Annotated in this window: 50 protein-coding genes and 1 pseudogene (2 of these 51 cut by a window edge); 48 read left to right on the top strand and 3 right to left on the bottom strand. The window is 52.0% G+C overall.

Going from position 1 to position 57,671, the window contains the following annotated elements:
• From MKY12_RS17520 to dut, 19 genes and pseudogenes are all read left to right on the top strand, one after another.
• Positions 1-191, top strand: the end of a protein-coding gene (locus MKY12_RS17520; protein ID WP_076078640.1) for a phosphatidate cytidylyltransferase. 613 nt of this gene lie to the left of the window's left edge; the window shows 191 of its 804 coding nt (coding positions 614-804); its start codon lies beyond the left edge, outside the window; its stop codon occupies positions 189-191.
• Between the two features lie 23 nt (positions 192-214).
• Entirely contained in the window at positions 215-1,354 is a 1,140-nt protein-coding gene (locus MKY12_RS17515; protein ID WP_036724716.1) for a 1-deoxy-D-xylulose-5-phosphate reductoisomerase, read from the top strand.
• 147 nt (positions 1,355-1,501) lie between these two features.
• The gene (gene rseP / locus MKY12_RS17510; RefSeq protein ID WP_036724717.1) at positions 1,502-2,776 is read left to right on the top strand and encodes an RIP metalloprotease RseP; all 1,275 of its coding nucleotides are present in this window, start codon (positions 1,502-1,504) and stop codon (positions 2,774-2,776) included.
• A 94-nt stretch (positions 2,777-2,870) separates the two neighbouring features.
• Entirely contained in the window at positions 2,871-4,319 is a 1,449-nt protein-coding gene (proS, locus tag MKY12_RS17505; RefSeq protein WP_036724718.1) for a proline--tRNA ligase, read from the top strand.
• 130 nt (positions 4,320-4,449) lie between these two features.
• The gene (locus MKY12_RS17500) at positions 4,450-8,781 is read left to right on the top strand and encodes a PolC-type DNA polymerase III (protein WP_339249041.1); all 4,332 of its coding nucleotides are present in this window, start codon (positions 4,450-4,452) and stop codon (positions 8,779-8,781) included.
• A gap of 191 nt (positions 8,782-8,972) precedes the next feature.
• Positions 8,973-9,440, top strand: a complete 468-nt coding sequence (gene rimP, locus MKY12_RS17495) for a ribosome maturation factor RimP (protein WP_036724721.1) — start codon at positions 8,973-8,975, stop codon at positions 9,438-9,440.
• Positions 9,441-9,466: 26 nt separating this feature from the next.
• On the top strand, positions 9,467-10,564 hold the full coding sequence (gene nusA, locus MKY12_RS17490) for a transcription termination factor NusA (RefSeq protein WP_036724723.1): 1,098 nt from the start codon (positions 9,467-9,469) through the stop codon (positions 10,562-10,564).
• A gap of 30 nt (positions 10,565-10,594) precedes the next feature.
• Positions 10,595-10,903, top strand: coding sequence for a YlxR family protein (locus MKY12_RS17485; protein ID WP_036692616.1), 309 nt, complete (start codon positions 10,595-10,597; stop codon positions 10,901-10,903).
• A pseudogene (locus MKY12_RS17480) lies at positions 10,896-11,214 on the top strand (YlxQ family RNA-binding protein); the annotation flags it as partial. The gene MKY12_RS17485 and the pseudogene MKY12_RS17480, both read left to right, overlap by 8 nt.
• Positions 11,212-13,869: a translation initiation factor IF-2 gene (gene infB, locus MKY12_RS17475; protein ID WP_339257517.1), complete on the top strand. Its 2,658-nt coding sequence runs from the start codon at positions 11,212-11,214 to the stop codon at positions 13,867-13,869. The pseudogene MKY12_RS17480 and the gene infB, both read left to right, overlap by 3 nt.
• Positions 13,870-13,887: 18 nt before the next feature.
• Positions 13,888-14,235: a 30S ribosome-binding factor RbfA gene (gene rbfA / locus MKY12_RS17470; protein ID WP_036692621.1), complete on the top strand. Its 348-nt coding sequence runs from the start codon at positions 13,888-13,890 to the stop codon at positions 14,233-14,235.
• Between the two features lie 26 nt (positions 14,236-14,261).
• Positions 14,262-15,239 (top strand): bifunctional oligoribonuclease/PAP phosphatase NrnA, encoded by a 978-nt coding sequence (locus MKY12_RS17465; protein WP_209879030.1) that lies wholly within the window; start codon positions 14,262-14,264, stop codon positions 15,237-15,239.
• Positions 15,236-16,150 (top strand): tRNA pseudouridine(55) synthase TruB, encoded by a 915-nt coding sequence (truB, locus tag MKY12_RS17460; protein ID WP_339249038.1) that lies wholly within the window; start codon positions 15,236-15,238, stop codon positions 16,148-16,150. The genes MKY12_RS17465 and truB overlap by 4 nt, the downstream gene beginning before the upstream one ends.
• Before the next feature lie 36 nt (positions 16,151-16,186).
• Positions 16,187-17,134, top strand: a complete 948-nt coding sequence (locus MKY12_RS17455; protein ID WP_036724731.1) for a bifunctional riboflavin kinase/FAD synthetase — start codon at positions 16,187-16,189, stop codon at positions 17,132-17,134.
• 149 nt (positions 17,135-17,283) lie between these two features.
• Positions 17,284-17,553, top strand: a complete 270-nt coding sequence (gene rpsO, locus MKY12_RS17450) for a 30S ribosomal protein S15 (protein ID WP_019910460.1) — start codon at positions 17,284-17,286, stop codon at positions 17,551-17,553.
• 224 nt (positions 17,554-17,777) lie between these two features.
• Positions 17,778-19,880 carry a polyribonucleotide nucleotidyltransferase gene (pnp, locus tag MKY12_RS17445; RefSeq protein ID WP_209879026.1) on the top strand — a complete coding sequence of 701 codons (2,103 nt, stop codon included), beginning with the start codon at positions 17,778-17,780 and terminating at the stop codon, positions 19,878-19,880.
• Between the two features lie 266 nt (positions 19,881-20,146).
• Positions 20,147-21,133 (top strand): polysaccharide deacetylase family protein, encoded by a 987-nt coding sequence (locus tag MKY12_RS17440; protein ID WP_339249036.1) that lies wholly within the window; start codon positions 20,147-20,149, stop codon positions 21,131-21,133.
• 79 nt (positions 21,134-21,212) lie between these two features.
• Positions 21,213-22,478 (top strand): pitrilysin family protein, encoded by a 1,266-nt coding sequence (locus tag MKY12_RS17435; protein WP_339249035.1) that lies wholly within the window; start codon positions 21,213-21,215, stop codon positions 22,476-22,478.
• A complete protein-coding gene (gene dut / locus MKY12_RS17430; protein WP_209879021.1) occupies positions 22,456-22,902 on the top strand; it encodes a dUTP diphosphatase in 447 nt (148 codons plus the stop codon). The genes MKY12_RS17435 and dut overlap by 23 nt, the downstream gene beginning before the upstream one ends.
• Before the next feature lie 99 nt (positions 22,903-23,001).
• On the opposite strand, the gene MKY12_RS17425 is transcribed toward dut, so the two are convergent.
• A complete protein-coding gene (locus MKY12_RS17425) occupies positions 23,002-24,258 on the bottom strand; it encodes a S41 family peptidase (protein WP_339249034.1) in 1,257 nt (418 codons plus the stop codon).
• A gap of 335 nt (positions 24,259-24,593) precedes the next feature.
• Here MKY12_RS17425 and dpsA point away from each other — a divergent pair, with 335 nt between their 5' ends.
• The 10 genes from dpsA to MKY12_RS17375 all read left to right on the top strand — a co-directional run bounded on the left by dpsA (position 24,594) and on the right by MKY12_RS17375 (position 36,355).
• Positions 24,594-25,490 carry a dipicolinate synthase subunit DpsA gene (gene dpsA, locus MKY12_RS17420; protein WP_339310129.1) on the top strand — a complete coding sequence of 299 codons (897 nt, stop codon included), beginning with the start codon at positions 24,594-24,596 and terminating at the stop codon, positions 25,488-25,490.
• Positions 25,491-26,087: a dipicolinate synthase subunit B gene (locus tag MKY12_RS17415; RefSeq protein ID WP_036724740.1), complete on the top strand. Its 597-nt coding sequence runs from the start codon at positions 25,491-25,493 to the stop codon at positions 26,085-26,087.
• Positions 26,088-26,305: 218 nt separating this feature from the next.
• Positions 26,306-27,526 (top strand): aspartate kinase, encoded by a 1,221-nt coding sequence (dapG, locus tag MKY12_RS17410; RefSeq protein WP_036692638.1) that lies wholly within the window; start codon positions 26,306-26,308, stop codon positions 27,524-27,526.
• A 16-nt stretch (positions 27,527-27,542) separates the two neighbouring features.
• The gene (gene dapA, locus MKY12_RS17405) at positions 27,543-28,418 is read left to right on the top strand and encodes a 4-hydroxy-tetrahydrodipicolinate synthase (protein WP_339249033.1); all 876 of its coding nucleotides are present in this window, start codon (positions 27,543-27,545) and stop codon (positions 28,416-28,418) included.
• 624 nt (positions 28,419-29,042) lie between these two features.
• Positions 29,043-30,728, top strand: coding sequence for a ribonuclease J (locus MKY12_RS17400; RefSeq protein ID WP_036724742.1), 1,686 nt, complete (start codon positions 29,043-29,045; stop codon positions 30,726-30,728).
• A gap of 154 nt (positions 30,729-30,882) precedes the next feature.
• Positions 30,883-31,380, top strand: coding sequence for an RNA polymerase sigma factor (locus MKY12_RS17395; protein WP_339249032.1), 498 nt, complete (start codon positions 30,883-30,885; stop codon positions 31,378-31,380).
• Positions 31,377-32,396 carry an anti sigma factor C-terminal domain-containing protein gene (locus MKY12_RS17390; RefSeq protein WP_339310127.1) on the top strand — a complete coding sequence of 340 codons (1,020 nt, stop codon included), beginning with the start codon at positions 31,377-31,379 and terminating at the stop codon, positions 32,394-32,396. The genes MKY12_RS17395 and MKY12_RS17390 overlap by 4 nt, the downstream gene beginning before the upstream one ends.
• A gap of 182 nt (positions 32,397-32,578) precedes the next feature.
• Positions 32,579-33,373: an ATP-dependent Clp protease proteolytic subunit gene (locus MKY12_RS17385; protein ID WP_036724744.1), complete on the top strand. Its 795-nt coding sequence runs from the start codon at positions 32,579-32,581 to the stop codon at positions 33,371-33,373.
• Complete coding sequence (locus MKY12_RS17380) at positions 33,370-33,585, top strand: YlzJ-like family protein (RefSeq protein WP_036724745.1); 216 nt, start codon at positions 33,370-33,372, stop codon at positions 33,583-33,585. Before MKY12_RS17385 ends, MKY12_RS17380 begins: the two co-directional genes overlap by 4 nt.
• A gap of 97 nt (positions 33,586-33,682) precedes the next feature.
• On the top strand, positions 33,683-36,355 hold the full coding sequence (locus MKY12_RS17375; protein WP_339249029.1) for a DNA translocase FtsK 4TM domain-containing protein: 2,673 nt from the start codon (positions 33,683-33,685) through the stop codon (positions 36,353-36,355).
• 139 nt (positions 36,356-36,494) lie between these two features.
• Here the strand turns inward: MKY12_RS17375 and MKY12_RS17370 are convergent, their stop codons facing one another.
• Positions 36,495-37,040, bottom strand: a complete 546-nt coding sequence (locus tag MKY12_RS17370) for a DUF402 domain-containing protein (RefSeq protein WP_339249028.1) — start codon at positions 37,038-37,040, stop codon at positions 36,495-36,497.
• A 187-nt stretch (positions 37,041-37,227) separates the two neighbouring features.
• A complete protein-coding gene (locus MKY12_RS17365) occupies positions 37,228-39,204 on the bottom strand; it encodes an AraC family transcriptional regulator (RefSeq protein ID WP_339249027.1) in 1,977 nt (658 codons plus the stop codon).
• A gap of 172 nt (positions 39,205-39,376) precedes the next feature.
• Between MKY12_RS17365 and sleB the strand changes: the two genes are divergently transcribed.
• The 19 genes from sleB to MKY12_RS17270 all read left to right on the top strand — a co-directional run.
• Positions 39,377-40,228, top strand: coding sequence for a spore cortex-lytic enzyme (sleB, locus tag MKY12_RS17360; protein WP_339249026.1), 852 nt, complete (start codon positions 39,377-39,379; stop codon positions 40,226-40,228).
• 184 nt (positions 40,229-40,412) lie between these two features.
• Positions 40,413-41,654, top strand: a complete 1,242-nt coding sequence (locus MKY12_RS17355) for a pitrilysin family protein (RefSeq protein WP_339314896.1) — start codon at positions 40,413-40,415, stop codon at positions 41,652-41,654.
• 2 nt (positions 41,655-41,656) lie between these two features.
• The gene (locus MKY12_RS17350) at positions 41,657-42,937 is read left to right on the top strand and encodes a pitrilysin family protein (protein ID WP_036724752.1); all 1,281 of its coding nucleotides are present in this window, start codon (positions 41,657-41,659) and stop codon (positions 42,935-42,937) included.
• Positions 42,937-43,704 (top strand): 3-oxoacyl-ACP reductase FabG, encoded by a 768-nt coding sequence (gene fabG, locus MKY12_RS17345; RefSeq protein WP_036724753.1) that lies wholly within the window; start codon positions 42,937-42,939, stop codon positions 43,702-43,704. The genes MKY12_RS17350 and fabG overlap by 1 nt, the downstream gene beginning before the upstream one ends.
• A 132-nt stretch (positions 43,705-43,836) precedes the next feature.
• Complete coding sequence (locus tag MKY12_RS17340) at positions 43,837-44,097, top strand: DUF3243 domain-containing protein (protein ID WP_036692667.1); 261 nt, start codon at positions 43,837-43,839, stop codon at positions 44,095-44,097.
• Positions 44,098-44,229: 132 nt separating this feature from the next.
• Positions 44,230-45,012: a DUF3388 domain-containing protein gene (locus tag MKY12_RS17335; protein ID WP_036724755.1), complete on the top strand. Its 783-nt coding sequence runs from the start codon at positions 44,230-44,232 to the stop codon at positions 45,010-45,012.
• Between the two features lie 48 nt (positions 45,013-45,060).
• The gene (locus MKY12_RS17330; RefSeq protein ID WP_339249024.1) at positions 45,061-46,008 is read left to right on the top strand and encodes a RodZ domain-containing protein; all 948 of its coding nucleotides are present in this window, start codon (positions 45,061-45,063) and stop codon (positions 46,006-46,008) included.
• 83 nt (positions 46,009-46,091) lie between these two features.
• Entirely contained in the window at positions 46,092-46,253 is a 162-nt protein-coding gene (locus tag MKY12_RS17325) for a hypothetical protein (RefSeq protein ID WP_179090467.1), read from the top strand.
• Positions 46,254-46,387: 134 nt separating this feature from the next.
• Positions 46,388-46,879: a YajQ family cyclic di-GMP-binding protein gene (locus tag MKY12_RS17320; protein WP_036724757.1), complete on the top strand. Its 492-nt coding sequence runs from the start codon at positions 46,388-46,390 to the stop codon at positions 46,877-46,879.
• 149 nt (positions 46,880-47,028) lie between these two features.
• Positions 47,029-47,616 carry a CDP-diacylglycerol--glycerol-3-phosphate 3-phosphatidyltransferase gene (gene pgsA / locus MKY12_RS17315; RefSeq protein ID WP_036724758.1) on the top strand — a complete coding sequence of 196 codons (588 nt, stop codon included), beginning with the start codon at positions 47,029-47,031 and terminating at the stop codon, positions 47,614-47,616.
• Between the two features lie 58 nt (positions 47,617-47,674).
• A complete protein-coding gene (locus MKY12_RS17310) occupies positions 47,675-48,964 on the top strand; it encodes a competence/damage-inducible protein A (RefSeq protein ID WP_339310126.1) in 1,290 nt (429 codons plus the stop codon).
• A gap of 297 nt (positions 48,965-49,261) precedes the next feature.
• On the top strand, positions 49,262-50,326 hold the full coding sequence (recA, locus tag MKY12_RS17305) for a recombinase RecA (RefSeq protein ID WP_036724761.1): 1,065 nt from the start codon (positions 49,262-49,264) through the stop codon (positions 50,324-50,326).
• 115 nt (positions 50,327-50,441) lie between these two features.
• Entirely contained in the window at positions 50,442-51,179 is a 738-nt protein-coding gene (locus MKY12_RS17300) for a RecX family transcriptional regulator (protein WP_209879586.1), read from the top strand.
• Between the two features lie 309 nt (positions 51,180-51,488).
• Entirely contained in the window at positions 51,489-53,030 is a 1,542-nt protein-coding gene (gene rny, locus MKY12_RS17295) for a ribonuclease Y (protein WP_036724766.1), read from the top strand.
• Between the two features lie 146 nt (positions 53,031-53,176).
• The gene (locus tag MKY12_RS17290; RefSeq protein WP_036724768.1) at positions 53,177-53,971 is read left to right on the top strand and encodes a TIGR00282 family metallophosphoesterase; all 795 of its coding nucleotides are present in this window, start codon (positions 53,177-53,179) and stop codon (positions 53,969-53,971) included.
• Between the two features lie 215 nt (positions 53,972-54,186).
• On the top strand, positions 54,187-54,447 hold the full coding sequence (locus tag MKY12_RS17285) for a stage V sporulation protein S (RefSeq protein ID WP_019910496.1): 261 nt from the start codon (positions 54,187-54,189) through the stop codon (positions 54,445-54,447).
• A gap of 156 nt (positions 54,448-54,603) precedes the next feature.
• Positions 54,604-55,590: a membrane dipeptidase gene (locus tag MKY12_RS17280; protein WP_339310125.1), complete on the top strand. Its 987-nt coding sequence runs from the start codon at positions 54,604-54,606 to the stop codon at positions 55,588-55,590.
• 161 nt (positions 55,591-55,751) lie between these two features.
• On the top strand, positions 55,752-56,324 hold the full coding sequence (locus tag MKY12_RS17275) for a phosphate propanoyltransferase (RefSeq protein ID WP_036692683.1): 573 nt from the start codon (positions 55,752-55,754) through the stop codon (positions 56,322-56,324).
• Between the two features lie 220 nt (positions 56,325-56,544).
• A protein-coding gene (locus MKY12_RS17270) for a DEAD/DEAH box helicase (protein ID WP_339310123.1) crosses the window boundary here: on the top strand, positions 56,545-57,671 show its 5' portion. The gene runs 403 nt beyond the window's last position; only the first 1,127 of its 1,530 coding nucleotides appear in the window; it begins with the start codon at positions 56,545-56,547; its stop codon lies beyond the right edge, outside the window.

The following is a 57,671-nucleotide window of genomic DNA, read 5'->3' as shown; positions in this document are numbered from 1 at the left end:
TGCTGATTGGAATTGCCTGCGCTGTGCTGGGTCAACTTGGAGATCTTGTACAATCTGCCTATAAACGGGTGTACGGTATTAAGGATTCAGGCTCACTCTTGCCGGGTCACGGTGGCATCCTGGACCGCTGCGACAGCTGGATCATCGTATTTCCTTTCGTACATATCGTAATGCTGATGCCTTACTATTAACGACAGGGAGAAGGAAAGCAACTGTGAAAAGAATTAGTATTCTCGGCTCCACGGGTTCCATCGGTACCCAGACGCTGGATGTGGTCGCTATGCATCCGGAAGCTTTTGAAGTCGATGGACTGGCGGCGGGAAGTAATACTTCACTGCTGCTGGAACAGGTCCGCCGTTTCAAGCCTCGCCGTGTATCGGTATCCACGAAGGAGCTTGCAGAGGAGATCAGATCCAGTCTGCCTGCCGGTGTAGAGCTGTACAGCGGAAGTGAAGGTCTGGTGGAGATTGCTGCCGGAGGCGATGCACAGACGGTCGTAACTGCGCTTGTAGGCAGTGTAGGACTTCAGTCTACGCTGGCGGCGATTGAAGCCGGCAGACATATTGGACTGGCTAATAAGGAGACACTGGTGACCGCCGGACATCTGGTTACAGAGCTGGCTGGACGCAAAGGTGTGAAGCTGCTGCCAGTGGACAGCGAGCATTCGGCGATTTTCCAATGCTTAAATGGGGAGAACCGTGAAGATGTGGCTTCAATTACCATTACTGCCTCGGGTGGCTCGTTCCGTGATTATAAGCGTGAACAGCTTACGAATGTTACCGTAGCGGACGCACTGCGCCACCCCAATTGGAGCATGGGGGCCAAGATTACTATTGACTCGGCAACCATGGTTAACAAAGGCCTGGAGGTTATTGAAGCCCACCATTTGTTCGCCCTTCCGTATGAGCAGATTGATGTGGTGCTGCATCCGGAGAGTATCATTCACTCCTATGTGGAGTTCTGCGACAGCAGCATTATTGCTCAGCTTGGGACTCCTGATATGCGGGTTCCCATTCAATATGCGCTCACCTATCCCGACCGCTGGCCGTCTCCTGCGAAGCGTTTGTCTCTGGCTCAGGTAGCCAGCCTGACCTTCCGGGAGATGGATTATGAGCGCTATCCGGCGCTAAAGATGGCTATTGACTGCGGCATAGCGGGCGGCACATTCACAACAGCCTTCAATGCAGCCAATGAGGTCGCCGTGGCCCGCTTCCTGCGCGGTGAGATTCCCTTCCTGCGGATTGATGAGATTATTGATGAAGTGCTTCAGCGTCATCAGGGTGAAGCGAACCCCGGTCTGGAACAGATTCACAGTAGCGATATAGCTTCCCGGGAGCTTGCGGCTGTCCTGTAAAGGGATAAGAGGCCTTTGGAAACGGTGAATATGGCTGTACCCTGAAAAATAGGTGTGGACTGTTGATTCTCTTGTGCCCTGCCTTGGAATAATGATAAATTAAGAGGACATACTTCGGTCTTACACCTTAAGGGGGAATGTTGCGCTATGGAGATGGTAAGAGTTGTTTTTTTAACGGTGTTTATGTTCTTTGTTCTGGTGACTGTCCATGAATGGGGACATTATTATTTTGCCAAACGCGCCGGAATTCTTGTACGGGAATTTGCGATCGGTTTCGGTCCGAAACTGTTCTCTTATAAACGCGGTGAAACCCAGTTCACGCTCCGCCTGCTGCCCTTCGGGGGATACGCCCGTATGGCCGGCGAAGATCCGGAGATGGTTGAGATCGGCCCCGGGCAGACCATTGCTGTCCGGCTGGGCCAGGATAACAAGGTAAAGAATATTTACCTCGATTCCCTGGATACGCGCAGAAATGTTATACGCGGCGAAGCACAGTTCACGGATCTGGAGAATGAACTGAAGATCCGCCTTGATGTAGATGGTGAAGTGACCACCTATGATGTGAATCCGCAGGCGATGATGATCAAAGGCACCCAGCAGACGCAAATTGCGCCCAAGGACCGCCAGTTCGGCAGCAAAACCGTCGGCCAGCGCGCGATAGCGATCCTGGCCGGACCGGTAATGAACTTCATTCTGGCGTTTGTGCTATTTGCACTTCATCTGCAGATGGCCGGAATACCGGTGGAGAATCCGACCTATGTGAAGATCGGTGACGTCAGCTTAGGGATGCCTGCGCAGGAAGCAGGTCTTCAGAAGGGCGACATCGTGGTCACTGTGGACGGGCAGGCCATCGGCGGAGATTACCAGAAGATGATCAAGCTGACTTCAGCCTCCAAAGGCAAAGAAATGAACTGGACGCTGAAGCGCGGCGAAGAGACCTTGAATGTGACCATGATTCCCCGTGGAATGGAAGGGGAGCAAGGCGGCAAGGTTGGAATTACGCCGGAGCTTCCTACCCGCAAGGCCGGAGTGGGGGAGACAATTACCAAGTCCGGTACAGCTATGGTCGACACCACCAAGCTGATTTTTATCGGCTTCAAGCAGCTGATCAACAAATTTAATATGGATGATATCTCCGGGCCGGTGGGCACGTTCCAATTGACCGGGCAGATTGCCCAGCAGGGGATTCAGTATTTGACCTATTGGGCGGCTATTCTCAGCCTGTATCTAGGGATCTTCAATCTTCTGCCGATTCCTGCACTGGATGGCAGCCGGCTTGTATTCCTGGGTGTTGAGGCACTGCGCGGCAAGCCGGTGGACCCGAGCCGGGAAGGCATGGTCCACTTTGTAGGCTTTGCCCTGCTGTTCCTGGTGATGATCGCTGTTACGTATAATGATATTTTACGCCTCATAAGCGGCTGACGGATGTCATATCTTTTTTATCCCGCGATGCATTTGATTGGGCTTCACACCTAATGTGCAATCTGAGGGGCGAATAATAGGAGGATTTCTTCACATGGCCAAAGACAAGCAGTTCGTTACAGAGATCACGCCGCAGGGCGAGGATTTCTCACGCTGGTATATCGATGTTATCAAAAAAGCTGACCTGATGGATTATTCGCCGGTCCGCGGCTGTATCGTGTTCAAACCGGACGGCTATGAAATCTGGGAGCATATCCAGGAGGAAATGAACCGCCGCCTGAAGGCGACCGGTCACCGGAATGCCTACTTCCCGCTGTTCATTCCCGAGAGCTTTTTCCAGAAGGAGAAGGAACATGTGGAGGGCTTCAACCCGGAGCTGCCTTGGGTCACTGAGGCCGGAGGCGATGTGCTGGAAGAACGTCTGGCGATCCGCCCTACGTCCGAGACCATGTTTGGCCATATGTATTCCAAGTGGATTCAGTCTTACCGAGACCTTCCGGTGCTGATCAACCAATGGGCCAACGTAGTCCGCTGGGAGAAACGTACCCTGCCGTTCATCCGTACGACAGAATTCCTCTGGCAGGAAGGCCATACCGCGCATGAGAATGAGACGGAAGCACGCGAAGAAACGATGAAGATGCTTGATAACTACCGCGACTTCGTGGAGACCTTTCTGGCTATTCCGGTAGTGACCGGACAGAAGACGCCATCCGAGCGGTTTGCCGGTGCTGTGGATACGTATTCCATTGAAGCGATGATGAAGGATGGACGGGCTGTACAGGCCGCTACCTCACATTATCTGGGCACCAAGTTCGCGGTTGCTTTTGATATCCAATATCTGAACCGGGAGAATGTACTGGAACATGCACATACGACCTCGTGGGGCTCTACCACGCGTCTGATCGGTTCCCTCATCATGGTGCATGGTGACGACCGTGGACTGGCTCTGCCGCCGAAGGTAGCGCCTACGCAAGTCATTATGATTCCAATCGGACCGCCTAAGACCCGCGAAGCAGTCATCGGACGTACCGACGAACTGTTTGGTGAGCTTAAGAGCGCCGGAATCCGCGTGCGTGTAGATGACCGTGCGGATGTAACCCCGGGCTGGAAGTTCAATGAATATGAAATGCGCGGCGTCCCTGTCCGTCTGGAGCTTGGTCCGCGTGATATGGAGAATGGCGTCTGCGTGCTTGTATCCCGGATCAGCGGCGAGAAGAAGGTCATTCAGCAGGAGAACCTGGTTGAAGAAGTGAATGCGATGCTTGCGCAGGTCCATCAGGAAATGTACGAGCGGGCACTGAAATTCCGTGAGGATCATTTCTATTCCGTAGACACTCTTGAGCAGATGAAGGATTCTATGGAAGAGAAACGCGGCTTTGCGCTTGCAGGCTGGTGCGGCTCTGAGGAATGTGAAGATAAGGTCAAGGAAGAGACCGGCGCAGGCAGCCGTAATATTCCGTTCCACCCGTCAGAAACGAAAGAGACCTGTATTTGCTGCGGCAAGCCTGCTCAGCATACGGTTGTATTTGCCAAAGCATATTAATCGGCAACCTTATATTTGTTATTTTTTTATATCAGCTTCTGGCGAGAGGAGTCGGCGGGCCGCAAGTACCCAATGCTTTTTAAGCTGGAGGCTTTTTCTTACAATTATTGCCGAGTTAGGTGGGGAATTCATGGAGCAGAACGTGGAGAGAAGAAAGAGGTTTGAGCTGTTGATGAAGCAGGGGGAGATTCCGCCTGCCATGATTGATCCTTATTTTGTAGACGGACAGATTGAACGGGTGGAGATTAGCCGCGGCAACCATGACTGGCATATCGTGATTGCGAAGACAACCCTGATTCCCGCCCAGACCTACCGGGCATTTATCCTTAGAATGCGTGAGAAGCTGCAGCATATTGCCAAGGTCAGCTTCTTGTTCCTATATGATGATACTGTAAGCAGAGCTGATATTGTACAGGAGTACTGGGGCATGTTCCTGGAGTGGGTCCAGCGTGAGATTCCGTCCGTCAACGGTTGGCTGACGCGCTCCAGCCAGGAGCTGCAGGACGGCACGCTCATCCTAAGCCTGAACGATTCCATGTCGCTCGAACTGGCCCGCAAAAAGGGTATCGAAGCCGCCATTATTAAATATTATGATAAATACTTCGCTCTCCCTCTCAAGGTCAAGCTGCAGATGTCCGAGGATGAGACTAAGAACAAAGCGGATGCCTATGAGGAGTTCCAGCAGAAGCTCCAGCAGGAGCAGCGTGAGCTGGTAGAGCTGATGATGATGAACAGTGAGCCGGACGAGCCTGAAGAAGCGGGGGACCCGGGCGAGGTCATTAAGCTTCAGATCGGGAATGACATTAAGGAGCAGGCCGTCTCCATTCTGGAGATTCAGGATGAAGAGAAGAAGATTACAATCCAGGGGACGATCTTCGGGCTGGACAGCAAAGAGCTGCGTAACGGGAATACGCTGTTCACCTTCTGCATCACAGACTTTACGGATTCCCTGCAGATGAAGATGTTCGCCAAAACCAAGGAAGAGCTGAAGATCATGGGTCAGCTGGCTAACGGCAAATGGGTCCGGGCGCGCGGCAAAGTGGAGTATGACCGGTTCATGCAGATTCCCGAGCTGGTGATGATTCCTTCGGATCTGACCGAGGTGTCGGCGCCGCCTGCCCGTAAGGACAATGCCAAGGAGAAGCGCGTGGAGTTTCACCTGCATACGACTATGAGCACGATGGATGCGGTAGCACCGATTGATGCCTATGTCAAAACAGCTGCGAAATGGGGCCACCCGGCACTTGCAGTTACCGACCACGGCAATGTTCAGAGCTTCCCGGATGCGAATCATGCCGCCCATAAGCATAAGCTCAAGATGCTCTACGGTGTCGAGGCCAATGTCGTCAATGACGCGGTCAATATCGTGGAGAATGCGCAGCCGCTGGAGCTTAAGACGGCAACCTATGTCGTTTTTGACATCGAGACCACGGGGTTGTCCATCACACGCAATAACATCACGGAGCTTGCGGCGATCAAGATGTGCGAAGGCAAGGAGCTGGACCGCTACACCACCTTTGTCAATCCGCATGAGAAAATCCCCTACCACATCCAGCAGCTGACGAACATTACGGATGAAATGGTCAAGGATGCCCCGGATCTGGAACCGGTGCTTAAGGAATTCGTGGAGTTTGTAGGAGACAGCATTCTCGTTGCGCACAATGCGCGGTTCGATATGGGCTTCATTCAAGCTTCTCTGAAGAAGCTGGGGCAGCCGGAGCTGCCGAATCCTTCACTGGATACGCTGGAGCTGGCGCGTCTGCTCTTCCCCAAAATGAAGAACCACCGGCTCAATACGCTTGCTGACAAGTACAAGGTACTGCTGGAGAGCCATCACCGTGCGGTGGATGATACGATAGCACTGGGCGGGATTCTGAACGGTCTCTTGGCCGATGCGGAGAAGATGAAGGGGATGACCCGGCTGGACCGGCTGAATGATTATGTAGGCAATGACCTGTCGAATGTGCGGCCGTTTCACTGCGGCATCTATGCACTGAATCCCATCGGCAAAAAGAACCTCTACAAGCTGATCTCCATGTCGCATACCGAGTACTACAAGCGGGTACCCTGCATTCCCAAATCGAAGCTTGAAGAGCATCGTGACGGACTGCTCGTCATATCCGGCTGTGAGCGGGGCGAGTTCTTCGAGGCTGTGCTGAACAAGACCTTAGAAGAGGCGATTGAGGTTGCCCAGTTCTATGATGTGCTGGAAATCCAGCCGCTGACCATGTACATGCATCTGGTGGATAAAGGGTTCGTAGCGAGTCCAGAGGACCTGCGGGGAGTTGTACGCAAAATCTGTGAGATTGGCGAGCAGATAAACAAGCCGGTGATAGCCACTGGGAATGTGCACTATCTGGAGCCGCGCGATAAGCTGTTCCGCGATATTACGATCCACGGGATTACCGGGTTCAGTCCGCTGAAGGACCAGAACAAGCCGGATGCCCACTTCCGTACAACCGATGAGATGCTTGCCGAGTTCGAATACCTGGGTGCAGCCAAAGCGAAGGAAGTCGTGGTAACGAATACTGTTGAGCTGGCTGAGCGGTTCGAGGAGTACGATTTGTTCCCAAGCGATCTCTTCACACCTATTATTGAAGGTGCGGATGATGAGATCCGCAATACCTGCTATGACACTGCCAAATCGATCTACGGCGAGGAGCTGCCGGAGGTTGTGGTTGCCCGTCTGGAGAAGGAGCTTGCCCCGATTATTAAATACGGGTTCTCCGCCAACTATCTGATCTCGGAACGGCTGGTCAAAAAGTCGAACCAGGACGGTTATCTCGTCGGTTCCCGTGGCTCGGTAGGCTCGTCGGTAGTGGCAACATTCCTTGGAATATCGGAGGTTAATCCTCTCCCGGCCCACTATATCTGCACCAATTCCGAATGCCGGCACAGCGAATGGTTCCTGGACGGAAGTGTACCGAGCGGCTTTGACTTGCCGGATAAGGACTGTCCGGATTGCGGCGGCAAGCTTAAGGGAGAAGGGCAGGATATTCCGTTTGAGACCTTCCTGGGCTTCAAAGGGGACAAGGTTCCCGATATCGACCTTAACTTCTCCGGGGAGTATCAGCCGAACGCCCATAATTTTACCAAAACAATGTTCGGTCCGGACAATGTATTCCGCGCGGGAACCATCGGTACGGTGGCGGAGAAGACCGCCTTCGGCTTCACTAAGAAATATGAGGAGCATCACCAGAAGCGCTGGCGCGGCGCGGAGGTTGGACGGCTTGCCGCCGGCTGTACCGGTGTGAAGCGCAGTACGGGGCAGCATCCCGGCGGTATCGTTGTTTTGCCGGACTACATGGAGATCGAAGATATCACTCCGGTGCAGTTCCCGGCGGATGATGTGACAGCCGAGTGGAAGACCACCCATTTCGACTATCACGCCTTCGATGCCAACCTGCTCAAGCTCGATATTCTCGGCCACGATGATCCGACGATGATGCGGATGCTGCAGGATCTGACTGGCGTCGACCCGACGACCATTCCAATGAATGATCCGAAGGTGATGAGTATGTTCAACTCTACGGATGCGCTCGGGGTAAGGCCGGATCAGATCCGCACCCCGGTAGCCACTTATGGAGTGCCCGAGATGGGGACGAAGTTCGTCCGCCAGATGCTTGTCGAAGCGAAGCCGTCCAGCTTTGCCGATTTGCTGCAGATTTCGGGGCTGTCCCATGGAACCGGCGTGTGGCTGGGAAATGCCCAGGAGCTGATCAAGAACAACACCTGCAACATTAAGACGGTAATCGGCTGCCGTGATGATATTATGCTCTATCTGATCTATAAGGCCGGCATGGATGCCAGTCTGGCCTTCAAAATTACGGAGAGCGTGCGTAAAGGGAAGGGCTTGCCGCCGGAGTGGATTGAAGAGATGAAGAATTGCAAGGTGCCGCAGTGGTACATTGATTCCTGTCTCAAAATCCAGTATATGTTCCCGAAGGCCCATGCCGCGGCTTATGTTATTTCAGCGGTGCGAACAGCCTTCTTCAAGCTGTATCATCCGATAGAATACTATGCGACTTACTTCTCGGTCCGCGCGGCGGATTTCGATATCGAGCTGTGCTGCAAAGGCTACGAAGCCATTGCGCGCCAGCTGGTAGAGATCGAAGCCAAGGGCTTCCAGGCGCTGCCTAAGGAAAAAGCTATGCTTCCGGTCCTGGAGATGGCCCTGGAGATGACCGCACGCGGCTTCACCTTCAAGAACATTGATCTGTACCGCTCGGACGCTACCAAATTTACGGTAGACGGTACGAGCCTGATCCCTCCATTCTCCTCGCTTGCGGGAATCGGGGATAATGCTGCGATTAATATCGCTGCTGCCAAGGACGCAGGAGAATTCCTCTCCATTGAGGATTTCCAGCAGAAATCCAAGGCCAGTAAAACGGTGATTGAGCTGCTCACGGGAATGGGCTGCTTCCGGGGATTGCCGGAGAGCAACCAGCTTTCACTGTTCTAACAACCGGCTTAAGTGATAGCATATAGAGTCCTTTAAAAAGGGGAGTCAAGGGCTGGTACTTGTCAGTGCTGCCTCACTATGGTATAATTTTTTTGGTAATAATGAGATAAGTCCGTTGTGTAAAGAGTGGGGAAACCCACTCTTTATCTTTGGTATATAGCAAAAGACAAGTTCGTGGAGGTAATCTTCTTTTGAGCACACCCAAATCCAAAATTAAACAAACGGTAGAGCAGCTGCTCGGGTCCTATCTCGAGGACAATGGTTTCGAACTGGTGGACGTTGAATACGTGAAGGAAGGCTCCAACTGGTTTCTGCGCGTATTCGTAGACAAAGAGGGCGGCATCGATATCGATGACTGCGGTACCATCAGCGAATATATCAGCCAGAAGCTGGATGAGAATGATCCGTTCTCCGAAGCGTATTTCCTTGAAGTCTCCTCGCCGGGAGCTGAGCGTCCGCTCAAGAAAGCTGCGGATGTCGCCAAGGCAGTGGGCAAGGACGTATATGTAACGGTCTATGAGCCGATTCAAGGACTCAAAGAATTCGAAGGCCGGTTGCTCTCGTTCGAGAACGAGGAACTGCTCATCTCCGCGGGCAAAAAAGAACATGTGGTACCTTACGCCAAGGTCGCCAGTGCGAGATTGGCCATTATTTTTTAACGTCTTGAAAGGGGGACCGGAATTTCATGAGTATGGAGTTTATTGAAGCTATGAATGAACTGGAAAGGGAGAAAGGCATCAGCAAGGATGTGCTGTTCGAAGCCATCGAAGCGGCGCTGATCTCCAGCTATAAACGCAATTTCAATGCGGCGCAGAATGTGCGTGTGGATATGAACCGCAACACAGGCGTAATCAAGGTGTTTGCCCGCAAGCTGATTGTGGAGGAGGTTCTCGATGCACGGACTGAGATCTCACTCCTGGCTGCCCGGGAGATCAACCCGCATTTCCAGCTGGAGGACATCGCTGAGCAGGAAGTCACGCCGCGTGATTTCGGCCGCATTGCCGCCCAGACTGCGAAGCAGGTGGTTACCCAGCGTATCCGTGAAGCGGAACGCGGCCTGATCTATAACGCTTTTATCGACAAGGAAGATGATATTGTTACCGGCCTTGTACAGCGTCAGGATATGCGCAATATCTATGTGGATCTTGGCAAAATCGAGGCGGTTCTTCCGCTGAGCGAGCTGATGCCTGGAGAGAAGTTCAAGCAGAGCGAGCGCATCAAGGCTTATATCACCAAGGTGGAGAACACGACCAAAGGACCGCAGATCATGCTGTCCCGCAGTCATCCGGGTCTCCTGAAGCGTCTGTTCGAGCTGGAGGTGCCGGAGATTTTTGACGGGGTGGTGGAGATTCGTTCCGTTGCCCGCGAAGCCGGCTTCCGCTCCAAGATCGCCGTGTTCTCACGCAATCCTGAAGTGGACCCGGTGGGCTCCTGCGTAGGGCCGAGAGGCACACGTGTACAGACCATCGTGACTGAGCTTCGCGGTGAGAAGATTGATATCGTCAGATATTCCGAGCTGGTGCAGGAGTATGTAGCCAATGCGCTTAGCCCGTCCAAGGTGCTTGAGGTTCAAGTCTTTGAAGCTGAGAAAATGGCCCGCGTCATTGTTCCTGACTATCAGCTGTCGCTGGCTATCGGCATCAAGGGGCAGAATGCCCGTCTTGCCGCCAAGCTGACCGGCTGGAAGATCGATATCAAGAGCGAGACGCAGGCGGAGCAGGAATACGGCAGACCCAGATCGTCCAATGATGAAATGCATCAGGATTCCGTCTCCATCGATTAATGAATGCTGACTGACGGGAGGTGCTTTGTTATGAAGCAAAGAAAGGTGCCGCTGCGTAAATGCGTTGCCAGCCAGGAGATGATGCCTAAGAAAGAGCTGATTCGCGTGGTGAGAACGCCTGAAGGCGAGGTGCTGATCGACCTGACAGGCAAGAAGTCGGGCCGTGGCGCTTATATCTGCGGTAAACTGGAATACTTTAAGCTAGCACAGAAGACCAAAGCACTTGACCGGGCATTGAAATGTCAGGTCAGTCCTGAAATCTATGCCCAGCTTGCCCGGGATTTTGCATCCGTGGAGGAGCAGTTTTTGGCAGCGAAGGATAGTGAGGACAATGAGTAAGACACTTTCTTATTTAGGGCTTGCGATGAGAGCAGGCAAGATTGTCACCGGCGATGAGGCTGTGCTTAAGGCAGTGCGGTCTTCAGAGGCGAAGCTGGTCGTCCTGGCAGGTGACGCTTCAGATAATACCCAGAAGAAGTTCCGCGATAAATGCGGAACCTACGATATTCCACTAGTAATCGCATTTCACCGGGATGAACTCGGTGCAAGTATTGGTAAGGACCAGCGCGTGGTGCTGGCCGTTACGGATAAAGGATTCGCGGAAATGATCTCCAGAACGCTTGGAGATACTGTCGGAGGTGGAGTTATTGACTAAAGAAGATAATAAGGATAAGCTGCGCGTATACGAATATGCCAAGTCTTTGAACATGAGCAGTAAAGAAATTATTACCATTCTGAAGCGTTTGGATGTTCCGGTGAATAATCATATGAGTGTCATGGAGAATGGCTCCGTGAACAAAGTTGAACAGTTCTTCAAGGACATCAAGTCAAACGCTGCAGCCAAGCGGGACAACGGCACCAGCAGCCGTCCGGTAGTCACTACCGGTGCGGTAACCGCCGAAGTACGCAGTGCTCAGAATACCAACAAAATTCAATCGGAAAAGCAGGTAGGTATGAACAGTAACCAAAACAACAACCAGTCGACGACGTCCCCAAGGCCCCAAAGCGGACAAGATTCCCGCAGAACACAAACATCAGGATCCGCTCAGAATTCCCGCCCGCAGGGCAGTTCAAGCAGCAGCCGTCCACAAAGCAGTTCGACTGGCAGCCGCCCGCAAGGCAGCTCCACCGGCAGCCGCCCACAGGGCAGCTCCACTGGCGGAAGCCGTCCACAAGGCAGCTCTACTGGCGGAAGCCGTCCACAGGGCAGCTCCACTGGCAGCCGTCCGCAAGGCAGCTCTACTGGCGGAAGCCGTCCACAAGGCAGCTCTACTAGCGGAAGCCGCCCACAGGGCAGCTCTACTGGCAGCCGTCCGCAAGGACAAGGCGGCGCACCACGTACAGGTGACCGTCCGTCAGGTCAAGGCAATGCAGGCGGAGGTTTCTCACGCAATGACGGTCCTAAGAAGAATACCACTGGCGGCAGACCTGGCGGCAACAACAGCGGCCAGAAACGTTACGACGACAACAAGGGCGGCAACTATCGCGGCCGTGGCGGCAAGAACAACCGCGGCAGAAACCAGCCGACCGTATATCGTGAGAAGATTGACAACACACCTAAGAAGATCATTGTCCGTGGCAGCATGACCGTGGGTGAAACCGCGAAGCTGCTTCACAAGGATGCTTCGGAAGTGATTAAGAAGCTGATCTCGATGGGGGTTATGGCCACCATCAATCAGGAGCTTGATATCGATACGATTCTGCTGCTGGCCGGCGAATTCGGCGTAGAAGTAGAAGTGAAGATTCCGGTTGACGAAGACAGCTTCGAGACCGTTGAAGAGAATGATTCCGAAGACGATCTGATGACACGGCCACCGGTTGTAACGATCATGGGTCACGTTGACCATGGTAAAACAACCTTGCTCGATGCTATCCGTTCCACGAATGTATCCGGTGGCGAAGCAGGCGGAATTACGCAGCATATCGGTGCCTATCAGGTTGAGATTAATCATAAGAAAATCACATTCCTTGATACTCCGGGCCATGAAGCGTTCACCGCAATGCGTGCCCGTGGTGCCCAGGTTACGGATATGACGATTATCGTTGTAGCGGCAGATGACGGCGTAATGCCTCAGACCGTAGAAGCGATCAACCATGCCAAGGCAGCCGGACTTCCGATCATTGTGGCAGTTAACAAGATCGATAAGCCGGGCGCAGACCCTGACAAGGTGAAGCAGGAGCTTACAAGCTATGAGCTGGTGCCGGAAGAGTGGGGCGGCGATACAATCTTCGTCAACCTGTCGGCTAAGCAGCGCATTAACCTTGAAGAGCTGCTGGAAATGATCCTGCTCGTTGCTGAAGTGAATGAGTACAAGGCGAACCCGGACAAACGGGCACGCGGTACTGTTATAGAAGCTGAGCTTGACAAGAACCGTGGACCGGTTGCCCGTATTCTCGTACAGAACGGTACACTGAAGGTCGGAGACGCATTTGTAGCGGGTAACTGCTTCGGCCGCGTACGTGCCATGGTGAATGACAAGGGACGCAAAATCAAGGAAGCGGGACCTTCCACTCCAGTGGAAATTACCGGTCTGACCGAGGTGCCGCAGGCGGGCGATCCGTTCATGGCCTTCGAAGATGAGCGTAAAGCACGCGCAATCTCTGACAGACGTTCTACATCGCAGCGCCAGTCCGAGCTGAACACGAACACCCGCGTTACGCTGGATGATCTGTTCAAGCACATCAAGGACGGCGAGATCAAGGATCTTAACGTAATCATCAAGGGTGACGTTCAGGGTTCGGTAGAGGCGCTTAAGGGCTCCTTGGCCAAGATCGAAGTGGAAGGCGTACGCGTGAAGATCCTTCACAGCGGTGCCGGCGCGATTACAGAATCCGATATTACCCTGGCAGCAGCTTCCAATGCTATTGTGATCGGCTTCAACGTTCGTCCGGATGCCCAGACGAAAGCGGCAGCTGAGCAGGAGAAGGTGGATGTGCGTCTGCATAACATCATCTACAATGTCATTGAAGAGATTGAAAGTGCTATGAAGGGCATGCTTGATCCTATCTTTAAAGAGAACGTTATCGGCCACGCTGAAGTGCGCAACGTATTCAAAATCAGCAAAGTGGGCAGCGTCGCAGGTTGTATGGTTACCGACGGCAAAATTACCCGCAATGCTGAAATGCGCCTGATCCGCAGCGGTATCGTTGTCTTCACAGGCAAAATCGACACCTTGAAGCGTTTCAAAGATGATGCAAAAGAAGTGGCACAGGGTTATGAATGTGGCATAACTTTGGAACGCTATAATGATGTCCTTGAAGGCGACATCATCGAAGCATTCATCATGGAAACGGTAGAGCGCTAAGCGAAGAGGTGAAATAAGATGTCTAAAATCAGAGCGGGACGGGTTGGCGAGCAGATTAAGAAAGAGCTGAGCCAGCTCATCCAGAGCGGACTGAAGGACCCGCGTGTCGGGTTCGTAACTGTAACTGGCGTAGATGTGACGAACGATCTGTCACAGGCCAAGGTATACCTGAGCGTATTCGGGGACGAGGAGCAGAAGTCAGACTCGCTTAGAGCGATTGAGAAAGCTAATGGCTTTCTCCGCTCGGAGCTTGGCAAAGCGATCCGCCTGCGCCATACGCCTGAGCTGATCTTCAAGATTGACGAATCCGTTGCTTACGGAAGTCATATTGAGAAGCTGCTCGGCGAAATCGGCAAAAACGAATAGGCTACGGAACATAAAGGAGACGGCGAATGCAGAGCTATGAACAAAGTCTCCAGCAGACGCGTAAGTTTCTGCTGGAACACGACGATTATCTTGTAGTGTCGCATGTTCAGCCGGACGGAGATGCAGTCAGCTCCACCCTCGCGGTGGGCTGGCTTCTCTCATGTCTGGGCAAAAAATATCTGATGCTGAATGAAGGCCAGATTCCGCAGCGGATGGAATACTTATGGCATGCCGATCAGATTGTCAATCTGTCTGAAGGTTCTTTGCCCCGCCAGTACGGCCATGTGATATGTGTTGACTGTGCTGATTTCCAGCGTGTAGGACTTACCCAGCAGCATTTCACCAGTGATGCCCTGATCTTGAATATAGACCATCATCCAACGAACAACGGCTACGGCGCGGTGAATCTCATCAAGCCGGATGCGGCAGCGACAGCAGAGATTCTGTTCGATCTGCTGAAGACCTTTGAACTCGAGTGGGATATTGATATTGCCACAGCCATTTATACCGGGCTGTTGACGGATACCGGCGGTTTCCGTTACAGCAATACTTCTCCTAAAGTGATGGCGGCGGTATCCGAGCTGCTGGCACTGGGTGTGAATGGACCGGACCTGGCTGAGACCCTGCTGGAAGAGATGACGCTTCCCCAGGTTAAGGTGCTCAACCGCGCACTTAGCACATTACAGCTTAGTCCTGAAGGAGATATAGCCTGGGTGTATGTTACACCTCAGGATATGCTGGACTCTGGAGCGGCCAATGAGGATCTTGAAGGGATTGTCAACTATCCCCGTAATATCCGCGGGGTAGAGGTAGGCATTCTGTTCAAGGTCATTGATGACCATGCGGTGAAGGCCAGCCTGCGTTCAGCAGGTAAGGTGGATGTGGCGCTACTTGCGCAAGCCTTCGGCGGCGGCGGACACACCCGGGCAGCGGGCGCGCGTATTAATGGAAGTCTGGAAGAAGCTGTGGCACAGGTGCTTGAGGAGGTCAAACGTCATTTATGAGTGAGCTTACAGGAGTTCTGGCTGTATATAAGCCGGCAGGGTTTACTTCACATGATGTTGTGGCCAAGGCGCGGCGCATTCTGGGCATGAAACGGATTGGACATACCGGGACACTTGATCCTCAGGTAACTGGTGTATTGCCGCTCTGTCTGGGACGGGCTACTAGAGTAGTTGAGTATATCCAGGAGCTGCCCAAGGAATATGTTGCCACACTGCGGCTGGGAATGGCCAGCGATACAGAGGACCTGACCGGCACGATTACGGAATCTGTTGAGGAGGTTCATATCACAGAAGCCGAAGTGCTGGCTGTGCTGAACTCCTTTCAGGGCGTGATCTCACAGGTACCGCCGATGTATTCCGCAGTGAAGGTGGACGGCAAGCGTCTGTACGAGCTGGCCCGGGAAGGCAAGACCGTAGAGCGCAAGAGCCGTGAAGTGGAGATTTATGAGATTGAGATGCAGGAAATGGTCTGGAACGGCAATTATCCGGAGATCACTTTCCGGGCGTTATGCTCCAAGGGAACCTATATCCGCACCCTCTGTGTAGATATCGGACGTAAGCTTGGTCTTCCCGGTGTGATGGTGAAGCTGGAGCGGACGATGTCGGCCGGGATCTCGGCCAGTCATTGCCTGACTCTGGAGCAAATTGCCGAACACAAGGAAGGCGGTACACTGGATGAGCATCTGATTGCTGCCGACGAGGCGATTTCACATTTGCCCAGACATACCGTTGCGGCAGAGAAGAAGAAATCAGCCCTGCAGGGGCAGCGTCTGTCGTCCCGTTTTGTAATGCCGGAAGTGAAGCAGGCCGGAGATTTCCGTCTCTATGATCAGCAGGGGGAGTTCCTCGGTATTTATGCTTTGGAGGCTACCGGAGCTATTGCACCTGTCAAGGTGTTTGCCCAGGTCTAAACTTTAATTTATTTGCGAATGTAGGTGAGAAACAGCGTGAGAACCGTAACGTTAAGCTATCCGATGCTGCCTGAGGCGGCAGCACAGTACGCGCAGCCTCAAGTAGTTGCTCTGGGACAGTTCGATGGACTGCACCTCGGGCATGCCAGTGTCATCACTTCAGCTGTTGCTCTTGCCCGCGAGGCAGGTGTACCCGCTGCGGTGATGACCTTCTACCCCCATCCCAAGGATGTTATGGGCAAGGGGGATTATGAGGGATATTTGACCCCTTCTAAGGATAAGCAGGAGCTGCTTGCCGGGATGGGTGTTGAGCTTTTATATATAATTGAGTTTAATGAAGAGCTCTCCCGGGTGAGTCCGGCGGATTTTGTCTCTGTAATGCTGCTTCCGCTGCAGATTATAACTGCAGTTGTTGGGTTCGACTTCCGCTTCGGCTACATGGGCGGGGGAGATGCGGACACGCTTGCGGAGCTGGGACAGGGTGCGATGAAGGTAGAGACGGTCGCCCCGTTCCTGCTTGAAGGAGAGAAGGTCAGCAGCTCGGGTATCCGCAAGAGCTTGCTGAGCGGGGAACTGGATAAGGCCAATGCCTGGTTTGGACGTTGTTATCACCTGCGCGGTATCGTCGGTCACGGGGAGAAGCGGGGCCGGACCATCGGCTTTCCGACCGCGAACCTGCAGCTCGAAGACCGCTATGTGATTCCGGCCAAGGGCGTATACGCCGTCAAGGTCTTTTACCGGGACGAGGTCTTGTACGGGGTGATGAATGTCGGCGTGAAGCCAACATTTCACGAAGGCGTGACCACTCCGAGCTTTGAGGTTCACCTGTTTGATTTTGCCTCAGATATCTATGGGCAGGAGCTTAAGGTGGAGCTGGTCTCCTATATCCGCTCAGAGCGCAAATTTGAGTCTATCCAGGCCTTAATTGCACAGATCGGCGCAGATGCTGAGACGGCCAAAGGGATGCTGGGATATCATTCCTAATCTTTCCGGACAAGCCGTTTACTTTTGCCTGTGAAGGTGCTATACTGATTAACGTTGCTGGAATGACAGCATGTGAACCTTAGCTTGGTTACTTGTTCTCACCGACGGTGACGAGGCTACTGGCGATTATAATGAAGGAGGTGAACAGGATGGCATTGACTCAAGAACGTAAACACCAATTGATCGACGAGCACAAAACTCATGAATCCGATACTGGATCCCCTGAGGTGCAAGTTGCTATCCTTACGGAGAACATCGTTAATTTGACTGACCACTTGCGTACGCACAAGAAGGATCATCATTCCCGCCGCGGACTGCTGAAGATGGTTGGACAACGTCGTAAACTGCTGGCGTATTTGAAGAACAAAGACATCAGACGTTACAGCGCCCTGATCGAAAAACTGGGATTGCGTCGTTAATTTTCCATAAGTTAAGCCCAAAAGCAGCCTGGTTGTATACCGTATGTCCTTCTTACGAGCGACAGCGGGACAGCCGGGTTGCTTTTTGAAAATTTAGGGTAAACTTTTACAGTTGACAAGTTGATAGCATTCGCAAAAACGGCTATAGCACTTCTGCGGAGGACAAGCCGTTTTTGCTTGTAGAACATACAGGAACGTATTATTACCATTCAAGGAGGGGTTTTATGGAACAACGTGTGGAAATGCAGCTGGGCGGAAGACGCCTTGTGCTGGAAACAGGCCGTCTGGCCAAACAAGCGAACGCAGCCGTGATGGTGCGTTACGGAGATACTTCAGTATTGTGTACGGTTACAGCATCCAGTGAGCCTAAAGATCTGGATTTCTTCCCGCTTACAGTGAATTATGAGGAAAGATTATATGCAGTAGGCAAAATCCCTGGCGGATTCATCAAACGTGAAGGACGTCCGAGCGAGAAAGCGATTCTGTCCAGCCGTCTGACAGACCGTCCCATTCGTCCATTGTTCCCGGAAGGATTCCGCAATGACGTTCAAGTCTTGAACCTGGTAATGAGCGTGGATCAGGACTGTGCGCCTGATATTGCTGCCATGATCGGTACTTCCGCTGCGCTCAGTATTTCCGATGTGCCGTTCAACGGACCAATCGGCGGCGTGGCTGTCGGCCGGATTAACGGAGAATTCATCATCAACCCTGATCAAGCCCAGCAGGCAATCAGCGATATTTATGTGGTTGTGGCCGGTACGAAGGATGCCATCATGATGGTGGAAGCTGAAGCCAATGAAGTGACTGAAGAAGTGATGCTTGAAGCGATCATGTTCGGACATGACGAGGTTCGCAAGATTGTGGCTGTGATTGAACAGCTCGTAGCCGTTGCCGGTAAAGAGAAGATGGCTGTGAAGCTGCATGCGGTTAATGCGGATGTGAATACAGAGGTTCGTGCTTTTGCAGAGAGTCGTCTGGTGGAAGCCGTAAGAATTGCCGAGAAGCATGCCCGTCAGGATGCTATTGATCTGGTGAACAACGAAGCGGTGGCGTATTTCGCAGAGAAATACATAGAAACCCCAGAGCTTCTTAAGGATGTTAAGGAAGCCCTGCATGATATCGTGAAGGATGAAGTAAGACGTCTGATCACGCATGACAAGGTTCGTCCGGATGGACGTAAGCTGGACGAGATCCGTCCGATCGAATGTGATACAGCGCTGCTGCCGCGTACGCACGGTTCCGGTCTGTTCACACGCGGCCAGACACAGATCCTCAGCGTATGTACACTGGGTGCACTGGGCGATGTGCAGATTCTGGATGGTATTGATCCGGCTGAAACCAAGCGCTTCATGCACCATTACAACTTCCCTCCGTTCAGCGTTGGGGAAGCCCGTCCGCTAAGAGCACCGGGACGCCGCGAGATCGGCCACGGGGCACTCGGTGAACGCGCATTGTCCAAGGTGATTCCAAGTGAGACTGAATTCCCGTACACCATCCGTCTGGTATCCGAAGCGATTGAATCCAATGGCTCCACCTCCCAGGCAAGTATCTGTGCCAGTATTCTGGCGATGATGGATGCAGGGGTACCTATCAAGGCTCCTGTAGCTGGTGTAGCGATGGGTCTGATCAAGGACGGGGAGCATGTGTCCATCCTGACCGATATTCAAGGCATGGAAGATCACCTCGGCGATATGGACTTCAAGGTAGCAGGCACAGCAGAAGGCGTAACGGCGATTCAGATGGATATCAAAATCGACGGCATCGACCGTAAAATTCTGCATGAAGCGCTTGAGCAAGCCAGAGAAGGCCGGATGTTCATTTTGGGTAAAATGAATGAAGCAATTGCTGCTCCAAGACCGAGCCTGTCTAAATATGCTCCGAAGATCATTATCATCAATATCAATCCGGACAAGATCCGTGATGTGATCGGTGCCGGCGGTAAAATCATCAACAAGATTATTGAAGAAACCGGCGTGAAGATCGACATCGAACAGGATGGCCGCGTATTTATCGGTTCTTCTGACGAAGCTATGATCCAGAAGGCCCGTGGCATCATCGAAGGAATTGTGAAGGAAGTAGTGGTTGGTGAGATTTATGTGGGTACGGTTAGACGCATTGAGAAATTCGGCGCATTTGTTGAATTGATCCCTGGTAAAGACGGACTTGTGCATATTTCCCAGCTGTCCACTGAGCGTGTGGCGAAAGTGGAAGATGTTGTGGCGATTGGCGACACCATTACCGTGAAGGTAACGGAAATCGACCAGCAGGGCCGCGTCAACCTGTCGCGCAAAGCGGTGCTGACTTCAGAGAGCGGAGCGAAGGCGTAAGCATTACGCCGCCGCTTCACCGATATTCCAACTATAGAGATGAAGAAGAGACAGAAGCAGGACGGTTCTGCCTCTTTTTTTTTGGAAAAGTATGTGCAGCGATTGGGTCCTGACAGGACGGCTATATCTTGCCCGCTTGAAGATGCCGATGGTGCAGTATGCATAATTTGCACCCTTCATACATAGGCTGGGACAAAGCGTCCCCGCACGGCTTGACCCTGGTGCGGAGACGGAACAGACCGTTTGTGCCGGGGGGGTATAACGTCATGAAGACGGACAAGGCGGCGCTAGTGCTGGCTTGCATCGCAGTAGTCATTGGAATTGGCAGCACGAATGGACCCGTGAAAGAGATGATTGCCGGGCTTAAGCCTCAGGCGGAGGCCACCGTGATGAGCTATGCAATGAATCAGGCGGAGGATGATCTGCGCGCGCAGATTACCCGTCGTGCCGAGGCGCTGAATGCGCAGCCGGTGAATGCTGTTGTGGACCGGGTATGGAAAGCCATACCAGGGTATAACGGGCTGGAGGTCGATGTAGAGGCAACCTACCGGAGCGCGCTTTTACGGGGACCCGAAGCAGGCCTTAAGCTATTGTACCGCCAGATTAAGCCTAAGGTATCACTGGATGATCTGGGAGCGCAGCCGATTTACCGGGGGAATCCGGCGAAGCCGATGGCCTCGCTGATGATTAATGTGGCCTGGGGGAATGAGTATATCCGTCCAATGCTGGACATTCTGGATGCAGAGAAGGTGAAGGTTACTTTTTTTCTGGACGGAAGCTGGTTAAGCCGCAACAAGGAGCTTGCAACAGAGATGCTGAAGCGCGGGCATGAGGTGGAGAACCATGCGTATACGCATCCTAAGATGAGTATTCTAAGCCGGACACGTGCTACTGCCGAGATTGAGAAGACGCAGAAGCTGCTGAAGGAAAGCCTGGGTGTGACGAACAAGTGGTTTGCTCCGCCGTCAGGCGACTTTAACCAGCAGACGGTGGAGATCGCCGCCTCACTGGGACTGAAGACGGTGCTGTGGACGCTGGATACGGTCGATTGGCGCAATCCGTCCCCCGAATCAGTTGTTGCCAAGATCAGCAGCCGGGTAGAGCCGGGAACGTTAATCCTGATGCATCCGACAGCATCCTCCTCGCAAGCGCTGAGAGGGATGATCCGGGGGATCAGAGCCAAGGGCCTGCAGCTGGGAACCGTCAGTCAGACACTCTCCGCTGAGCGTATCATGACTGCGGAAGTTGAGTGAACGCCCTATTTCTGATAGGATAAGAGGCGCGAATAACAAATACAGACAGAACCAGGGGCTGTGCCAGGAGGATTACACATTGGACAAAATATTATTATCGAACGGACTCCGGGTGGTGACCGAGAAGATCCCGACCGGCCGGTCCGTATCTTTCGGAATCTGGGTCAAGACGGGCTCCCGTAATGAGAACCCGCTGAACAACGGGATTTCCCATTTCATCGAGCATATGCTCTTTAAGGGGACTGACCGCTATAGCGCCAAGGATATTGCCGAACAGTTCGATGCCATTGGCGGGAACGTCAATGCGTTTACCTCGAAGGAATATACATGCTTTTATGCGAAGGTGCTGGATGAGCATCTGCCGATTGCCGTGGATGTGCTGGCAGATATGTTCTTCCGCTCACGGATGGATGCCGAGGAGCTGGCCAAGGAGAAGAATGTAATCCTGGAGGAAATCGCCATGTGCGAGGACACGCCGGATGATCTTGTCCATGAGCTGATGTGTGCTGCTGCTTACGGTGAGCACCCGCTGGCCTATACGATCCTCGGGCTGAAGGAACGCCTGCTGGAGATGACGCCGGATGATCTGCGTGCTTACATGAAGGAGCAGTACACCATCGAAAATACAGTCATCAGCGTAGCCGGTAATATTAACGACGGTCTGATTCCGCTGCTGGAGCAGCATTTCGGTTCCTTCACGAATCATGGTGAAGCGCCGGTGCTGACTGAGCCTGCATATCAGGGGGAGCTGGTGTTCCACAAAAAGAAGACCGAGCAGAATCACATCTGCATCTCCTTGCCGGGCGTCTGCAGCGGCGGGCCGCTGCAATATCCGATGGCACTCCTGAACAATGCGTTCGGCGGCGGCATGAGCTCGCGGCTGTTCCAGGAGATCCGCGAGAAGCGCGGTCTGGCCTATTCTGTCTTCTCGTACCACAGCGCCCAGGCTGACAGCGGCTTGTTCACGGTCTATGCCGGGACAGCGCCGAAGCAGACCAAGGAAGTTACAGAGCTGATCAAAGAGATGCTGCGTGATCTGGCTGTGAACGGCCTGAGCGAGGACGAACTGCGTAAAGGCAAGGAGCAGCTCAAGGGCAGCCTGATTCTCAGTCTGGAGAGCACGGGCAGCCGGATGAACCGGATGGGCAAAAATGAGCTGATGCTTGGCCGTCAGGATACGCTGGATGAAATGATAGCCAAAATCGGAGCTGTAACAATGGAGGATATCAATGCTCTGCTGGACTTTATGTTCGCACAGCCGTTGTCCCTGGCGATGGTAGGCTCCACTGATAAAGCGATAGCCAATGTTAGGAGAGATGATCTTGCCTCATTACGTTCAAATTAACAAACTACCGGGGAATGAGGATGTGCTGCTACCCTGCAAAATGTCCGAGCAGGCCTCGGGATATGACCTGTATGCCGCTGTAGGAGAGCCTGTGGTGCTTGCTCCGGGCGAGCGGACGCTGATCCCCACCGGTATATCCCTGGCGATGCCAGGCGGGCTGGAGGCGCAGATCCGTCCGCGCAGCGGGCTGGCCTTGAAGCATGGCATCACCTGCCTGAACACACCGGGCACCATCGATGCGGATTACCGGGGCGAAATTAAGGTGCTGCTGATCAATCTGGGACAGGAGCCGTTTGCGATTGCCCGTAACGAGCGGATCGCCCAGATGGTATTCCAGGCTGTGCCTGAAGTGACTCTGGTGGAAGTGGATGAGCTGTCTGACACGGTCCGCGGAGCCGGCGGCTTCGGGCATACTGGCAAATAGTAAATAGGAATTATAAAAAAGCTTGCGGACACGCACCTTAAGGTGCGCTTTCCGCAAGCTTTTTTTGAAATATATCGTTTAGCTGGAAGAGCCCCCAATCTATTTCTTTACAATGACCTCATACAGCTTCTCCATCTGGGCATCCCTGCGCTCAATAATATCATTAGCAGTTGTATAGGCTTCAATATCAGGCATCACAGCTGTGGCCGGGTCGCGGGAAGGATCAGGACGGGTGAATTTTTGGAAAGAGACCTGAAAGCCGATGTCCGATGCCGGAAGCTGGAAGCCGATAACATTTCCGTAAGCGGACGGCTGATTTCCGCTCGCCTCACCAATGATTTGACCGAGTTTGTTGTCTTGTATGATCAGAGCGAACCAGTTCGCCGAGCTGAAGGTGCGGGGAGAAGTCAATACATAGACGGACCCAATGAAGGGATGATCGGTCAGCCGGATATTTTGGACGGGAGCAGGTTCGTTCCTACCTGTACCGTCGTCCGGAAAGTCTGGGAATTGCTGCTTAACTTGTGGGGAGAAGCGGAGCTCACCTCCAAAACTCCGGTAGCTCCTGACATCCGTGTAGGCGAGAAATTCTTCAACCACCCTGGAATCCCCACCTCCATTATTCCTTAAATCAACCGCTATATTGCTGATTCCCTGTATGTAGACCTCGTCAAAGAAACGTTTTACCATTGACTTATAATCCTTTGAATACACACAGTCATTTATCTGAAAGATTCCAAGGGACTGCTCAGGCTTGATTTCAAAAGTGAACGCAGCAGAATGTGCCGGGTACGGATTGTATTCCTTCTGTCCGCTGTCTGATGACAAGGGGATGCTCTCCGAAATTTGATGTCCGGCCCTTGTTGCGTTTATCAAGACTGTACCTTCGGTGACCAGTCCTAAATGCTGCAGGAACCATTCTGACCGGAGCAGGCTGGCTGCCTGTGTTCTTACCCAGTTCTCATTCTCTGCCGGAATAAGCTGCTGCAGATCCTCTTCGAGATCCTTGACACTGCGTCCTCCAATGGCTGTAATCCGATCCCCTGGCTGAAAGGCTCCCCGTCTATCCTTCACCAGCAGACCCTCTCGGCTCCAAAATAAAGGCAAATCAAGGATATTTACCTCTGGGAGCGGGTAGAGCGTCGTGTGCCCGTCATGAAGCAGCATGACTATAGTGTCTGCAATGAAATAGAATTCACCGCGTGTCTTGGATTGCTTAATGTTGGCGTAAGCAGTGTCAATAACGGATTGCTCATCATTGGTCCAACCGTTGATCAGACGGGGGTGCATCTGGACAAGTGTATGTACAAGCTTATCGAGGTCCTCTTTCATTTGCTCCGGACTTAGCTCTGTCATGGCAGGACTAGGGGCATGTGCAGAAATGGCTACTTTATTGCCGGGGAAAGAGTTTGCTTGTTCACTCTTTGGACCGCTAATACCGGTCCGATTCATGTAGACTGTTGCTGTAGCAATTGCTGCAACTGCGATGACTGCTACAATGTAACGAATGAATTTATTCCGCATAGCATTCCTTTCATATCCATTTTTAGTTGATTATAGATTGAAATATCAGCAAACTCTGTGATTAATATCGGTGCTTCAGGAATTCCTCTCCGCTCTTCACCCATCGGCGGCTTCCGGCATAAGATGCTCTATAGTCGAATGTGGTTGTGGAAAGGAGCGTCATCCCTATGCTTACTGGCATCAGGATCGTGTTCCTGGGCGGGGACGCGAGACAAATTGAAGTGATTCGGAAATGTGTGGAATTGGATGCGGCCGTAAGCGTTGCCGGATTCGATACATGGGATGCCCCATGCCCGGGGGTAAGCCTGGAACTGTTGTCGCCCGAGCTGCTAGGCGAAGCGGATGTGCTGGTGCTGCCGGCGGTCGGCTGCGATGATGAGGGTTACATTAATGCGCTGTATTCTTCGGAACGCCTCCAGCTGCGGGAGGAGCATATCGCGGCACTGCCGTCCCGGGCATTGGTATACACCGGCATGGCTAAAAGCTATTTGCGCGGCCTGTGTGCCGGTCATTCGCTGAAGCTGGTGGAGCTGCTGAACAGGGACGATGTGGCGATCTACAACTCTATTCCGACAGCGGAGGGAGCTTTGGTGATGGCCGTACAGAACACGAACTTTACCATACACGGCTCCACATCGATGGTGCTGGGGATGGGCCGGACCGGCTTCACCATGGCCAGAACCCTCCAGGGAATGGGGGCAACGGTCAAAGTAGGCGTCAGGAAGCAGGAGCACTTTGCAAGGGCGGAGGAAATGGGCTGGAAGCCTTTTATGACAGAGGATTTGCTGCTGCATGCGCCTGAGGCGGATCTGATCTTCAACACCATACCCGCTATGATTATCAACGCACAGGTCCTGTCCCGGCTTCAGCCGCACTGCGTGATCATCGATTTGGCGTCCGCACCGGGCGGATGCGACTTCCGTTATGCCGAGAAGCGCGGGATCAAGGCGATGCTGGCACCGGGCCTGCCCGGGATTGTTGCCCCCAAGAGCGCCGGAATCATTATGGCAGGTGCGCTGGTACAGTCGATATCGGACGAGACTTTAATCAGGGGGGATGAATGAATGGATTGGCACGGAAAAACAGTAGGTTATGCCATTACCGGCTCACACTGCACCTTCGCTGAGGTGATGCCGCAGATTCAGCGGTTCATGGACTCAGGAGCGAATGTGGTGCCGATTGTGTCTGCTTCGGTACTGAACACGGATACCCGCTTTGGAACCTCGGAAAATTGGTTAAAACAGTTGAAAGATATAACAGGGAATGATATCATTTCTACAATTGTTGAAGCGGAGCCGCTGGGTCCTTCCAAGCTGCTGGATGTGCTGACGATTGCTCCCTGCACAGGGAACACAACAAGCAAGCTGGCGAACGCGATGACGGACAGTCCGGTGCTGATGGCAGCCAAATCGCAGATGCGCAACGGGCGTCCGCTGGTGCTGGCGATCTCGACGAATGACGGACTTGGGCTTAACGCTGCGAATATTGCGAAGCTCCTGGTAGCCAAACATATTTATTTCGTCCCGTTCGGACAGGATAATCCCGAGGGGAAGCCGAATTCGCTGGTGGCGCAGATGGATCTCATTCCCGAAGCCTGTTACGCCGCCCTGCAGGGTCACCAGTTACAGCCTATGTTAGTACAACGATTTCATTCTGCATAGCTTATATAATCAGTACAAGATTGGCCCGGAAGAGCGAATTTTAGCTGACGGACCCATAAGCTTCATTTCTGCCGTCCTCATCCCGGGGGCGGCACGAACAATTTTACGCTATAATAAGAGTCAGGTTATCGCGGCTACGAACACTTCTGCCTCGCGGGGTGATTTATTTCACGTAGGGTTCAGTAAGTCTGCTGAGAGAAGCAATGGAGGAATTATACATGGGTATTTTGGTGCAAAAATTCGGCGGAACCTCACTCTCCACACCAGTGGCCAGAGAACACGTAATCCGTCATGTCAAACGGGAGCTGGCCAGCGGGTTCAGCCTGGTGGTCGTAGTCTCGGCTATGGGCCGCAAGGGGGAGCCCTATGCTACCGATACACTGCTTGATCTGGCGGTTCAGAGCGGGAATTCACTGCCGGACCGGGAACGGGATTTGCTGATGTGCTGCGGGGAGATCATCTCGGCGGCCAATCTGTGCGGTCTGCTGGAGCAGGAGGGTATCCGGTCGACGGTGCTAACAGGAGCGCAAGCCGGATTCCTGACCGACAACAGCTATGGCAATGCCAGAATCCTGGACGTGCGAACAGAACGCATTCTACGGGAACTGCGTGAGCATAAAGTAGTAATAGTAACCGGTTTCCAGGGTCAGACTGAAGCGGGTGATTTCACCACGCTGGGCCGCGGAGGAAGCGACACCTCAGCTACAGCCCTTGGGGCTGCGCTGCGTGCGGATATGGTAGACATCTATACGGATGTGGACGGAATACTCACTGCTGATCCGCGGATTGTTGAAGATGCAAGACAGCTTACTTATGTCAGCTACACCGAGATTTGTAACATGGCGTATCAGGGAGCCAAGGTCATTCATCCACGGGCTGTGGAGATTGCCATGCAGGCGCAGATTCCGGTGCGTGTACGCTCGACCTTCTCCGAAGCGGAAGGGACGCTTGTGACCCATCCCGAGGGCTTCAGTGATGTATCCCATGGAGTGGTGGACCGGTTCGTCACAGGGGTTGCCTATGTCAGCAATATTACGCAGATCTCGGTGGAATGTCCGGAGGGCAATGGAACCGGGGTGCAGCTGCAGATCTTCAAAAGCATGGCCGATAACGGAATCAGCGTGGACTTCATTAATGTGACACCGACCGAGGCCGTATATACCGTGTTCGATGACAAATCGGAGCAGGCGATTGCTGCGCTGCAGGAGCTGGGCCTGCGTCCCAAGAGCTTGTCCGGCTGTGCCAAGGTCTCCGTCATCGGCGGGGGCATCAACGGTGTTCCGGGAATTATGGCGCATATCGTCGAGGCGCTCAGCTCGCAGAACATCCAGATTCTGCAGTCTGCTGATTCCAACACAACGATCTGGGTTCTCGTGAAAAAAGAAGATATGGTGCAGTCGGTTCGCGCCCTGCATGCCAAGTTTGAATTGCACCGCTGACAAGGAGGAATTCAAAGTGGATTTCGGAAGACTGATCACCGCAATGGTTACCCCGTTTGACGGAGAAGGAGAAATCAACTGGGAAGCAACTTCAAGGCTGGTCGATTACCTGATCGAGGAACAAAAGTCCGCTGCGCTCGTAGTCTGCGGAACCACCGGCGAATCGCCGACCCTAACCGATAAGGAGAAGCTGAAGCTGTTCTCCTTCGTGAAGCAGCAGGCAGCCGGACGCTGTAAAATTATTGCCGGCACCGGCAGCAACAGCACCAGACATTCCACCGAGCTTACTAAGGAAGCCGAGAAAATCGGCGTGGACGGTGTGCTTCTGGTCGTCCCTTATTACAATAAACCGAATCAGGAAGGGCTCTACCAGCATTTCTCTGCAATTGCTGCTGCGACTTCACTGCCATGCATCTTGTACAATGTGCCAGGACGAACGACAGTAAGCATGAGTGTAGCTACCACCCTGCGTCTGGCGGAGATTCCTAATATTGTGGCTACGAAGGAATGTGCTTCGGTAGACCAGATTACATGGATTGCCTCAGCTTGTCCTGAAGACTTCCATGTCTACACTGGAGATGATTCCGCCGGTCTCGCGACGCTTGCTGTGGGAGGACACGGTATTATCAGTGTGGCCAGCCATGTTGTCGGAGCACAGATGTCAGAGATGATCGAGGCCTTCACCTCCGGCAATGTCCGCCGTGCAGGCGAGCTTCACCGGCAGCTGTTTCCGGTCTTCAAGGGACTGTTCGAGTGTCCGCAGCCGCTGCCGAACCCCTCGGCCGTGAAGTATGCGCTCGGGCTGCAAGGGATAGATGTCGGCTCGGTCCGCCTGCCGCTGGTTTCACCGACGGAAGAAGAGGCGGCCTTCATTGCTGCCCTGCTCAGATAAGTTAGTCCAGGCATGGATAAGTGAATAGGCGAAGATAGGTACAACGGCAACCGGCCGCTCTTATGGAGCGGCCGGTTTTTTACGTTACGGACTTCTGGCTGCCGCAGATCGCATATGGTAATTATTTCTCCAGGATTAACTCTATGTTAAAAAAGTCAGGCATTGCAGCGTTTTTTGCTTGTCTTTTCCTTAAATATTGGCTGTTTGTTAAGGAAAGAATAGGACCAGGTACAGGGTGACTTGTCTTTTGCCAAAAAAATCATGTATAATGAACTTAAGTGACTTGGTGCGGTTAATTGAATATGCGGTAATCTTCCGGCAATGCGGATTTGTTGCATTGTAAGACAGGATAGGTCCTTGAATAAGTCTGTGCTAAATATGCCGGATTTACGCGCGAGGGGCGCGGTGGTGGAATTTTGAGGGCATTTGCCCGCTTCAAGAGGATATTACTGCCCGGATTCGGGAGTTTAGACCTGTGCAAGTATACAGACTTACCGGGAATTCCTTGTCGAAATAAGGAGTTAACAGCAATTTGATGTATATTACAGCGCCGCTGAAATATTGAAGCTCATTGTTAACAAATAAAAAGTATGACGTCCAACATCATAGGAGGGTTAGATTCATTTGTCCAAAAAAAACAATAACAACAATGACAAACTGACGATATTCGCACTTGGCGGAGTCGGTGAAATTGGTAAGAACATGTACGTAGTTCAGTATGGCAACGACATTGTAGTCGTAGACGCCGGTCTGAAATTCCCTGAAGAAGATATGCTGGGTATTGATATCGTAATACCGGATATCTCCTACCTCACCGAGAACCGTGACAAGGTAAGAGGGATTGTTCTTACGCACGGCCATGAGGATCACATTGGCGGCTTGTCTTATGTGCTTAAGAACCTGAATGTTCCGGTATACGGAACAAGACTTACCCTGGGTCTTGTGGAGAACAAGCTCAAGGAAGCGAACCTGCTGGGTGAAACTAAGCGGATTCTGATTAACGAGGATTCCGAGGTTGAACTGGGCACATCGCTTAAGGTAACCTTCTTCAGAACGAATCACAGTATTCCGGATTCTGTCGGGGTATGCATTGAGACACCAGAGGGCAACGTTGTCCACACCGGTGACTTCAAATTCGACCACACGCCAGTCAACGGTCAATTTGCCAATCTGCACCGCATGGCTGAGATCGGATCGAAGGGCGTTCTGGCCCTGCTGTCAGACAGCACCAATGCCGAGAAGCCGGGCTTCACACCTTCGGAGAAAAATGTCGGCATCGTGCTGGAAGATATTTTCCGCAAAGCTGAACAACGTGTGGTAGTAGCAACCTTCGCTTCCAACGTGCATCGTATTCAGCAGGTAGTGAACGCTTCTGAAGCAACAGGACGTAAGATTACCGTTATTGGACGAAGCATGGTTAACGTAGTATCCATTGCTTCCGAGCTTGGTTATCTGCATATCCCTGACGGCATGCTCATTGAGCCTGAAGAGATGAACAGAATGGCAGGCAACCGTGTGGTAGTACTGTGCACAGGCAGCCAAGGCGAGCCAATGTCGGCGCTGACACGCATGGCGCGTTCCAGCCACCGCAAGGTAGACATTATGCCGGGCGACACCGTTATTATTGCGGCTACACCGGTACCGGGTAATGAGAAATATGTAGGCCGTACCATTGATGAATTGTTCCGTCTGGGTGCCAATGTTATCTACAGCGGCTCCAACTCCGGCGTTCACGTATCCGGTCACGGCAGCCAGGAAGAGCTGAAGCTGATGCTCAACCTGATGAAGCCGAAATACTTCATGCCGATCCACGGTGAATACCGGATGCAGCGCAAGCATGCACTTCTGGCGGAGTCTGTTGGCGTAGAGCCAAGCAATATCTTCATCACCGAGCTGGGTGAAGTGATTGAGATCTCCGGTGGAGCTGCACGCAGAGCGGGTAAGGTAACTGCCGGTAACGTACTGATCGACGGGCTGGGTGTCGGCGATGTGGGTAACATTGTATTGCGTGACCGTAAGCTGTTGTCGCAGGATGGTATTCTGGTGGTTGTGGTTACCCTCAGCAAGCAGAACGGAGCGATTGTCTCCGGTCCTGACATCATCTCACGCGGATTCGTATATGTACGGGAATCGGAAGGTCTCCTGGACGAAGCAAACCGGATTGTTGCGGGTACGCTGCAGCGTCTGATGAGTGAGAAGGTCAATGAATGGGCTTCTCTGAAGACCAGTGTCAAAGACTCCCTCGGCCGTTTCCTCTATGAGCAGACACGCCGCAGACCGATGATCCTGCCGATTATTATGGAAGTATAAGAGAAGCATTTCTTAACAATATAGCTTTGGCAATAGCCTCTTTTCCCGGAAATATTGGACGGTTTCCTGGGGAAGGGGGCTTTTTAATGTTTTTTTTCACTGCACAAAACAACATTTGGGCAACCTGACCGTTATACAGGCAAGGAGGTGCAGCATGGAGCCAAGAGACTTGGAGAAGGTGCTCCAACCCAAACTGGCGGAGATCCGCCGCTACTTGATCCGCCTCGGCGCCGGGGCCTCAGATGCAGAGGATATTGTGCAGGACACTGTGTACAAGGCGCTGCTGTATCTGGAAGCGATCGATGAGCGCAAATTCAGCGCCTGGTTGTACAAGGTTGCGATCAACCGGTATTTTGACCTGTGCCGCAGGAAGAAGAAGTTCCAATACAGCGAGGAAGTGGAGGTTCATCCTGCGCCTGAGCATGAGCTCCCGGAAGCGTTGCTGCTGCGCCGGGAGCGCAAGGAGAAGATTGAAGAGGTGCTGGCCGGTATGATTCCAGCCAACAGGCAGCTGATTCTGCTGAAATATGAAATGGAGCTGTCCTACAAGGAAATTTCCACCATGCTAGGCATCACGGAAGGAACAGTGAAGGCTACGCTCTACCGGGCGCGGCAGCAATTTAAACAATTATACGGAGGTGAGGGCGAATGACTGCCCCATGGGAAGAAGCAGAAGACCAGAATATTATGACCACCCTGAAAAAAACCAAACGGAAGAGTATGATACGCAGTATCCTGATTTCACTCGGAGTCAGTATACTTACGCTGCTGATCGTATTCTATGGAGCAGCGCAGCTTGTAGGTCATCTATCCATGAATGCCCACTATAGCGAGCAGCAGTATATGAGGATCAGCAGCCCTAATGAATTCAATTCAGGCTACAAGGACAATCGCGGCTTTTTGTCAGGCGTCCTGGAAATGAATACCTACAAGATTGTCGATGACGTACCTATCCCCTGGAAAACCAGATGGCTCAATTACAATCCCTGGTGGTTCCCTTTCACAACGGGTGCGTACGGCGGCGTGTCAAACCTGAGTGTAGAAGATCCGCGTATGAAGCAGGAGGGGTACGAGTATTACCGGAATTACAATTCCGACAATGGACAAAGAGAAATGGCCTTCTATATCCCGGAAGTCGATTACAACGGAAAAATTATCAATGATCTCCCAGAACTTTACAAGATGAACGGAGACAAGCGGGTGGAGCTGGCTTTATCCTTTGATAAGGACTATTCATTTGAAGAGGCGAAGAGCCTGCTGCCTACAGGCATAAAACAGGTCTGGTACTGGGTCGATTCGTATGATGACCGCGAGGGGTTCAACTTCAAGCCGTATCCAAATGAGAATGATCCCGCTAAAATGAACTATCCGACCCCGATGAGTGCGAATTACGGAGTCTACGGGTTCGGCGTCCAGCCGGACTGGGATCAGGCGAAGCCCGAGGATTTCATCGGCGCAGTACAGATTGGGGTAGACAAGAAAGACAATCACCACAGTGAGTATCAGCGTATCTTCAATTATTTGAAAAAAGACAAGCCTGCACCGGAGGCCGGGGATGTACGGATACTGGGGGTGGTTGTGACCGGGACGGCGGACGGGTTAAAGAGCCTGAAAGGTCAGACCTACGTGCGCGGAGCAGCGCTGGGTGCGGTGGTGGACAAATACTAAAATATGAAATACAGAGGGCGGCCCTTTAAAGAGAGGGGCTGCCCTCTTGAATTAGCAGCAGAAAAATACAAGTGCAATTTATATAGTGCATAAGGGAGTCCCCCGGAATGTCATACTAATAGAAATCAGAATCCTGAAGCACACGGACGGGTGTTGCAGGCAGAAGGGGAGCGCTGTGTACGATGGAAATCACAGAAGCAAGCAAGGCGGGCGGAGGGCGTAACGAAGAGATCCTGCCAGGGGAGATTAAACCAGCAGTAAATGAGCCGGTTCCTCCAGGAATGCCGGGACCTGTGGGGGTGCTGAAGGAGCTGGGGCAGACGGCGGTGCCGACAGGGGAGCCGGATATTTTTTGCATGACGATTATAGGACAAATTGAAGGGCATTTCGTCTTGCCGCCGCATAACAAGACCACGAAATACGAGCATATCATTCCCCAGCTCGTTGCAGCTGAACAGAGCAAGACCATTAAAGGGCTGCTGATCATTCTCAATACGGTCGGCGGGGACGTAGAGGCTGGACTGGCCATTGCCGAGATGATCGCTTCCTTGTCGAAACCTACGGTAACAGTTGTCATCGGCGGCGGTCACAGCATCGGTGTACCTATAGCGGTATCCTCCACGTATTCCATTATTGCTGAAAGTGCCACCATGACGATCCATCCGATCCGGATGAACGGTCTGGTGATCGGCGTGCCGCAGACCTTCGAGTACATGGAGCGTATGCAGGAGCGGATGGTGAAATTCGTGACCTCTCATTCCCGCATCACGGAAGTGCAGTTCAAGGATCTGATGTTCAAGACCGGAGAGCTGAACCGCGACATCGGTACCGCAGTGGGCGGGCAGGATGCCGTCAGGTATGGTCTGATGGATGAAGTGGGCGGGATAGGTGCCGCACTCGCCCATTTGAACCGGATGATTGCTGCTGCCCCCACTCTGACAAATGAGACACTTCCGCAAGGAGGGCTGCCCCAATGACCTTTTATACCATTCTGCCGATGGAGCAGGTATTCGAGGGGGCACTGAGTTATGCCTCTCCCGTGCAGGAGATGACTATTCAGGGCATGCTGATGCAGGTAGAGCTGCTGGATGGAGGTCAGGCGAAGGTGGTCCGGCTGCTGCAGTGTCCGCTGGATAAATATCTGGATGCGGCCTTCTCCCCGGGTGCAATCGTTCAGCTGGACCGCTAAGTGCGAACAAACCCCCTAAAGATGCATATTCTGACAAAAGAGAACATAGGTACGCCACGCCATTATATGGTATAATGTTGACTCGGGGGTGGCTGGCGTGGCTAAACGGAGAAGAAAGAAGAAGAAAGCGCTGCTGGGCAGTGTTTTAAAATATGAAATCTACGGAATTCTGCTGATTACGATTTCCGTCATTGCTTTGTCGGGGGAAGCGGCTGTCGGCCGCTCGCTCTCAAGCATGGCAGGTTATTTGCTCGGCAGATTCTATTTTGTGCTGCCGCTGGCGGGAACCTTTTATGGTCTGATGGTAATGATTCACAGGAAATGGCCGTCCACCTGGAACAGCCGCTATACCGGCGGACTGCTCCTGCTGTTGTCCATGTGCCTGATGAGTACCATATCAGCGATGCAGCAGAAGCTGGGCCCGCTCGGGATGCTGCATCCGGGCAATGTACTGTCTCAAATACATAATGATCTATCCGGCGCCCTCTCCCCGGGCGCCGGCGACAGCAGCGTGTACATGTTGGGCAAGGACATCAGCGGGGGGTACATCGGTGCGCTTGAATACGCTGCGCTCCTGTGGCTGTTCGGCAATCTGGGCGCTAAGCTGCTGATGATTGTATTGCTGGCCATCAGCTTCATGCTGATTACCAATCTCTCCTATGTAGAGCTGTTTACCTTACTCCGGGTAAGGGCCGTCAAGCTGATTGAAGGAATTAAGCTCCGGGCGGCGAACCGCCCGGCTGCCATTCCAGTGGTTAACAGCAGACCGGCTAGAGCCAGCAGAGTTACAACGCCGGAACCTGCGGATGATGACGATTACTTTGAAGAGGATGACGGATCGGGTCAGCAGCTGCCAAGACGCGGACAGTCGAAGCTGCTGGGCAGAATTACCGGATGGTTCAGCGGGGCTGACCGCCAGAATCAGCCGGAAGTCATGGATGATCTGGAGGAAGAACTGCCGGATATTATCATTACTGATCCGCGGGGTGGTCCGGTCATCTCCGGAATGACAGCAGCGGGAGGTATTCCTCTGGAGGAGTATGGCGAGGAGGACTTCCCGGATGAAGAGCTTGAGCCTGTTACGCCGATCATCCGGGACTTCTTCGAGCATATCCGCTCTGAAGGGCTGAATGCCGAGGACCGGGAGGAATGGAGCGAATTCTCACCAGCGGCACGTGGTGGTGCTGTCACCGGAACAGGTGCTGCTGAGCTTACGAGAGCGGGAGCAGATTCTGTTCCGTCAGGGGAATCCGGGGAGGGTATACTGCCTGTAGAGCTGGACGGGCTGCTGGGAACGGCAGAGGAGGGCGAAGCGGCTCCGATTATACCGCCTCCACCTCCGCCCAAGCCGTACAAGCTGCCGTCCTTCCGTTTGCTGGCTAAGCCGAGTAACGGGGCGAAGGCGGGCGATCAGAATGATTATATGCAGACGGCACGCAAGCTGGAGGCTACACTGGAGAGCTTCGGTGTAAGGGCGAAGGTGCTGGAAGTGGTTCGTGGACCAGCGGTGACCCGGTATGAGATTCAGCCGGATATCGGCGTAAAGGTCAGCCGGATTGTCAATCTTACCGATGATATTGCGCTGGCACTGGCAGCCAAAGATATCCGTATGGAAGCGCCGATTCCCGGCAAATCAGCCATCGGTATCGAAGTGCCGAATTCGGAGGTCTCGGTCGTCACCATGCGTGAAGTGATGGAGACGCAGATTTTCCAGGAGGCGGATTCACGGCTGTCCATTGCCTTCGGGCGGGATATCTCCGGCCAGACGATTATCGGCAATCTCGCCAAGATGCCCCATCTGCTGGTAGCAGGAGCAACCGGCTCCGGTAAATCGGTCTGCATCAACGGTATTATTACCAGCATTCTATATAAGGCTAAGCCGAATGAAGTGAAATTCCTTATGGTTGACCCTAAGATGGTCGAGCTGAATGTATATAACGGCATTCCGCATTTGCTGGCTCCGGTAGTGACAGACCCCAAGCGTGCCAGTCTGGCCTTGAAGAAGATTGTGGTGGAGATGGAGAAGCGGTATGAGCTGTTCTCCAAATCAGGCACACGCAATATGGAAGGCTATAACAACTTGATGAAGGATAATCCGGCAGCAGTACTGCCCTATATTGTGGTCATCGTGGACGAGCTTGCGGATCTGATGATGGTTGCGGCCAATGATGTAGAGGATGCGATCTGCCGGCTGGCCCAGATGGCGCGGGCGGCGGGAATTCATCTGATTATCGCCACACAGCGTCCTTCGGTTGACGTTATCACCGGCCTGATCAAGGCGAATATTCCTTCGCGGATCGCCTTCGGCGTCTCTTCGAATGTGGATTCCCGGACCATTCTGGATATGCCGGGTGCCGAGAAGCTGCTCGGACGCGGCGATATGCTGTTCCTGCCGATGGGGGCTTCCAAGCCGATTCGTGTCCAGGGCGCTTTCATGAGCGATCAGGAAGTAGAGACAATTGTACAGTATGTCAGCAGCCAGGGGGAAGCGAATTACGATGAGTCGCTTGTGCCTGAGGTGGACGACACCATGAGCGAGGATCAGGAGCCGCAGGACGAATTGTATGAACAGGCCGTCCAGATTGTCCTGGAAGCCAAGCAGGCCTCTGTATCGCTGCTTCAGCGGCGTATGCGCGTCGGTTACACCCGTGCCGCACGCTTGATCGACTCGATGGAGGCCAGAGGCGTAATCGGCCCTTACGAGGGCAGCAAGCCGCGTGAGGTGCTGATGTCACTGGAGCAGTATCAGCAGAACAGACTCAGTTCATAAATGTAAAAAGCTGTCCCGCAAGCCATGAATGGCTGATTGGGACAGCTTTTTATTAGAGGTTCTTTTCGATAACGTTGATGTTATGTGTCCCGAACAATCCCAGTATAAATGGGTGAGGTTGTTGATTTTTTTATCAGACTTACTTTTGGAGCATATGTAAAAGAATATCTTGATGTTGCTCTGAAAGCTGCAACAAGGTGAATTTCCCGTCTTTGACAAGGGAATTAATTAAGTCTGCCTCTTGTCTTGCGAGGTTATATAGAGAGCTGTCAATTCTGCCCTGAAGCAATGCTTCATCGAGTTCTTCCGAATCCTTTTGGATTACTGCACCTGACGGCAAAACGACAATATCTAAGAACAAATCGTCCATCCAAGGCACGTTATCCTCACTTACACCATTTCTATAGCATATATCAATATACCACTGTACAATCTGCCCTTGCTCGTCAAACATTGTAGTCACTGAATGATGCTTATCAAGAGGGAATTGTTGAAGCCACGAATACCCATCATTTACAATGCAAACCTTTTGGTCAAAGTATTTTACGTACAACGGCTCTTTAACTTTGGCAATCTTCAGAAGTGATAAGTAGCCTTTAAAATTATCTGTTTCAAGATATGACTGGACATATTCTCTTTCCAATACACGTTTCCAATCTGAACGGTCCCCATATTTTCTCTTCAAATGTATAGCTCCCTTCACCTAAGAAGTGTTCTTTCCTAATTGTATCAAAGCGGAGAATCAGCAACAATATTGAACCTGATTATAGGTTGTTTTACATCTAAAAACAGAGCAGCGCTTCTCCAATATAGGGGAGCGCTGCTCTGTTTGGATTTTGCCTAACTTTATTTTGCGAATGGTGCCATTGGTATTACTTCACCCGGGGAGCTGCAAGCAGAGCATCAACCATGTAATCAAGCTGCGCATTTAGGGAGTAGATATCATTGTAATACGATAATCCGAAGTCGATATTCATTAACCGGCCTTCCTTGACTGCCGGAATACTGTTCCAGATCGGGTCTCCCGTCAGGTCAGTCATTCCGTCATAAGAGGAACGGAAGATATACTCTCCGCTGTAATCGGTAATGACTTCAAAGGATACAGACTCCCCGCCGACATCGGTCTTGCTATCTATTTTTTGCTGAATCTTCTCCGGTGCCTTCATGCCAAGATATTCATATAAGACCTGCGAACCCCGGCCGTATTGTTTGCTCATAATCACTAACATACTGCGTTCTCCGCCGCCTTCCATGATGGAGATGGTCGAATCTAGAATTCCCGCTTCCTTCAGCTTCAGCTTACTGTCCTCCACTTTGGCATTGAAATCATTTAATAGGCTGGTGGCCTGATCTTCCTTATTAAGAGTGTGTCCAATAAAGCTGACCCGCTCAGCGGTTGTCATTTTCTCATAAGGCACCAATACGGTGGGTGCGATATCATGCAAAGCATTGTAGGTTTCCTCGGAAGGAACGATAATCAGATCGGGATCAAGCGATAAGACAGCTTCCGGGCTGGCCTCGAACCAACTTCCCAACTTCTGTACATCTTTCAATTCGTTCTCGAAGGCAGCACCTTCATTTACACTAGAGACACCTACGGGCTTAATGCCCAGCGCCAGAACATCGCCCAGCAAGTACAACACAACGACACGCTGAGGATTGGCAGGCACCTCGATATCCCCTTTTATTGTAGAGATTGTCCGGGTCTGTGCCTCGGCTGCAGTGTTGTCAGGGGACGTTGTAGAGGATGCCGTCGCAGCAGGCGAAGAGGTTGGCGTATTGCTGCCGTTGCCCGCCGTCGTTGTAGTGGCAGTTCCTGAGGAACAGGCACTTAACACTATGGTGAAGCATAACAACAAGGTTAACATTAGGGATGGCTTAGACGTTCTGAACATGGATGACGCTCCTTTTAGATCATATTGATAATGATTATCATCATCAATATATCCGAGAGTGCCTTCACGGGCAATGTCATTTGCAGACAGCGCAGATATCATATCCCGCCATGGGGAAGCGGCCTGCACAGAATTTTTGTATCTTACTGGTGAGTTTCCGAAGTGCTTTTTGAACATTTTTCCAAAAGAATACGCATCCGGATAGCCCACAGCAGCTGCAATATCATGCAGTGTGGCTTCTGTGCCCAGCAATAGCTCACGTGCCTTGTCCATGCGAATCTGAACCAGATATTGGGCGGGGCTGCTCTGAAGCCGCATGCGGAATAACCTCGATAATGTCCTCGGGCTGGTGCCCAAAGTGTCGGCTAGTATATCCAGGGTGAACGGCCTGCTGTAAGAATCATGCATATAGCGTACAGCCTGGTCGAGCACATCTGCTCTAAGCGGGTGCAGCTCCTGCCCATGCATCTGATGAAGCAGCTCATGGACCCACTGATAGAACAGGGCTTTGACATGCAGATGCTCAAGGTCGCTGCCTGTCTGCCACTCCCCATACATCTGGTCTAGAAGCTCATACAGCGGCAGGGGATGGGCCGGAGTGCAATGATATGACGCGGTAAAAGGCTTGCTGCGCTCCAAAAGCACTGTAAGATTGCGGCGCGCAGGCAGGGTTAACGTTGAACGGTACATAATAAGGTAATAATCCAGAATTTCATGTGTTTTCAGCAATTTAATCGTAGTGCCTTTGCCCCCGTGAAAGACAGTTGCGCCGCTGATTTCATATCGGCTGTCATCTATAAGCAGACTTGCGCTGCCGCGAACGATATACAGGTATGTACTAGCCGGAAGGCGATACTTCAGCGGAGGTTGTCCAGAAATGAATGAGGCCTTGCGGATATCGATAACTTCTACAGCAGCATGGTTCCACAGTACAATATGGTCCTTAAAATCCATGTTTCTTCTCAACTCCTGTTGTTTCATAACCCAAGTATAGTTGATAATCGTTCTCAGTTGCAATGGATTTACGGTTCCTTGATTTGCGGTCATGCATAGGAAGTCCTGCCAGTCGTCATAATAACTTTAGCCATTCATGCAGAACTTCCAAGAGAAAGGTAGAGCGAATCCCATGACAAAACATAAGCAGTGGATCATTGCCGCCGTTACCCTTGCCCTTGCAGCTGCACCGTTTGCCGGTGCAGTCTTCAAAGATCATGATTTGATCTATGCCAAGTCATATGCAGCAGAACAGGTTGCCGCAGATAGCCCTGATGAAGGGGAGGAAGCCATGCCCGTGTTCGGCACAACTCCGCTTAAGGTAGGCTCCTCCGGGCAGGATGTCTATGAGCTGCAGGGAAGATTGAAGTACCTTGGTTATTTTAACGGGAAGATTGACAGCCAGTTCGGGACCAAAACCAAAAATGCTGTCACCTGGTTTCAGTGGAAATTCGGCCTGAAATCCGACGGGGTCGTCGGGGCCAAGACGAAGCTTAAGCTATACAATGCGACTACAGCCTGGAAGCCGACAGCGCCCGAGACGTCTACCGCCCAGAAGAAAGCGCCCTCCGGCGCAGCTGCAGCCAAAACCAATACGGCTGAACTGTCCTCCGGCAATACCATGGGCTTGTCCGAAAACGACCTGAAGATCATGGCTAACGCGGTTTACGGCGAGTCTCGCGGTGAACCTTTTGAAGGACAGGTGGCTGTTGCCGCAGTCATTCTCAACCGTGTAAAATCCCCAAGCTTCCCGAACACGCCTTCGGGCGTCATTTTCCAGCCGGGAGCCTTCACCGCCGTAGCTGACGGACAGATCTATCTGGAGCCTAATGAACAGGCACGCAAGGCAGTGCAGCAGGCACTGAGCGGCTGGGACCCGTCGGGCGGCTGTATCTATTACTTCAATCCCAAGACGGCGACTTCCAAGTGGATTTGGTCCCGTCCGCAGGTGAAGACGATCGGCCAGCATATTTTCTGCATGTAGCTTACTGTGTCTGTATACAACCCTCCGTAAGAGCAACCGGTACGCTGTCCTCCGGTTGCTTCCTTACTTTGGAATGGTTTAGAATGGATAATACTTCATAAACTTGTTATAGAGCATCCATCCACGCTGCAAAGGAGTTTTGGACTTGACTAATAATGCATTTCAACATGGCCATGCCGCAGGCATGCGCATACATGTTCTGCCGACCAAGGCGTTCAAGACATTCGCCATCTCACTGTATGCAGGCGTTCCGCTTGAAGAAAGTACAGTGACTTCTACCGCACTGGTTCCGTTTGTACTCCGCCGGGGGACAGCGTCCTATCCGGAGACTACCCAATTCCGCGAGCGTCTGGAGGAGCTGTACGGTGCCGGCTTCGGCTTCGATATTTATAAACGCGGGGATTACCAGATTGTCCAGTTCCGGATGGATACGATCAATGATTCCTTTGTGCAGAGCAAGGAGAGCCTGCTTGGGGAATCCTTTGCTTTTCTGGGAGAGGTGTTGACCCGTCCCCTGCTTGAGAATGGAAGCTTCCGGGCTTCTTATGTAGCTACAGAACGCGAGACGATCCGCAAGAAGCTGGAATCCATTGTGAATGACAAAATCCGCTACGCGGCAGAACGCTGCATTGAGGAAATGTGCCGCAACGAGCCTTACCGTCTCCATCCCCTCGGTCAACGGGCCGATCTGGATGCTATCACGCCTGAGACGCTGTACCAGAGCTATACCTCCTGGCTGAATGGAGCTACGCTTGATCTGTATGTTGTGGGCGATACCACACCTGAGGAGGTCGAGAAGCAGGTGACAGCTCATTTCGGCCGGGCCCATCACTCCGAAGCCGGAGGCTACACCTCGGACTTCACTCCGGTATCGGTTACGGAAGTGCGGACGGTAGAGGAGAAGCTGGATGTGAATCAAGGCAAGCTGAACATGGGGCTGCGGACCTCGATTACCTACAAGGATGACCGGTATGCTTCCGCGCTGATGTACAACGGTATTCTTGGCGGTTACCCGCATTCCAAGCTGTTCGTCAATGTCCGTGAGAAGGAGAGTCTGGCGTATTACGCCTCCTCCCGTTATGACGGGCATAAGGGCATCGGAACGATTCAATCGGGGATCGAGACCCAGAACTACGGCAAAGCCGTTGATATTATCCGCAAGCAGCTGGATGAGCTGAAGGCCGGTAATATCACTGACCTGGAGCTTAGCCAGACGAAGGCAATGATCCGCAACCTGCTGTCCGAGATTCAGGATTCGGCGTTTGAGATGATTTCCTTTGATTTCAACCGCCAGCTATCCGGCAAAGACCGTTCTGCCCAAGAGCTGATGGACCAGGTCGACGGCATGGGGGCGGCTGAAGTGAAGGCTGCAGCAGATACTTTTGAGCTGGATACGATTTATTTCCTGACAGGGAAGGAGGAATAGGGATGGAGAAGCTCCATTACGAACGGCTTCAAGAAACACTTTATCACGAGGTTATGGATAACGGACTGCAGGTGTATGTGCTGCCGAAGCCGGCTTTTCTCAAAACCTACGCCACCTTTGCCACGAAATACGGTTCCGTAGACAATCACTTCAAGGTGGCGGGCAGCGAGGAGACTACAGTACCGGACGGAATTGCCCACTTCCTTGAGCATAAAATGTTCGAGGAGCCGGAAGGCGACATTTTTGCCACCTTTGCGTCGAATGGCGCATCGGCCAATGCCTTCACCAGCTTCGACCAGACGGTCTATCTTTTCTCGGCCACGGAGAACATTGAGCAGAATCTCAGCACGCTGGTTGATTTTGTGCAGCGTCCTTATTTTACCGATGAGAACGTGGAGAAGGAGAAGGGAATTATTGGGCAGGAAATCAATATGTATGCCGACAATCCTGACTGGCGCGTCTATTTCGGGCTGATTGAAGCTATGTATGCTACTCACCCGGTTCACATTGATATTGCCGGAACGATCGAATCCATCGCAACCATTACGAAGGAAACGCTGTACACCTGCTACAACTCCTTCTATCATCCCAGCAATATGCTGCTGTTCGTTGTCGGCGGAGTGGACCCTGAGCAGGTATTTGAACTGATCCGCAGCAATCAGCAAGGCAAGAGCTATGAGAAGCAGGGTGAAATTACGCGTATCTTCGCGGAGGAGCCTGAGCAGGTAGCCTCGAAGCATGTGGAGAGCAGACTTGCTGTCTCCATTCCCAAAATGATGTTCGGCTTCAAGGAAAAGGTGGATGGTCTGAGCGGTGAAGCGGCGGTGCGCCGTGATCTGACCACGAAGCTGATGCTGGACCTGCTGTTTGGCAGCAGTACGGCATTGTATCAGAAGCTCTATGACGAGGAATTGATCTCGGACAGCTTCGGCCATGAATTTAACAGCTCTGCGGAGTATGCCTTCTCGGCGATCGGCGGCGATACCAAAGATCCGGGTCTGCTGCTTGAACGGATTAAGGCAGAAGTTGGACGCATTCTGGAGACGGGCTTCGCGGAGAAGGATTTCGAACGGGCCCGCAAAAAGAAAATCGGCGGCTTCCTGCGGATGCTGAATTCGCCGGAGAGCATTGCCCATGAGTTCACCCGTTACCAGTTCCGTGGAGGAGATCTGTTTGAAGTGCTTCCCCTGTATGAATCGATCACTCTGGATGAAGTGAATGCCCGGCTCCATGATCATGTGAACTGGGAGCAGCTGGCCGTATCGCTGGTGGTGAGTCCTTAATGATGTTACCGGGAGAGGACAGCAAACCGATTGGCGAAATGACAGTGCTCATTACCGGGGGCAGCGGGGGAATCGGCGGCGCGATCGCTGAGCGTTTTGCTTCGGTGGGAATGAACATTGTGATTCATTATATGAATTCGCATGAAGCGGCAAATGATGTGGCCCGGCGCTGTCTGGCGCTGGGGGCGAAGGTAATGACCGTAGCGGCAGATATGAAAGACCGCAGTCAGCTCGTACGCATGGCCGAAAGGCTGGAGAGCAGCGGCATGATGCCGGATATCCTGGTCAATAATGCCGGGAAAGCTCATTATGGCATGTTAGCCGATCTGACCGAGGAGGAGTGGGACGATATCATGGCGGTGAATCTGAAGGGCACCTTCATGTGCAGCCAGATTTTCATGCCTTATATGGTCACGCAGCGTTACGGCCGGATCATTAATGTGTCTTCTGTGTGGGGGATCTCGGGTGCCTCCTGTGAAGTGGCGTATTCGGCCAGTAAGGGCGGAGTGAATGCTTTTACCAAGGCGCTCGCCAAGGAGCTGGCGCCCTCCAAGGTCACTGTGAACGCTGTAGCGCCTGGAGCAGTTCACACGGCCATGCTGTCCAATCTGCAGGCGGATGAACTGAAAATGCTGGAGGAGGAGATCCCTGCGGGGAGGCTGGCTACCCCTGAGGATATATCCTCGCTTGTTTATTTTCTGGCGCTGCCTGAGTCCGGTTATATTACGGGTCAGGTCATCAGTCCGAACGGCGGCTGGATTACGTAATAACCGGTATAATGCCAGGAACCATGAGCCTGCTCTGGAGAAATGCTCCAGCATAAGACCTTCCGGCTTGAGACATATTATAACTGTTGCTTCTAAATCTCAATATCATTACAAACCTGAGGAGGATTTAAGATGTCAACAGATTCCGTAGTGAAGAACTTTGATACCTGGAAAAGTTTTTTGGGCGACCGGGTCATTCAGGCTGAAAAAATGGGGATGAGCGACGAGACCATCACCAAGCTGGCGTTCGAAATCGGGGAATTCCTCGACAAGAAGGTCGATCCGGGCAACTATTCCAACCGGGCCATCAAAGAGCTGTGGGATGTCGGAACGGATGATGAGAAGCATACCATTGCCGGACTCATGGTCAAACTGGCGAAGAAAAACGCATAGGTACGCGGAAGAAGCTCCCCTTGCGGGAGCTTTTCTGCAATTATTACAATCGTGTCCTTGCCTTTCAATTTTTTTTTATATATCATTAACATGACCCGTGTATCTGAAACAACATGCAGGGAAAAGGAATCTATGAGGTGCGCACAAGTGGAATATAAACAATGGTATATGGAATATAAGATACATAAGAACAGACCCGGTCTGTTAGGCGACATTGCTTCCATGCTGGGGATGCTGGAAGTCAATATTCTGACGATTAACGGCGTGGAAGGCAAGACGCGCGGAATGCTGCTGGAAACCAGCGACGATGAGAAGATCATGCTGATGGGCGAAATGCTCAAGAAAGTTGATAATATAACGGTTACGGCACTCCGTACACCGCGGCTTGTGGACCGGCTGGCGGTCCGGCATGGACGGTACATCGACCGGGATTCGGATGACCGCAAGACCTTCCGCTTCACCCGCGATGAGCTCGGGCTGCTGGTCGATTTCCTGGGCGAGCTGTTTAAGAGAGAAGGCAATCAGGTTATAGGACTACGTGGCATGCCGCGGGTAGGCAAGACAGAATCGATTATTGCCGGCAGCGTCTGTGCGATGAAGCGCTGGACGTTTGTCTCCTCCACGCTGCTGCGCCAGACCGTCCGCAGCCAGCTCGCCGAAGACGAGATGAATCCGCATAATGTATTTATCATTGACGGGATTGTCAGCACCATCCGCTCGAACGAGAAGCATTATAACCTGCTGCAGAATGTCATGAGTATGGCAAGCACCAAGGTGATTGAGCATCCTGATATTTTTGTGCGGGAGTCCGAATTCACCTTCGATGACTTCGATATTATTATTGAGCTGCGCAATTCACCGAACGAAGAGATATTGTACGAGTCGTTTACGACAAGCTACAGTGAAGATCTTTAATATATTTGATTAAGAGCATTGCTCACACAACATTCAGGAGGTGATGGTATGTCGGAACTGGGCCGGCATTTGAAGGAGGCTCGTCTGCAAAAAGGGATGAGTCTTGATGATGTCCAGGAAGTAACAAAGATCCGCAAAAAATATTTGGAAGCCATCGAAGCAGGGGATTATAAAGTGCTTCCGGGCAGCTTTTATGTCCGGGCCTTTATCAAAACCTATGCCGAGGCAGTCGGGGTTAACCCGGATGAGCTGATGGAGGAGCACGGCAATGTGCCTGCTGCTCCCGTCGATACTACCATGGAGACCGTGATTCAGAAGCGCAGCCGCAAGCCTGAAACGGAGCGTAACGCCAAGTGGCTCCCGACCTTGCTGATGTGGACCTTCCCGGTGCTGATTCTGGTGGTCATCTACTTATATGCCTCTTCCACGATGAATAATGATTCGCCGGAGAAAGCGGATAATGCAAGCATGACTACCGCGACGCAAGATCCGGCTAAGGCTAAGCCTTCTCCTACTGCCGCTGGAGGCGGTGCAGTGCCTTCAGCGACAGCGGATGCGGCAGCTACACCTGATGCAGGCGCCGCGGCAACCACTGCGCCTGCTGCAACTCCAGAGCCGTCTCCATCGGCTTCTCCGGGTGCTGTCACCGTTACTCAGGACCGTAAATCGGGCAAGACAACGATCTATAAGGTCTCCGCGCCTGCCGGAAGCCAGGTTCAGGTCGTGATTGCCTCAACCGGAGTCAGCTGGCTTGAAGTGTACAAGGGCGAGAACTCCAAGGGGGAGAAGCTCAGCTTCGGGAACACCAAGGCCGGCGATAATCTCAGCTTCACGCTGGACAGCGAAGGCATGTATATCAAATCGGGATATTCACCGGCTACCGCGATTTCGGTCAACGGACAGGCTATTACCGACGGCAAAACCTCCTCGCGTCTGCTGCTTGAACTGGACAGCGGTACGGACGGCGCTGCTGGCGGGAGTACTACCGGAGAATAATACATCCGATGTATAGTCTTTGGCGGATTGGAGAACCTAGAAGTGTTTAACAGTTCTCTCGCCAAAGTGAGGTGTATTCTCTCATGACCGTCAGCTGGATTGTAACAGGGCTTGGCATTATTGTCAGTCTCCTGGGGTATTATTTGACACCGGGCGCCTGGGGATATGGTATTCTGGGCTTTGGACTGGCACATGTTCTGCTGGGGATTCTGGATATGTTCCGGGCTCCTGCACGCAGCAGATAATATTTAGAGGTGAGCGTCTCCCGGACAGGTTCCGGGAGGCGTGTTTTTAGGTGCACTCTTTTCCAGTATTAGACTTAAGAGCCCCTATCTCATATAATAGGAACAGACTAATTGTAAGTAAAGGATGTGGAACCATGAGTTCAGAAAGTTCATTTGATATCGTATCCAAGATGGATATGCAGGAGCTGACCAATGCGGTTCATCAGACCGAGAAGGAAATCGATAACCGGTTTGATTTCAAGAACAGCAAGAGCAGCCTGAAGCTGGAAAAGGATGCGCTTGTCATCGCCTCAGAGGATGAATACAAGCTGAATGCAGTTATTGATATCCTCCAGACCAAGATGGTGAAGCGGGGAATCACGCTAAAGAATATGGATTTCGGCAAAGTGGAGCCGGCTTCGCTCGGCACGGTGCGCCAGCGGCTGGGACTGCGCCAAGGGATAGACCAGGAGAACGCGAAGAAGATCAATATTCTGATCCGCGATTCCAAGCTGAAGGTTAAGAGCACGATCCAGGGTGATCAGATCCGTGTGACCGGCAAAAGCCGCGACGATCTCCAGCAGATTATCCAGCTTTTACGCAAGGCTGATTTGCCGCTTGATTTACAGTTTAACAATTTAAAGTAAGATCATGTGCCCCGCAGTGTATACTTACCTTACTTGCGGGGTGCTTCATGTTTTTTTGACACTTATTTATGGCTATAATATACTAGCTAAGCAGTTTTGAAGAAAATGCTGGAATACCGGATTCGTATGGACTAGGGGAGGAACCTTCAGTGAATTTACCCAACCGCATCACATTAGCACGTATTTGCCTTATCCCAATCATGATGTTTTTTCTGCTGGTGGACTTCAGCTTCTATCCGGAACCGATACATTGGGGCTCCTTTCAGCTTTCAATTAATCACTTGGTCGCGGCAGTTATTTTTCTGCTGGCAGCCAGTACCGATGGAATTGACGGTTACATAGCCAGAAAATATAACATGGTCACCAATCTGGGCAAGCTGCTCGATCCGCTTGCGGATAAGCTGCTGGTCTCGGCCGTGCTGATCTCGCTGGTCGAGCTGGGAAGATGCGATTCCTGGATTGCCATTGTCATCATCAGCCGCGAGTTTGCCGTGACCGGCCTGCGCCAGGTGGCACTGCTGGAAGGGAAGGTAGTGGCTGCAAGCAAATGGGGAAAGGTAAAAACAGTGATTCAGATTGTTGCTATTTCCCTGCTGCTGCTTAACAATTTCCCGTTCCAGTTCGTCAGCATCCCTGTGGATGACATTGCCATCTGGGCGGCAGCCATCATTACCATTTACTCTGGCATTGATTATTTCGTGAAGAATAAGGATCTGCTGGATTTGAACAAAGCCTGAGAGGCTGGAACAGGCTTAACCTTGCAGGATACCTACAATCAGGAGGAGAACGTCAGCTATGAAAGCAGAGATTATTGCCGTTGGAACAGAACTTTTACTTGGACAAATCGTGAACAGCAATGCCCAGTTTCTTTCAGTCGAGCTGGCTGCATTAGGCATTGACGTTTATTTTCAGACCGTTGTGGGAGATAACAAAAACCGCCTTCTGGAAGCGATCCGGATTGCTCAGAGCCGGGCGGATGTTATATTGTTCACGGGCGGCATTGGTCCGACCGAGGATGATCTGACCAAGGATGCGCTGGCTGCGGCGCTTGGCCGGACCCTGCACATCGACCAGCTGGCCATGGATCATGTGCAGCGCTTCTTCGATGACCGCAAGATTGTAATGACTGAGAATAACCGCAAGCAGGCGCTTGTCATTGAAGGGACGACTCCTCTGCCTAATGATACCGGCCTTGCGGTAGGGATTGCTTTTGCAGAAGAAGACAAATATTATATCGTGCTGCCCGGCCCGCCCCGGGAGATGAAGCCGATGTTCACGGATAAGGCCAAGCCATGGCTTCAGCAGCATGCACTTACTGGTGAAATGCCGCTCTACTCGAAGATGCTGAAGTTCGCCGGGATTGGCGAGTCGCTGCTGGAGGACAAGCTGATTGAGCTGATCCGCAGCCAGAGCGATCCAACGATTGCCCCGTATGCCAAGGAAGGCGAAGTGACCGTGCGCATCTCCACCAAGGCGCCGTCCGAGCGGGAAGCTATGGTCAAGCTCGATGCTCTGGAGAAGACGATTGCGGACATTCTGCCGGAGAATCTGTATGCCAACATCGATGTGCCGCTGGAGCAGCTGATTGTGGACTGGATGGCGGATGCGGGACTCACTCTGAGTGCTGCCGAGAGCTGTACAGGCGGTCTGCTGATGGAGAGCATTACGAATATTCCGGGCAGCGCCTCCATGTTTGCCGGAGGGATCGTGTGTTATTCCAATGATATTAAGAAGAAACTGCTGAATGTGCCTTCCGCCATGCTTGAAGGTCCGGATGCCCCGGGAGCGGTGAGCCGCGAGGTTGCGGAGGTACTGGCTGAGCAGGTGCGTATGATCGGTGACACGGACTTCGGCTTATCGGTTACCGGTGTAGCCGGACCGGGATATTCCGAGCGCAAGCCGGTGGGTCTTGTGTTCGTAGGACTGGCTGAGCGGGGCTGCAAGACAGAGGTATATGAGCTGAATCTGAAGGGCACCCGTGAGAACATCCGGCTGCGCACCGTCAAGGCGCTGCTGTACCGGTTGTGGCGCCGCCTGGAAGAACGCAAGGTTGCTACTCCGCTGGAAGGCTCGGCCTTGCAATAACTGTACGGGCCGGTATATAATTCATGTATACGGAAGAACCGTGGCTTGAGCGATCATGCTGCGGTTTTTTGTTTTATATTAGGTATAACAAATTATCCTATGACTGTTCCTATTAACGTAAGAAGCGGAAGAGAAGCACCTGCTGAGTTTTGCATCCGGAAGGAGGCCTGCATCTTACAATAAAAGGGATTGTTATCCCCGGGAGCAAAAAAAACGAATGTATGTTCTAAAAAAGACTTGGCAAGCCCTTCAAAACACGTTATGATAATACTATAAACAGTGAAGGAAGTGGTCTGATTGTCAGATCGTCGTGCAGCGCTTGATATGGCGCTTCGTCAAATAGAAAAACAATTCGGTAAAGGTTCGGTAATGAAACTGGGAGAATCCACTCACATGAAAGTGGAAGTTGTACCTAGCGGATCTTTGGCACTTGATATTGCACTAGGTATTGGCGGACTTCCCAAAGGACGTATTATTGAAGTATATGGACCGGAATCTTCCGGTAAGACGACGGTTGCACTTCATGCGATCGCTGAAGTACAGAAGCAGGGCGGACAAGCTGCCTTCATCGATGCTGAGCATGCGCTTGATCCCAAGTATGCCAAGGCGCTTGGCGTTAACATTGATGAACTGCTGCTGTCCCAGCCTGATACGGGTGAACAGGCCCTGGAAATTGCTGAAGCGCTTGTACGCAGCGGAGCAGTAGACATCATTGTAGTTGACTCTGTAGCAGCACTTGTGCCGAAGGCAGAAATTGAAGGCGACATGGGTGATTCCCACGTAGGCTTGCAGGCCCGTCTGATGTCCCAGGCCTTGCGGAAGCTGTCTGGTGCCATTAACAAATCCAACACTATTGCGATCTTCATCAACCAGCTTCGTGAGAAGATCGGCGTAATGTTCGGTAACCCTGAGACCACTCCGGGTGGGCGTGCTCTGAAGTTCTACTCCTCTGTCCGTCTGGATGTGCGCCGGGTAGAGAGTATCAAGATGGGTAACGATGTCGTGGGTAACCGCACGAAGATCAAGGTTGTGAAGAATAAGGTAGCGCCTCCGTTCAAGCAAGCGGATGTAGATATCATGTACGGTGAAGGAATCTCCAGAGAGGGAAGCCTTGTGGATATCGGTACGGAGATGGATATTGTCAACAAGAGCGGTGCCTGGTATTCCTATGAAGGCGAACGTCTGGGTCAAGGGCGGGAGAATTCCAAGCAGTTCCTGAAGGAACATCAGGATATTGCTCTGCTGATCGAGAACAAGATCCGTGAGGCAAGTAATCTCACGACTCTGGTAGAGCCACCATCTGAAGCGGCTGTGGCTGCGGAGCAAGAGGAAGAAGAGAAGCTGCTGCTTGAGATTGAGTAATTAAGTACTCCTCTACTTCTAATTGAATAATGAAGTCAAGATGGATAGGCGCCCTGTGAAGATATAACAGGGTGCCTTTTCGTAAATATTTCAGCTTAAGTAGGTGAATGGCAGGATGGTTATACAATTGGATGAGGAATTCGAGGAACAGGATGAGCAGCAGGTGCTGGCGGATTTCCCGGCAGATCAAGAGCTGGTAATTACAAAGGTAGAGCGGCTTAAGAAGTCTAATTATCGTTATCTAATCCATTTCGGAGACTACAACATGACTGTTCATGAAGATGTCATGATTAAATACCGGATGATTACCGGGAGTGCTTTTGTAAAAGCGGATCTGGAGGATATCGTTGCCGCAGACGAGCGCCAGCGGGCGTATGTGGAGGGGCTTAGGTATCTGGAGCGCAAGCCCAGAACCGCACAGGAGATGGCCCGCCGTTTAAGGGAGAAGGAAATAGGGGAGACTGTTATTGCCGAAGTTCTGCTCCGCCTGCAGGAGGAACGTCTGCTTGATGATCCCTTGTACGCCAAGCAGTGGGCGGAGCAGAGGATTGTGAATCAGCGTAAGGGCAAGATGTGGATCCGGCAGGAGCTGCGGGAGAAAGGGATTGATAAGTCGCTGATTGCGGAAGCGCTGGATGAGATCACACCCGAGCAGGAGCTGGAGAGCGCGCTGCAGACCGGACGGAAGAAATGGAATACGATCCGGGGAGATGTGAACGACAAACGCCGGAAGACAGGGGCGTTCCTGATGCGCCGGGGATTCTCAGGAGAAATGGTGCGCCAGGTGATCGGGATTCTGCGGGATGAGCAGGATTCTGGGGGGGAAGAAGAGGAGTTTTACTTCCCGGATTGATTCTCTTGACTTTATTACGGTTATCGACTCTCTTGACAAGGTCTTTTTATAAATAATAAAATATAACATGAATCGGCATAAACTAAGAATCCTTTTTCCTTCCCAAAAAGCAGACTCTTATGTTCCGGTTCGCGTACAACTCATATGAAATGTAATCGCCGGATAAGGCGGGCAATGTGCATGTGCAGCATGTGCAGTATGGCAATCGGTGTATTACCGGTTTTTTGTATGGTGATGAACGGATAGTTTAACAACTGCACAAATACCCAAGGGAAGATCCTTGGAGGATATCAACGAGGAGGTGAACAGATGGATCCATTGATCTGGGTCATTGTCGTTCTCGTTGTAGCTGCAGCATTCTTTGGATTCGGTTATTTTATTCGTAAATCCCTTGCAGAAGCTAAGATTTCCAGCGCAGAGAAAGAAGCCGTAGTCATCGTGGAGAACGCGAAGAAAGAGGCGGAGGCGCTGAAGAAGGAAACGGTACTTGAGGCTAAGGACGAAGTTCATAGAATCCGTACCGAAGCTGAGAAAGAAACTCGTGAACGTCGGAATGAAATCCAACGGCAAGAGCGACGTTTGCTGCAAAAGGAAGAATCGCTGGATAAAAAAATGGAATCGCTTGAACGAAAAGAAGAACAAGTAGCTAACAAAGAGAAACGAATTGATGAAACCCAACAGCAAATTGATGTTATTTACAAGAATCAGGTAACTGAACTGGAACGTATCTCCAATCTGAGCATCGATGATGCCAGAAGTATCATTCTCAGCAATGTAGAACAGGAAGTTCGCCATGAAACTGCTCAGATGATCAAGGAAATCGAACAGCAAGCTAAGGAAGAAGCGGACAAGAAAGCCCGTGAGATTATCACCTTGGCGATTCAACGCTGTGCGGCTGATCATGTGGCGGAAACTACGGTATCTGTCGTTACCTTGCCGAATGAAGAGATGAAGGGCCGGATTATCGGTCGTGAAGGCCGCAATATCCGTGCGCTGGAGACTCTGACCGGGATTGATCTTATTATTGATGATACGCCGGAAGCCGTTATTCTGTCAGGATTTGATCCGATCCGCCGCGAAGTGGCCCGTACGGCACTGGAGAAGCTGGTGGCAGACGGACGTATCCATCCTGCACGTATTGAAGAAATGGTGGAGAAATCCCGCAAAGAAGTGGATGAACGGATTCGCGAATACGGTGAACAAGCTACCTTCGAGGTTGGCGTTCATGGTCTGCACCCGGATCTGATCAAAATTCTGGGCCGCCTGAAATTCCGCACGAGCTACGGTCAAAACGTACTGAAGCACTCCATGGAGGTTGCTTATTTGACTGGACTTATGGCCGGTGAGCTTGGGGAAGACATCGTGCTTGCAAAACGTGCCGGACTGCTGCATGATATCGGCAAGGCGCTTGATCATGAAGTGGAAGGCTCGCATGTTGAAATCGGCGTCGAACTGGCGAAGAAGTACAAGGAACATCCGGTGGTTATCAACAGTATCGCGTCCCACCATGGAGATTGCGAGGCTACCTCGGTTATTGCTATGCTGGTTGGTGCTGCTGATGCTTTGTCAGCTGCCCGTCCAGGTGCACGCCGTGAGACCCTGGAAACATACATCAAACGTCTGGAAAAGCTGGAGGAGATCTCGGAGTCCTTCGAGGGTGTCGAGAAATCCTATGCCATTCAGGCGGGCCGCGAGGTTCGCGTAATGGTACAGCCTGAGAAGATTGATGATGCCGAAAGCTTCCGTCTGGCCCGCGATATTACGAAGATGATTGAGAGTGAGCTGGATTATCCGGGTCATATCAAGGTTACGGTAATCCGCGAGACACGCGCTGTAGAGTATGCGAAATAAATAAGGAAATCGGCCCCCTTGCGGGGCCTTTTTTCATGCAGCACGCCGTGGAGTTTGGAATGAAGCAGAATAGGTGAAATTATACTTAAGCAGCGATTTATGGTTGGCAGAGCATACACAAACCCAAAATTTAGGAGGAGAAGATTATTAAAGTTTTATTTATCGGAGACATTGTAGGCAATACAGGCAGAAAAGCGCTGCGTGAAATGCTGCCTTCCCTGAAAAGCAAATATCAGCCGCATATCATCATTGCCAATGGTGAAAATGCCGCTGCCGGCAGAGGGATCACCGCTGCTATCGCTAACGAATTCTTTAACTGGGGTATCCACGGTATTACGATGGGCAACCACACCTGGGACAACAAGGATATCTTCGAGTTCATCGACGACGAGCCGCGGATCATCCGTCCGGCTAACTTTCCGCCGGGGACACCGGGCCGTGGATATACCGTTGTTAAGGGGAACGGCAAGCAGCTGGCGATTGTGAATCTGCAGGGCCGTACCTTTCTTCCGGCAATTGATGATCCGTTCCGGGTAGGCGAGGAGATTGTGGAGGAACTGCGCAGAGAGCATAAGTGCATTCTGGTGGATTTCCATGCGGAAGCAACCTCCGAGAAAATTGCGATGGGCTATTTTATGGATGGAATGGCTTCGATTGTAGTCGGCACACATACTCATGTGCAGAGTAATGATGATGTGATCCTGCCTGGAGGTACAGCGTATCTTACAGATGCGGGTATGGTTGGTTCAAGAGAAGGGATTCTGGGTATGGAAAAGGATGCGATCATCTATAAATTTACAACTCAGCTTCCCTCCCGGTTTGTAGTCGACGAAGGCAAATGGCAGCTGCATGGTCTATTCGCAGAACTGGATGAAGCTACAGGCAGAGCGACACGACTGGAGAAGATCCGGCTGCGTGAGGATGAATGGGTGATGAGCTAAGGACGGCAATGCCGTTTCTACTTGCAAATAGGTAATTCGGTAATACTCATTTTGTTTTGGGTGAAGTGTGATATTTATTATATCGAAAAAGAGTATCTTTTGAACTATTTTCTCCGGAGAGGTCCGCAAAAAGAAGGAATTAATTCTTCTGAAGCGAATAACATCTACTGTAGTGGAAGAAGAACACCATCATTTTCCCAGGGGAGGTACTTACTATGGATGTATTAAAAGTATCAGCTAAATCCAATCCAAATTCCGTTGCTGGCGCATTAGCAGGTGTTCTTCGCGAACGTGGATCGGCCGAGCTACAAGCTATTGGAGCAGGAGCACTGAACCAGGCCGTGAAGGCCGTTGCCATCGCCCGGGGATTTGTCGCACCTAGCGGAGTGGACTTGATCTGTATTCCGGCTTTTACGGATATAGTGATTGATGGGGAAGACCGGACGGCAATCAAACTTATTGTGGAACCTAGATAACTCAAGTGAATCATTTAGATTAGGCCTGTTTACATTGTAAACAGGCTTTTTGCTGTGCTGACTGCCGCTTCAGTTAGGTGCATATACATGAAATAGACGCTGGGCTGTCAACGGTTCATTTGGATATTCAGGTGAAGAAAGAAGGAGAGCTGACCTATGGTGGGAAACAGGAGGCTGAAGGTGGCGGATTTTCATTGTGATGCTCTGAGTAAGCTGCAGGCGAATCCAGGGATAGACTTCAAGAATGATCCCCGGCTGGATGTGACCGCAGAGCGGCTGGCGGAGGGGAATGTCGGACTGCAGGTTTTTGCCATCTATTTGTCTGCGGTGCGCGGAAGGGCCAAATTCGAGGATATTCTGGGGCAAATCGAGTGCTTTCATCAAAAGGTTACCGGTCCTGGAGGGCTGCAGTGGCTGAGGTGGAAGGAAGAAGCGCAGGAAGGCAGCTACACTGCTCCAGCCTATGGAATGCTCTCTCTGGAGGGCGTAGACGGTCTGGAGGGCAATCTGTTCTATGCCCAGTTATGCTTCGAGCTGGGTGTGCGTTGCCTGGGGATTACCTGGAACTATGCCAACTGGGCGGCGGACGGTGTACTGGAGCGGCGGAACGGCGGTTTTACTGAGCATGGCCGGAAGCTGATCGACTGGTGCAACGGGAGCGGCATGCTGCTGGATGTGTCGCATTTGGCCCCGGCAGGCTTCTGGGAGCTGCTGGAGCACAGTACCCGTCCGTTCATTGCTTCGCATTCGAATTGCGCAGCGGTATGCAGTCATCCCCGCAACCTGAGTGATGATCAGCTGAAGGCACTGATTGTAAGGGACGGGCGAATTGGGCTTACCTTTGTCCCCTGGTTCGTGCGGGATGAAGGAGCAGCCCGGAGGGAGGATATGCGGAGGCATATTGAGCATGTCTGTGGTCTTGGCGGGAGCGGACAGCTGATGTTCGGCTCGGATTTTGACGGAATTGAAGCGTGGGTAGAAGGGCTGGAGCATCCGGGGCAATATGCGGAGTTCGCCGAGATGCTGCTGAAATACTATCCCGAAGCTGATGTACGGGGCTGGCTGTATGAGAATGCGCTGGGGTTCTTGAGGGAGCAGCTGCCTTCTTCCGCAGGTTTACCCTCTTTTCTCACCAGGAAGTGACTATGAATTGGAAAAACCAGGATGAAGCATTCACAGAATCGTAATATGCCCGGAAAAAAGTCTCGCATTGTGATGCGGGTCTTTTTATTTTCAGGTAATAAGAGGTATAATGTTCAGTGGCTTGTACAGATACTAGAGAAAATACAAGGAGTGACTTAAAAATGAGCAAGACTGTACCCGTAGGTGTGTCGGCCCGGCATATTCACCTTACGCAGGAGCACGTAGAAGCATTGTTTGGCCCAGGTTATCAATTGACCGAGTTCAAACCGCTGTCCCAACCCGGACAATTCGCAGCGAATGAGCAAGTGGCTGTCATTGGTTCGAAAGGGAAGTTCGACAAAGTAAGAATCCTCGGACCTGCCCGTCCGGCTTCGCAGCTGGAAGTATCCCGCACAGACTCCTTCAGCCTCGGCGTGAAGGCACCTGTCCGTGAATCCGGCAATATTGAAGGAACACCAGGAATTACGATTAAAGGACCTGCCGGTGAAGTTGAGCTGGAGACTGGTGTTATTGTAGCAGCGCGCCACATCCACTTCCATACTTCCGAAGCAGAAGCTTGGGGCATTGCCGATAAGCAACTCCTGAAGGTACGTCTGGGCGGCGAACGCGGCCTGGTGCTGGAGAACGTGATTGCACGCGTATCCGACAGCTTCAAGCTGGACATGCACATCGATACCGATGAAGCTAACGCTGCGGGTGCCAATAATGGCGATACCGCTGAAATCCTAGACTAGTATTTTATAATAGGTAAGACAAGAGCAGGGGACCCTTCCTCTGCTTTTTTGTTGTAGTTTTTTTTGAAAAGAAAGAAATGAAAGTTTTCATATTCGCTTTTATGTGTTATCATTATGTGTTATGACTTTGCTGAGCGCTATGTGGAGACGCCGCAAAAGGAATATACAGTAATGGAATTAAGGATTCACCAATATATGTATGCACAATGAAGGAGATAAAATGACATTTAACGATTTGAACCTGATCCCCCCGATTCTTAAGGCGCTTAGCCTGGAAAACTATACATCCCCGACCCCGATCCAGGAAGAGTCTATTCCTGCGGCATTAGCCGGCAGAGACATCCTGGGCTGTGCACAGACAGGTACCGGTAAAACGGCGGCCTTCTCGTTGCCGATTATTCAGCTGCTGAGCCAGCAGCCGGGCAGAACCGGCGGAGGCAAGCGCATCCGTTCCCTGATTCTTACGCCTACCCGTGAGCTGGCGCTGCAAATTCAAGAGAACATTCAGGCTTACAGCAAGTTCACAACCATCCGTTCGACAGCCATTGTCGGTGGAGTATCACAGAAGGCACAGGAGCGGGCGCTTGCAATCGGTGCCGACATTCTGATTGCTACACCGGGCCGTCTAATCGACCTGATCAGCCAAAAGCGTGTGGATCTGCAGCATGTGCAGATTCTCGTGCTGGATGAAGCGGACCGCATGCTGGACATGGGCTTCATTCATGATGTGAAGCGGATTATCGCCAAGATGCCGCTCAAGAAGCAGACATTGTTCTTCTCAGCCACTATGCCTGCGGAGATTTCGCAGCTGGTAAAGACACTGCTTGTCAATCCGGTGAAAATCGAGATTACTCCGGTATCCTCCACGGTAGACAGAATTGAGCAGTCGATCTATCTGCTGGAGAACGGAAATAAGCAGAATCAGCTGAACCGTCTGCTGCAGGACCCGTCGATTGTATCGGCACTGGTATTCACACGCACCAAACGCGGCGCGGACCGGGTAACCCGGGATTTAACCCGCATTAATATTACAGCACAGGCCATTCACGGGAACAAATCACAGAATGAGCGCCAGAATGCGCTGAGAAATTTCAAGAGCGGAGCGACACGCGTACTGGTAGCTACAGACATCGCTGCGCGCGGAATTGATATTGATGAGTTGTCCCATGTCATCAACTTCAACCTGCCGAATATTCCGGAAACCTATGTTCACCGTATTGGCCGGACCGGCCGTGCGGGGATGAGCGGCATCGCCATCTCGCTGTGCGAAGCGGAGGAAATTCCCTATCTGAAGGATATCCAGAAGCTGATCGGCAAGACGATTCCGGAGATCAAGGAGCATGCGTA

Source organism: Paenibacillus sp. FSL M7-0896 (assembly GCF_037975415.1).
GTDB lineage: Bacteria > Bacillota > Bacilli > Paenibacillales > Paenibacillaceae > Paenibacillus_AQ > Paenibacillus_AQ silagei.
The sequence above is the reverse complement of the archived record's forward strand: the minus strand, read 5'-3'. Positions and strand labels throughout refer to the sequence as shown.

Excerpts from the sequence above, each read along its gene's own strand:
- MKY12_RS17320 (WP_036724757.1), top strand. The coding sequence starts at position 46,388 with ATGAGTTCAGAAAGTTCATTTGATATCGTATCCAAGATGGATATGCAG.
- MKY12_RS17330 (WP_339249024.1), top strand. The coding sequence starts at position 45,061 with ATGTCGGAACTGGGCCGGCATTTGAAGGAGGCTCGTCTGCAAAAAGGG.
- MKY12_RS17310 (WP_339310126.1), top strand. The coding sequence starts at position 47,675 with ATGAAAGCAGAGATTATTGCCGTTGGAACAGAACTTTTACTTGGACAA.
- MKY12_RS17485 (WP_036692616.1), top strand. The coding sequence starts at position 10,595 with ATGAAGCAAAGAAAGGTGCCGCTGCGTAAATGCGTTGCCAGCCAGGAG.
- MKY12_RS17285 (WP_019910496.1), top strand. The coding sequence starts at position 54,187 with ATGGATGTATTAAAAGTATCAGCTAAATCCAATCCAAATTCCGTTGCT.
- MKY12_RS17415 (WP_036724740.1), top strand. The coding sequence starts at position 25,491 with ATGGATTGGCACGGAAAAACAGTAGGTTATGCCATTACCGGCTCACAC.
- MKY12_RS17335 (WP_036724755.1), top strand. The coding sequence starts at position 44,230 with ATGAGGTGCGCACAAGTGGAATATAAACAATGGTATATGGAATATAAG.
- MKY12_RS17425 (WP_339249034.1), bottom strand. The coding sequence starts at position 24,258 with ATGACAGAGCTAAGTCCGGAGCAAATGAAAGAGGACCTCGATAAGCTT.
- dapG (WP_036692638.1), top strand. The coding sequence starts at position 26,306 with ATGGGTATTTTGGTGCAAAAATTCGGCGGAACCTCACTCTCCACACCA.
- sleB (WP_339249026.1), top strand. The coding sequence starts at position 39,377 with ATGACAAAACATAAGCAGTGGATCATTGCCGCCGTTACCCTTGCCCTT.
- proS (WP_036724718.1), top strand. The coding sequence starts at position 2,871 with ATGGCCAAAGACAAGCAGTTCGTTACAGAGATCACGCCGCAGGGCGAG.
- MKY12_RS17465 (WP_209879030.1), top strand. The coding sequence starts at position 14,262 with ATGCAGAGCTATGAACAAAGTCTCCAGCAGACGCGTAAGTTTCTGCTG.
- MKY12_RS17300 (WP_209879586.1), top strand. The coding sequence starts at position 50,442 with ATGGTTATACAATTGGATGAGGAATTCGAGGAACAGGATGAGCAGCAG.
- MKY12_RS17395 (WP_339249032.1), top strand. The coding sequence starts at position 30,883 with ATGGAGCCAAGAGACTTGGAGAAGGTGCTCCAACCCAAACTGGCGGAG.
- MKY12_RS17390 (WP_339310127.1), top strand. The coding sequence starts at position 31,377 with ATGACTGCCCCATGGGAAGAAGCAGAAGACCAGAATATTATGACCACC.
- MKY12_RS17355 (WP_339314896.1), top strand. The coding sequence starts at position 40,413 with ATGCGCATACATGTTCTGCCGACCAAGGCGTTCAAGACATTCGCCATC.
- MKY12_RS17500 (WP_339249041.1), top strand. The coding sequence starts at position 4,450 with ATGGAGCAGAACGTGGAGAGAAGAAAGAGGTTTGAGCTGTTGATGAAG.
- MKY12_RS17280 (WP_339310125.1), top strand. The coding sequence starts at position 54,604 with ATGGTGGGAAACAGGAGGCTGAAGGTGGCGGATTTTCATTGTGATGCT.
- MKY12_RS17340 (WP_036692667.1), top strand. The coding sequence starts at position 43,837 with ATGTCAACAGATTCCGTAGTGAAGAACTTTGATACCTGGAAAAGTTTT.
- pnp (WP_209879026.1), top strand. The coding sequence starts at position 17,778 with ATGGAACAACGTGTGGAAATGCAGCTGGGCGGAAGACGCCTTGTGCTG.
- MKY12_RS17380 (WP_036724745.1), top strand. The coding sequence starts at position 33,370 with ATGACCTTTTATACCATTCTGCCGATGGAGCAGGTATTCGAGGGGGCA.
- nusA (WP_036724723.1), top strand. The coding sequence starts at position 9,467 with ATGAGTATGGAGTTTATTGAAGCTATGAATGAACTGGAAAGGGAGAAA.
- MKY12_RS17385 (WP_036724744.1), top strand. The coding sequence starts at position 32,579 with ATGGAAATCACAGAAGCAAGCAAGGCGGGCGGAGGGCGTAACGAAGAG.
- rny (WP_036724766.1), top strand. The coding sequence starts at position 51,489 with ATGGATCCATTGATCTGGGTCATTGTCGTTCTCGTTGTAGCTGCAGCA.
- MKY12_RS17275 (WP_036692683.1), top strand. The coding sequence starts at position 55,752 with ATGAGCAAGACTGTACCCGTAGGTGTGTCGGCCCGGCATATTCACCTT.
- fabG (WP_036724753.1), top strand. The coding sequence starts at position 42,937 with ATGATGTTACCGGGAGAGGACAGCAAACCGATTGGCGAAATGACAGTG.
- rpsO (WP_019910460.1), top strand. The coding sequence starts at position 17,284 with ATGGCATTGACTCAAGAACGTAAACACCAATTGATCGACGAGCACAAA.
- dpsA (WP_339310129.1), top strand. The coding sequence starts at position 24,594 with ATGCTTACTGGCATCAGGATCGTGTTCCTGGGCGGGGACGCGAGACAA.
- MKY12_RS17350 (WP_036724752.1), top strand. The coding sequence starts at position 41,657 with ATGGAGAAGCTCCATTACGAACGGCTTCAAGAAACACTTTATCACGAG.
- MKY12_RS17365 (WP_339249027.1), bottom strand. The coding sequence starts at position 39,204 with ATGGATTTTAAGGACCATATTGTACTGTGGAACCATGCTGCTGTAGAA.
- rseP (WP_036724717.1), top strand. The coding sequence starts at position 1,502 with ATGGAGATGGTAAGAGTTGTTTTTTTAACGGTGTTTATGTTCTTTGTT.
- rbfA (WP_036692621.1), top strand. The coding sequence starts at position 13,888 with ATGTCTAAAATCAGAGCGGGACGGGTTGGCGAGCAGATTAAGAAAGAG.
- truB (WP_339249038.1), top strand. The coding sequence starts at position 15,236 with ATGAGTGAGCTTACAGGAGTTCTGGCTGTATATAAGCCGGCAGGGTTT.
- MKY12_RS17325 (WP_179090467.1), top strand. The coding sequence starts at position 46,092 with ATGACCGTCAGCTGGATTGTAACAGGGCTTGGCATTATTGTCAGTCTC.
- MKY12_RS17440 (WP_339249036.1), top strand. The coding sequence starts at position 20,147 with ATGAAGACGGACAAGGCGGCGCTAGTGCTGGCTTGCATCGCAGTAGTC.